The organism is Paenibacillus sp. DRB1-1 (assembly GCF_052119485.1).
Classification (GTDB): Bacteria; Bacillota; Bacilli; order Paenibacillales; family Paenibacillaceae; genus Paenibacillus; species Paenibacillus polymyxa_B.
On the sequence record NZ_JBODQH010000001.1, the window covers coordinates 346,030 to 403,700 of the forward strand.

The following is a 57,671-nucleotide window of genomic DNA, read 5'->3' on the forward strand; positions in this document are numbered from 1 at the left end:
AGTTACGAAGCTCTTCTGTCATTTCAGCTACCTTCAAAGCATCCTCGCTCTCTTCTCTACCTCGAGCTTTGGAACGTTGATTGGATTGCTGCTGCTGATTAGCTCCAGATCCGCGTCCATCCTGATACATATGGGAGGAAAGCGACTCATTGTGCGTTACTTCTACCTTATCCACCTGGATACCTTGGCTCTGGAGACTCGAACGCAGCTGCGACATTTGCTGTTCCAGCAAATCCTTCGCTCCGCTATGCTCAGTCATGAACTGGGCAACCAGATGACCATTTTGCATTGTCAGCTTAACCTCCAGCTGGCCCAGATGATCTGGACGAAGCATAATAGTCGCTTCCGTCAAACCAGTGTGTTTTACAATGTCAAGTTTCTGCACTACAAATTCGGTCATCTCCTTGGCAAATTGCCGTACATGTACGACTGGTTGAGCCGGAGCCGAAGGTGTTGTTCCTTGCGTTTGTACCGAAAGCTGTCCCGCAGTCGTGATCACTGGAGTCTGATTGTCAGTTGCTGTCGGATCCGCTTGCTCAGTTGCATCTACAAATGCACTCGCTTCATCCGCTCCAGTCGTCTTAACTGTAGACTGAACGAGAATATTAGTTGATGAACGTTGCCCTTCTGAACCTTGCTGATTAGTTTCGCCCTGACTTGCTTGCTGCTGAGAAACAACAACCTGTTTGTCTGTAGTAGCTGTAGCTACGGTCTGAGTACCATTTGCTCGATTTGCAGAAGGCTGAACCGCTTGTGAATCCCCACCATCAGCAAGTTCCACAGCTTTCATTACACCATTCCACTGCTCATCGGAAATAGCTCCCGTACCTGCCGTTGCGCTTTGGAGTGATTGTAGCAACTGTGCCACCTGGGACTTTTGGTCTCCAGAAGCCTGCTCTGCTACATTGGCTAGTTGTGACAAAGCGTCCTGCAATGCAAATCGAAGAGTAGCCGGGTTGGCTGCCAAGGCTGTTAAGCCTGTCGCCTCTGTCGTTTCTCCACCGTTTAACTGTTGATTTGTTCCGTCGCCTTGCAAAAACTGTTGTACTTGCTGAATCCACGCTTGCAGAGAAGCAAGCAGAGCAGGATCGGCAGCTACCTGATCATCCAGCTTTTCGAGATTTTGCAGCAAAGGAGCCAGTGTTTCGACCAGCGGCTCGGTTGGAGCTTCCGTGGATTCTCCGGTTGCAATCAACGGAAGTACCATAACTAATGGAGAACCGTTCGCATCTGTGCCTGCTGAGCCCGTTTGCCCGCCTGTCATCATTTGCGTAAGTGTTTGATTAAAAGCACCCGTGGTTGCTCCGGAAGCCGTGGCTGTACTCGTTGTTGAGGCTGTTGTACTGCTAGCTGTCTGACTGGAGCTGAGCGATACACTTTGAGAAATAAGGGTCATTTATTTTTCACCTCCCTTCATTTAAATTACTTACTGCCCATCAGTTTATTCAAAATTTTTGCGGTCTGAGCCGCATCCTTGGCAGACATATTTTGTAGTAATGAACCACGTGTGGAATCATCTACTGTATTTAATATGTTTAATGCCTTGTCTGGACTGATTTTGTAAGTTTGTAAAATAAGTTCGGCACCGCTCTTCTTGTCCATGGAAGCAAATGTGCTACTGATTTGAGTGCTTTGCAAACTCTTACTCGTCGTGCCAGCTGTGGTACCTTGATCCTTTTTCAGACGAGACTGCAACGCAGCAACGGACAAATCCGTAGATGGCGTTACGTTTTTCAGAGCCATAGTAATATCGGCTGCTTTTTTAGCGTCCATCTTTTGCAAAATCTTTGCACTGTTGGCAGGGTCCATGTAGCTTAGCAGCTGCACAGTCTCTTCCGTAGTCAGATTCTCCATAATCGGTGCCGCTTTACTAGCTGTCATTCCTTCATACATGCTAGCAAGATCTCTGGCCTGTTTTACATAAGGATCTTCATTTGTTGTTCCACCTGTAGTTTGCGTACCAGCCTGTCCCTGCTGACTGGCCTGTGGCTGCTGTTCCTGTTGCGTTTGGAGCGTATTGACCTGATTCTGCAGTTCAGTAACCTTTTTATCTTGTGTCGTCTTAGCAGCGGTAGCCTTTTTAAGCTCCTCCGTCTGCTTGGCTAAATCTGCCTTTAACTGCTGAATGGTTGCTTCAGAACTTTCAGACTGTGCCTTCTGATCTGCCTCTTTCGTCTGAGTAGCCTTATCTTTCGGTTCAGGTACCCAATTTTTAACAACTGGTATTTTGTTCCCTAATGAAATCATTTCGCTTCTGAAGTCCATATTGAACAATGTAAGCAGGACCCCGACCAGAACGATTGTGAACACAATCGGAATCAGGAAAAACATAAACCGTTCAAATCCCCCGCCTGATTCTTTACCTAAATCCATATCCAGTTCATTTTCTGCTAACTTCTGTGCCATCGTCTTCCTCCTCAGGCAGCTGATATGCGTATCCTATGACTTTCCGCTTACCGGGCTTTCATGGCAAATCGCACGGAAGCCATTTCATCCAGCTCGTTCTGCTCGCGCAGGAGCATTTCCTGTTGGAATTTCACGTTGGCCTTCTCTCTCGCTTTCAGCCAAACCTGTTCATCCAGCATTTTATCGGTCAAAACGGTTTGTTTGTTTTGCACATTTTGCTGCGCATATTGAACATCCCTATGCTTGCGTGTAATACATTGGTCCAGATGATTAACATAAGCCTGTAATTCCTGAATGGTAGAGAGTGGCGCGCAATCCTCGGCAGCCTTTTGAATGGCTGATATGACCCGATTCCTTTCGCCTACAAGCTGTGTTAACGTCTGCTCCTCAGCCTGCAATTGTCCGACAGCACTGGAAAGCAACCATTCGGCCTGTGACTTTTCGTTGGTTTTCAAGTCTACAACTTTCTGAAAGGAATACTGAAATCTCATCGTTCAACCTTCATCTCCTCGTAAATTCAGAAATCAAACGCTCCCTTACCTCGTCCAGCTCAGCCTTTTCATCTGTTCTTTGTCTTGTAAAATCCCATATATCCCGTATACGCTCCATGGATTCGTCAATTTCTGCATTTGAACCCTGCTGGTAGGCCCCGATATTAATCAGGTCCTCCGAATCTTTGTAAACGGCCATCAAGCGCTTAATATTCTCGGCAGCGTCTATCTGATCTCGTGGTGCGATATCCTTCATAACCCGGCTAATACTCGCTAACACATCAATTGCGGGAAAATGTCCCTTGTTCGCAATCCCACGATTCAAGACAATGTGTCCATCCAAAATCCCACGCACCGCATCCGCGATGGGCTCGTTCATATCATCACCATCGACCAGTACCGTATAAAAAGCGGTTATGGAGCCAGTAGGACCTGTCCCTGCACGTTCTAGAAGCTTAGGTAGACTAGCAAACACGGAAGGTGTGTACCCTCTCATTGCTGGTGGCTCCCCTACGGCTAGTCCCACTTCACGTTGGGCCATCGCATACCGGGTAACTGAATCCATCATCAGCATGACATTCAACCCGCGATCCCGAAAATATTCCGCGATCGTCGTTGCAATAAGTGCACCCTTAATACGGATTAACGCAGGCTGGTCGGAAGTTGCCACAATGACCACGGAACGTTCTAGTCCCTCCGGACCTAAATCCCGTTCAATAAAGTCCAGCACCTCGCGTCCACGTTCCCCGATCAAGGCAATTACATTCACATCGGCTTCCGTATTACGAGCAATCATTCCCATCAAGGTACTTTTACCTACACCCGAACCTGCAAAAATACCAACCCGTTGTCCTTTACCGATAGTAAGCAACCCGTCGATAGCGCGCACCCCGATACTGATTGGTTCCTGCACACGCGGACGATTCAGCGGATTAGACGGAATATTGAAGGTTGAATATCTCGCCATTCGCGAGGGAATCAATGAACCATCCAGAGGCTGACCCAAGCCGTCCAGCACTTTGCCTAACAGCTCCGACCCGACCTGCACATTCAACGGCTTCCCTGTTCCTACTACATCACAACCAGGACCAATGGATTGCAGTTCTCCAAGTGGCATCAGAAGCACTTTATTGTCCCTGAAGCCTACAACCTCCGCTTGCAACGGCTTTGCCGTTTTACCCGGATAAATGTAACAAACATCCCCGATACTGGCGTCTGGGCCTTCCGATTCAACCATCAGGCCGATAACCTGCGTAACCTTGCCATTTACCCGAACCGGGTCCAGCTGGCGCAAATGATCCATGTAGCGCTGCGCATTAAGCCCCTTCATGTCTTCGCTCCTCATTCTCATGTGCCAGACGCAGTAATTCCTTTTTGATCTCAGCTAATTGCGTATCAATCCGCGCATCCACACTTCCAAAGGAAGAACGGATAACACAACCTCGATCTTTCACGGTACCATCAGGTATAATTTGCAGTTCTGCCTGCGAATCGACAGTTAATGACAATTCTTCTCGTGCACCTTGCACAAATGCGAAATGCTGAGGCGACACACACAATGTAATGGTTCCTTTTTCCCGCTTACGAGCCAAATTTTTACGAATTAATTCAATCGTGTATTCAGGCTCAAGGCTAAGCTGTTTCTCAATGACCTTCTCAGCAATAGCACTACTCAGTTCAACCAGGAAAGGCTCAGCTTCTTGAATCAGTTGTTCCTTGATCTCATAAGCCTGACGCAGAATATCCTGTGCTTCTTCCATCATCTGCTCTGATTTCGTCTGGAGCTCGGCCTCAGCCAGCTTCTGACCTTCTTCATATCCTTGCTGAAACCCATCAGCTTTTAACGACTGAGTTAACTGCTCGTCATGCTCGCGTCGTTCCTGCCACCAAGCTTCAATCTGCTGCTGTGCCTCCTGAAGCATCCGTTCCGCTTCTTCAGCTGCCTCGCGAACCTGACGTTCGGCAAAATCCTTAGCATCATTCAGCATTTCATCCCGCAGCCGTTCAGCCTCGTGATCTCGTTGAGGCTCCGGCTCCGTATATTCAGTTGTGATTTCTTCGCCCGTCGATTCTGGCGCATACGTATGTGCCACATCAATTGTTTTCAAAGCCTCTACAGGAACATATTGGAAAGATTTAATCAAGTTAGACAATGATGTCATCTCCTCCGCCGCGTGCGATTATAATCTCACCGGCCTCTTCCAATCTGCGGATTGTCGATACGATACGTGTCTGTGCTTCTTCCACATCACGCAACCGCACCGGTCCCATGTACTCCATTTCCTCTTTGAAGGTTTCTGCCATACGCTTCGACATATTTCGGAAAATCACATCGCGTACTTCTTCACTGGACACTTTAAGCGCCAATTGCAAATCTGCATTGTCGATATCGCGGATAATGCGCTGAATGGAACGGTTGTCCACATTGACGATATCCTCGAACACGAACATTCTTTTCTTGATTTCCTCAGCCAGTTCTGGATCTTGAATTTCAAGCGAGTCGAGAATCGTACGTTCAGTTCCGCGGTCTACGCCATTCAAAATCTGAACAATGGACTCGATACCACCCGCATTTGTATAATCCTGCGTCGCGGTTGCAGACAGCTTTTGCTCTAACACTCGTTCCACCTGGGAAATAACTTCCGGAGATGTACTGTCCATGACAGCGACACGCCGGGCCACATCTGCCTGTTTTTCTTGAGGCAGAGACGACAGAATTGCAGCCGCTTGCTCGAATTGCAAGTACGAAAGCACGAGAGCAATCGTTTGCGGATTCTCATTCTGTATAAAATTCAATATCTGGTTTGGATCAGCCTTGCGAGCAAAATCGAAGGGTCTTACCTGTAACGTCGCTGTTAGACGGTTAATGACCTCAACTGCTTTTTGCGATCCGAGTGCTTTTTCCAATATTTCTTTAGCGTAATTAATACCGCCTTGGGAAATGTACTCCTGAGCCAAACAAATTTGATGAAACTCGGCCATGATGGAGTCCTTCTCAATGGCATCGACCTTCCGCACATTGGCAATTTCCAATGTAAGTTGCTCGATCTCCTCATCACGCAAATGCTTGAATATTTGAGCAGATACCTCTGGTCCCATTGTGATCAGAAGTATAGCCGCTTTCTGTCTTCCCGTTAAACCTTGACTGCTTGCCTTTGCCAATGAACTCACCTCTATTCGTCAGCCAGCCATGTACGAAGCAGATTGACGAATTCGTCGGGTTTCTTTTTCGCCAGACTTTCAAGCTGTTTACGCACTTGACTTTCATTTGTCACACTTTCCATGGTAATAGACGGGAACTCCGTCGGCGTTGGCATGAGTTGCAATTCTTCATCCAACTCTTCTTCCTGCTTACGACGACCGCGTACGATGAGGAAGATTACACCCGCCAGCAGTGCCAGAACAGCAGCTCCGATGCCCCATAGCCAAGGGTTGGAAGCTGAGAAGAATGTATTCGTGCTCGCAGGCGCTGGAACAGCTTGTGAGAACACTGAAACCTTCTTAGCCAAGTCAGCGTCTGTAATAGTAGTACCGGAATTCGCCAATGATGCTCTTACAATATTAACCAAAATATTTTGAATTGCTGTCTGAGTTGCAGTATCCAACGTTTGCTGACCTGTTGGTGGTTCAACTGCTACATTAATGGTTAAATCTTTTACAGTGTACGGACTTTGGATAATATCCCTTGCAATTCGGTTAACTTCGTAGTTAATCGTACTTGAGCTCTTATCTGAGCTGGTATTGCCGGAATTAGCTCCTCCGGGGTAGCCTGGAACATCCTGTGTTCCTGTTCCTGCAACTCCTCCGGTTTGTCCACTACTGCCCGTATAGCTTTCCTGAATTTGTTGGGCACTAATTTCAATACCCTTCATTTTCGTTTGATCAACAGGTGTGACCATTTGTTCCTTCGATGTTACTTTGTCGAAATTTAGCTGGGACATTACCAGCACATTTACCTTGTCGTCTCCAACAATTTTCGACAAAAATTGTTGGACATTATTCCTTACATCGCTCTCAAACTTCTTCTGTAGAGCCATGTTTTCCTGAACACCACTAGTGAGTCCACCTTGGCCGCCCTTGGCCGTTGGAATCAACTCATATTCCTTATTGGTGATCGTAATGTTTTCCACTGGTAGATTCGGTACGGCCGTTTTTACCAGATTAAAGTATCCGTCGATCGCTTGCTGATTTGGAGTAAAGCCAGGCTCGAATTCCATTTGAATCGAAGCGGAGGCTTTGTCCTTTTCTTCAAGTCCGGCAAAAATGTTTTCCTTTGGCATATTAATGACAGCTTTGGAGCTTTGGACACCATCCATCCGTTCCAACAGTTGCTGTATTTCGCCGTTCAATGCATTATTGTACTTCACATTGAACTCGTTCTCCGTCATACCAATGGCAGAGGAGGACTGGTCAAAAGCACTCATGCCAATTGAACCCTTCTGAATCAGGCCTTGAGACCCAACATCTACCTTCGCCTTATCCGCATTAGCGGTTGGGACTGAGATTTGTGTCCCACCAGCATTAAGTTGATACGGTATTCCCGCAGAATCTAGATATTTAATGACTCCGGCAGCATCGTTAGCATTTAAATCTCGGAAAGCCACTTCATACTCGGTTTTGGTAAACTGCATCGTTAGCACTACAACGGCGATAATGATGAATGCTAATGTCGAAACAAGTAATATCTTCTGTTTTTTGCTGAAATTATTCCAATACCCGGAAATCTTATCCCGATATTGGGCGATTCTCTCGTTCACTCCGTCACCCCATCCGAAACTTTGCTAAACCCTCTTTACATCTGTGTACGCATGATCTCCTGATAGGCTTCGATCGCTTTGTTTCGGACCTGTGTAGTAAGCTGCAGGGAAAGCAGCGCTTGTTGGGAAGTGATCATGACCTGATCTACATCAACTTTGCCTGCCATGAATTGGTCGGACATCTGGTGCGTAGCGGCTTCCTGCTGCCCTACTTCATTGAGAGCATCCTTTAGGAAGGAACCAAAATCCTTCAAGGATTCGGAAGGCGTCGCTTTCGTCAACTCATTGTTAGGCGATTGAATCTGCTGTATTACCGGTGTCTGTACATTAAACATGGCGTTCTGAATCATGTTTTACTCTCCCTATTAAGTAGTTAGTAGTCCTAGAACTTAGCGACCGATTTCAAGCGCTTTGGAAACCATAGCCTTTGATGCATTCAGAGCTGTTACATTGGCTTCGTATGAGCGTGTTGCGGAAATCATGTCGACCATTTCTTTCATAATGTCTACATTAGGCATATATACATAGCCATCTTTATCAGCGTCCGGGTGACCCGGATTGTACACAGGCTTCAAAGGTGACTGATCTTCCTGAATTTGCGAAACCTTAACGCCAGCAGCGCTTGTGCTACTTCCTTCCATTTGAGCCTTTAAAACATCGGCAAAGCCAGATTGGTTCGGCTCCAAAACAACCGTTTTTCTCCGATATGGAACTGCTTGTCCATTCTCTACTTTCGCCCGAGTTGTCTCTGCGTTGGCAATGTTGCTGGATATAACGTCCATCCGCAACCGTTGGGCCGTAAGAGCAGATGCACTAATATCAAAGCCGTTGTTAATCTTCACCTAGTCCTATCTCCCTTCTACCGCTGTTCTCATCATTTTGATGCGCTCATTAATTTCTTGGATGTAGGTATTATATCTTAGTTGATTTTCAGCCATAAGACTCATTTCTCTGTCGATATCTACGTTGTTCATATTGTTATTCATGACTGAGTACCCATCTTTGGTGACCGTGGCATCTGGAATGGAGTTCACAGGTCCTATTTGAAAATGTCTTGAATTGGTTACTTTTCCACGTAGTGGTGTGACATCACCGTCCATTTGCTGCTGAAGCAGTTCTTCAAATGAAACCTCCGAACGCTTAAAATACGGGGTATCCGCATTGGATATATTGTCGGCCATCACACGTTGTCTCGTATTTGCCGCCTGTACACCTGCCTGAAGCTTTTGAAAGCTCATATCACCCAGCAGATTCATTTAGCTCCTCCCTCCCAGCGTCTACTCCAAAGTAAGATTCAATAAAACAAGATTTTTCACTTTTTTTCGACAATAAAATTTCATAATTATACATTTCTTTTAGGTCTTAAGTAGAAAATAATAACTTTCTGTCATATATTCTAAGTTTCGTAGAGTTGGGACCTAATTACAATAAGAAAAAAGCCCTATCTTTTTTAAAAAAGAGGGCTTTAGATGCATAAAATGTTAAATTTTTCAGGTTTTTTTCAAGAAAATGAATGTTTTCTTAGCACTTTACACCTGTAAAAGATTATACGTCCTACTTTTGGAATAGACAGAAAAATCATCAATTTGACCAGTATCTAGGTCTAAACGACGGTGCAAGATAGTGTTATTCTGGACCACACACCCTATTTTTAGAAACCCTATTCATAAAATATACTGACTAAGGTCCCTGTTTTGGGCAATATCTCCCAGCTTCTCACGTACATATTCCGGGGTAATGATCATACGATCCAATGTAAGCTCTGGTGCTTCAAACGACAGATCCTCCAGCAGCTTTTCTAGAATGGTATGCAAACGACGTGCGCCAATATTTTCGGTGTTGCGATTTACAGACTCAGCAATGCTGGCAATCTCACGGATCGCTTCCGCAGAAAATTCGACTTCAATCTCCTCAGTACGGAGTAGATCAGTGTATTGCTTGGTTAGCGCATTCTTAGGCTCCGTCAATATCGACACAAACTCATCCAAAGTCAGGCTGCTTAATTCCACACGGATTGGGAAACGGCCCTGAAGCTCAGGGATCAGGTCAGATGGTTTTGCAACATGAAAAGCTCCTGCAGCAATAAACAGAATGTAATCTGTTCTTACCGGACCGTATTTGGTCATGATGGTAGATCCCTCGACTATAGGTAAAATATCGCGTTGGACGCCTTCTCTCGACACATCGGGGCCACTACCCTTACCCTGACTGGCAATCTTATCTATTTCATCAATAAAAATAATACCGGATTGCTCAGCACGCTTCACAGACTCCTGAATCACATCATCCATATCGATCAATTTGGCGGCTTCATCTTGAATCAACACCTTGCGAGCTTCCTTGACTGGTAGCTTGCGTTTCTTCGTCCGCTTGGGCAGAAAACTTCCGAACATCTCCTGCATATTCATACCCATTTGTTCATTCCCTTGCCCAGCAAACATATCGAGCATATTGGGTGCAGTATCCTCCACATCAATTTCTATGACATCATCCTCAAGCTTACCGGATAACAGATCGAATTTAACCTTACGACGCTTTTCCGCCAAAGATCCATCCTGTTGTGGTGTTTCTTCTTCTACCGAAGTCCCCGTGTTATTGCCAAACAGCATTTCAAAGGGATTACGTTGCGATTTGTTTGACTTTTCTGAAGGTACAAGGATGCTGACAATCCGTTCATTTGCCATGTCCTCCGCCTTGTCCTTCACATTCTCTGTTCGTTCCGACTTAACGATGCGAATGGAGGTTTCCATCAGATCACGCACCATGGATTCCACATCACGACCCACGTAACCCACTTCTGTAAATTTGGTCGCCTCTACCTTTACAAAAGGAGCTCCCACGAGCCGTGCAAGTCTACGTGCAATTTCAGTTTTACCCACACCAGTCGGCCCGATCATCAAAATATTTTTAGGCACAATTTCATCCCGGATATCATCCGGCAGCTTACTACGCCGATAGCGGTTGCGCAAGGCAACAGCAACAGATTTTTTAGCTTGCTTTTGTCCGACAATATACTTATCCAGCTCGGATACCACTTGTCTGGGCGTCAACGATTGATTATTCATTTTGCACTCCTCCACCCTTGAATACTCAGAGCCGATTTACAGTTCTTCCACGATAATCTGATTGTTCGTATACACACATATTTCCGAAGCAACCTCTAGCGCTTCCCGTGCCATGTCCTTTGCTTCCATGCCAGAGCCATGGCGTTTGAAAGCACGGGCAGCCGCCAATGCAAAATTACCACCTGAGCCAATCGCAAGCACATCATCATCCGGCTCAATAATTTCGCCGCCTCCAGAAATGAGCAGCATTCCGGATGAGTCCATCACAATCATGAGTGCTTCCAGCTTACGCAGAATACGATCCTGACGCCAGTCCTTGGCCAGTTCCACGGCTGCTCTTTGAAGATTTCCGTGGTGTTCCTCTAGCTTATTTTCGAACTTTTCAAATAACGTGATAGCATCTGCCACCGAACCCGCAAATCCCGCAACGACCTGACCACGATACAATCTGCGCACTTTTTTTGCCGTCTGCTTCATTACAACACTGTTGCCGAACGTTACCTGTCCATCACCCGCAATAGCTCCTTTGCCATTGTGGCGTACAGCGCAGATGGTGGTAGCATGAAAGGACATATCCATAACGCGCTCCTCCTTTTCCTTCATCCTTATGCCTGTACTTCAGCTGACATAACTCCCGTTTCATTGATATAACCGTGCAAACTTTCCAGCGCGCGATTAGCGAGAGCTTCATTTTTTTCTTTTTTGTTACGTATCCGTTTCTCCAGCTTTGGAAGCAAACCAAAGTTTGCATTCATCGGTTGAAAATGCTTAAAATCAGCGGTCGTAATATACCGCGCCATGCTGCCTAATGTCGTTTCTGCAGGAAATACAAACATTTCCTGTCCACGTGCTGCACGTGCCGCATTCATCCCGGCCAGCAGACCAGAAGCCGCCGACTCCACATATCCCTCTACACCGGTCATTTGTCCGGCGAAGAATAGATTGCTTCTTCCCTTGAACTGATAGGTTGGATGAAGTTGCTGCGGAGAATTAATAAAGGTATTGCGATGCATCACACCGTAACGTACAAACTCCGCCTCTTCAAGACCCGGAATCATTGAAAATACACGCTTTTGCTCCCCCCATTTGAGGTGAGTCTGAAAACCAACCAGATTATACAGCGTTCCTGCAGCGTTGTCCTGCCGAAGCTGAACAACTGCGTGGGGCAGTTCACCTGTATGTGGATTTACGAGACCCACAGGTTTCATCGGTCCGAACAATGCCGTTTGTTTCCCACGTTGCATCATCACTTCAATGGGCATACAGCCTTCGAAATAAATTTCTTTTTCGAATTCCTTGACTTGCGCCACCTCAGCCGTAATCAGAGCCTCATAAAAAGCATCAAATTCCGCTTCGTTCATCGGACAATTCAAGTACGCTGCTTCTCCCTTATCATAACGGGAAGCCAGATAAACCTTGCTCATGTCGATAGAGTCCTTTTCTACAATCGGGGCTGCCGCATCGTAAAAATAAAAATACTCCTCTCCCATCAGCGATTTAATCTGTTCCGACAAAGCTGGGGAAGTTAAAGGCCCCGTCGCAATGACCACAATACCGTCCTGTGGGATTTCCTGAAGCTCTTCATTTACAACCTCGATCAAAGGATGTTGATGAAGCGTATCAGTAATATGACCGGAAAATCCGTCACGATCCACTGCCAATGCACCGCCAGCCGGAACTGCATGACGATCTGCTGCACTCAAAATCAAGGAGTTCAGTATTCTCATCTCTTCCTTCAGTACGCCTACTGCATTCGTTAGGCCGTTTGCCCGCAAGGAATTACTGCATACCAGTTCGGCAAATTTATCTGTATGATGTGCTGGTGTTTTTACAACCGGCCTCATTTCATATAACTTAACTGGCACTCCACGGCTTGCAATTTGCCAGGCAGCTTCGCTGCCCGCCAAACCTGCTCCGATGACCGTTACCTTTTGTAGTTCACTCACGTTTAAATCCCCCTGCTATTGTTGTTCTTAAGAAGTCTCTACGCTCTCATCGCTCTCTTCCAGCATTTCGCTGTGATCGCAGACAGTACAGTTGAGCTTCGTTCCTTGCTTTGTACGTTTTTCGACCATTAGGCTACTGCAACTTGGGCAAGGCTTAATGGACGGTTTATCCCAGGAAACAAAATCACATTCTGGGTAGCGATCACATCCATAGAAGACACGTCCTTTTTTACTCCGTCGTTCGACGACATGGCCCTCACCGCATGTAGGACAATTAATCCCGATATCCTTAACAATTGGCTTTGTGTTACGGCAATCTGGAAAAGCAGAACAGGCCAGGAATTTACCAAATCGGCCAAGCTTATACACCATTTGGCTGCCACACTTATCACAAATGACATCGGATACTTCATCTTTTATTTCAATTTCTTTCATTTCTTCTTCAGCCACTTCAAGTCGCTTCTCGAATGACTCGTAAAAGTCACTCAACACCTTGACCCAATTACCTTCGCCTTCTTCGACGTGGTCAAGATCACCTTCCATATTAGCTGTAAACTCCACATTCAGAATCTCTGGAAAGAACTCCTCCATCTGTTCGATGACCAATTCGCCCAGTTCTGTAGGGAAAAACTTCTTCTCTTCAATAGCAACGTACCCACGTTTCTGAATGGTTTCCAGCGTTGGTGCATACGTACTTGGACGTCCTATACCCAGTTCTTCCAGCGTCTTCACCAGTCGCGCTTCCGTATAACGGGGAGGCGGTTGTGTAAAATGCTGCTTCGGCTCAACCGCTTCTTTTTTTAACTTATCGCCTGGTTGGAGTGGTGGCAGCAGTTTATCTTCTTCGGTTTTACCGTCGTCATTTCCCTCTACATACACTTTCATGAAACCTGGAAAACGAACCTTAGAGCCTGCTGCCCGGAATATCGTCTCACCCGCTTCAATATCTACGGACAAAGTATCCATAATAGCAGAAGCCATCTGGCTGGCCATAAAACGTTCCCATACCAATTTGTACAAACGGAACTGATCCCGACTCATAAACGGCTTGACTGTTTCCGGATCGCGTAACGCAGAGGTTGGGCGAATCGCTTCATGCGCATCCTGGGCGTTGGCCGCTTTTTTTGAATATTGACGAGGAGTTTCAGGTACAAAAGCTTCGCCATATTTTTGAATAATTAATTCTTTCGCTTCCTCTTGAGCTGAAGCGGCGATCCGTGTGGAATCCGTACGCATATACGTAATCAAACCCACGGTCCCTTCTTTACCTAAATCCACACCCTCATATAGCTGCTGAGCTACAGACATCGTTTTAGATGCACGGAAGTTGAGCTTCCGAGCCGCCTCCTGCTGCAAGGAACTTGTTGTGAATGGAGGAGAAGGATTGCGTAAACGCTCTTTCTCTTTAACATCGCGTACCTTGTAAGGCGATTTTCCGATAGCTTCCAACACTTCTTGTACATCCGCTTCACTAGAGAGCTCCTTCTTTTCACCGCGTAGCTTATGAAATTTCGCTTCAAAGGTACTGTCTTTAATAGCTAGTTTAGCTGTAATCGTCCAGTATTCTTCCGGTACAAACTCACTGATCTCGTTTTCCCGGTCCAAAATAATTTTCACCGCAACCGACTGCACGCGCCCAGCGGATAGGCCCTTTTTCACCTTTTTCCAGAGCAACGGGCTGATTTTGTAGCCAACAAGTCGATCCAATATCCGTCGTGCCTGCTGAGCATTGACCAAATCCATATTGATTTTACGAGGTGTTTTAAAAGCATCTTTGACAGCCTGCTTCGTAATTTCATTAAATACAACACGGCAATCTGCTGTATCGTCCAGTTCCAGCGCATGCGCCAGATGCCAGGCAATAGCTTCACCTTCGCGATCCGGGTCAGCCGCCAGATATACTTTTTTTACTTTTTTTCGGGCATCCTTTAATTCTTTTAAAATTGAGCCTTTACCTCGAATGGTAATGTATTTGGGATTAAAATCATTTTCGACCTCTACGCCGATCTGACTCTTCGGTAAATCCCTGATATGACCCATGGAAGCCTTGACGATATATTTGCTGCCTAAGTATTTGCCGATCGTCTTCGCCTTGGAAGGCGATTCCACGATGACGAGTGAATCCGCCATAGGCTCTTCCTCCTCTCAATTACACACATGAATATGATAGACTTCCTGAAATGTGGTGAGTTATGACGCGATAGAGAGCTTCACAGATTGTTTATTCTTCCGGATCGTTGAGATTCTTCAGAAATATTCCATCTGCTCCGCTGCTGCGAGTCATAATGTCAACACATTTCAGGAAGTGGGGAAGGAGTAGGAATCCGCGACGCGAATGAATGCCATACTGCCCTCCACCTGATGTTTAAAATTGAATTTGTGCATTTACTAACTAAGGACTTTGCAAAAACAACTACTAAATAAGCTTGTATTTTGTGCCCGCTAGCTGGGCGATCCTTTTTTTTATGATTAACGATAACAGAACTGCGTGTAAAAGTCCAAAATCCCATGCCGTAGCATCAAGCAGTTCATCCAGTGTCATGGTTCCCTGTTCGAGCAACAGTATGACACGGTTTTCCTCAGAAGTCTCACTTTCTGGTACTTTGGAGACCTCCATCAGATTAGGACTCCGCTCTCTATTGTATGAAGAAACCTCCCTTGTACGCAAATCTGCTTCATACTCCTCAATAATATCCGCAGCTTCAGTGACCGTTTTTGCCCCTTGCTTAATCAAGCTCAGCGTACCTCTACTCTTCGGTGACGTAATGGGTCCGGGAACAGCATACACATCTCGATTTGCCTCCAGTGCAGCATCAGCTGTAATCAAGGAGCCGCTTCTTGCATCTGCTTCGACAACGAGCGTCCCCTTCGTTAGACCGGCTATAATCCGATTACGTTGTGGGAACATTCCTGGATGCGACCTCGTGCCTGGAGGATACTCTGATAAGATCAAGCCATTGCTAGCCATTTCTGCAAATAAAGACGCATTTTGGGGAGGATAAATTTGATCAATCGCTGTTCCCAGTACACCAATCGTGTTTCCTCCCCGGCGCAGGGCTGTTTCGTGACAAATACTGTCAATCCCTCTCGCCAATCCGCTAACGATTGTAATCCCTGCATTACATAATCCCTCCGTTAGTATCTCCGCTGCTCTACGTCCATAAGCGGTGGGAACTCGTGTTCCTACCATGGCTATAGAACATGTATGCAAAAGTGATTTATCCCCTTTTGTATACATTACCCAAGGTGGGTCAACTGTTTCCTTCATTAATAGGGGATAATCCTCGTCCACATAAGTTACCGTTCCAATCTCACCGGATTGAACTCGCTGATATCGTTCATGCACCCATTCTTCATCATAACACTGAGCCGCAATGCGTGCCTGAGCAGGGCTTAACCCTATCTCGATCCACTTCTGTTCGCTAAAATGCAATAGCTCATGCAATTGATAGTCACTCGACCAAATACGCTGAATTGTTTTTCTTCCGATTCCCTCTAACTCATGTAAGCCTAACAAAAGCCATCTTTCTTCCAAACTATGGTTCCCCCATTCACGGAAGAGTGAACCCTCCCTTATTTTGTGGCACAATGAATCATTTTGCAAGCGTTTCCCTAACAAGCCTGTCTTAACGCAAAAAAAGCAACCTTTTCATCCCCTGTTTCAGAAGATAAAAAGGTTGCTTACCTTTCTTTCATTATACACTAGCCTGCGGCAAATTTCGATGCAGTTTTATGGCCTGTATATTAATGAAGGAACACGATTTAATGTGTCGTACACAAATTCAAAATACCACGTGCTTCCAGCACACTTACCAGTGTCGAGCCCATTTCGGAAGGAGTCGGCGCCACCTTAATCCCGCAGGCTTCAAGCGTGGCAATTTTCTCTTTGGCCGTTCCTTTTCCGCCAGAAATAATGGCACCTGCATGCCCCATCCGTTTGCCCGGAGGCGCAGTCACACCGCCAATAAAACCAACTACTGGCTTCGTCATATTGTCTCTGATCCACTCGGCAGCCTCTTCCTCGGCTGTACCACCAATTTCTCCGATCATAATGACAGCATGAGTGTTGGGGTCCTCATTGAAACGTTGCAAAATGTCAATGAATTCTGAACCTTTAACGGGGTCACCGCCAATACCAACTGCGGAAGATTGTCCTATACCTCGGGTCGTTAACTGATGCACTGCTTCATAGGTCAAAGTACCGCTACGTGACACAACGCCTACATGACCTGGTAGATGAATGTAACCTGGCATAATACCGATTTTACATTCTCCTGGTGTAATAACACCTGGACAGTTAGGGCCAATCAAAACGGTCTTTTTACCTTCCATAAAACGTTTGACCCTGATCATATCAAGCACCGGAATGCCCTCCGTGATACAAATCACGAGATCTAAATCCGCATCTACAGCCTCCAAAATGGAATCTGCTGCAAAAGCCGGTGGCACGTAAATCACGCTCGCTGTTGCGCCAGTAGCTTCCTTGGCTTCGCTCACTGTATTAAACACTGGCAATTTGACCTGTTGTCCGTTCTCCAGTGTAATTTCTACCTCGGTGCCCCCCTTGCCTGGAGAGGTGCCACCTACCATCTGTGTACCGTAATCAAGTGCACCCTTGGCATGAAACAACGCCGTTTTTCCCGTAATCCCCTGTGTAATCACCTTTGTATGCTTATCGACCAAAATACTCACGATCTTCACATCCCCTATCGTTTATTCGGCATATCGGAATGCAAACAGGCTATTGAACAAGTTCGACGATTTTTTGGGCACCATCCGCCATAGAATCGGCTGCCACGATATTCAAACCGGATTCTGCTAAAATCTGTTTGCCGAGTTCAACATTCGTCCCTTCAAGACGGACAACAAGTGGACGAGTCAGCCCCAACTGTTTGGCAGCCTCCACGACGCCGTTCGCAATGATGTCACACTGCATAATTCCGCCGAAAATGTTCACGAAAATTCCTTCTACCTTCGGATCGGACAAAATGATTTTGAACGCTTCGGTTACCTTTTCCGTCGTCGCACCGCCCCCTACGTCCAGGAAGTTGGCCGGATCGCCACCGTAATATTTAATAATATCCATGGTTGCCATCGCTAAACCTGCACCATTGACCATACAGCCAATATTTCCGTCCAGAGCGATATAGCTTAGATCGTATTTAGATGCCTCAATTTCCTTCTCATCCTCTTCATCCAAATCACGCAATTCCAAAATATCCTTATGACGGAACAAAGCATTAGAATCAAAATTCAGTTTGGCATCCAACGCCAGTACATTCCCATCACCCGTAACGACTAAGGGATTGATTTCTGCAATCGAACAATCCTTGTCCACAAAAGCTTCGTATAGCGCCAGCATAAACTTGACCGCTTTGTTTACCAGTTCATTGGGAATATTAATGTCATACGCCAACTTACGGGCCTGATACACCTGAAGTCCAATCGCTGGATCAACAACCGCTTTAAAAATCTTCTCCGGAGTGGCTGCAGCCACCTCTTCGATTTCTGTACCGCCTTCTTCTGAGGCCATCATTACGATACGTCCAGTCGCACGATCTACGACAACGCCGACGTAATATTCTTTACGAATATCGCAGCCTTCCTCAACCAAAAGGCGTTTGACCTCTTTACCTTCAGGTCCGGTCTGATGCGTCACCAGCACCTTACCCAAAATTTCAGAAGCAAATGTGCGCACCTCATCCAAACCTTTGGCAACTTTCACGCCACCCGCTTTACCGCGTCCACCAGCATGAATTTGTGCTTTTACCACCGTAACAGCGCTTCCAAGCGATTCTGCCGCAGCAACGGCTTCCTCCACCGTATAGGCAACCTTACCGTTCGGTACAGCCACTCCGTACTGCTTTAATACTTCTTTACCCTGATATTCATGGATATTCATTCTGGAATCCTCCTATCAACATGACTGCAACAAGGGCGGTTCACAAGGAAATCTATACTAAACCTACATCATTGTAACATGTTTTTAAAACGCTTTCCTTATAATTTAACCTCATGAATTACAGTATTTTGATATCATTATCATTCCCAAAATCGAATACTTGGATATTATTGGATATTACCATTAATACAAATTCACACAAAAAAAGCACCTCTGCAAATGGGATTACCCAATCCGCAATGAGAGGCACTTTATTCCTTCAAGCATTATTACTTTCAGCTGAGAACAACTCATGCTATAAGATTCGCAAGAACAACTGAAAATACCTTATGATTTTTCAATTTGTACATTCGCTTGATGAACACGGTCAAGCAGATCATTGAACTGGAGCAGAAGCGACCCAAATTGATCATGAGTCATACTTGTTTTTTCCTGGATGCAACCTGGTACAGATAGAGCTTTTTCCCGCAATGCACTTCCCTCTGTCGTCAAAGAAATCAGCACCTTACGCTCATCCTGAGTGGAACGCTTTCGATCGATCATCCCGGCGTTCTGCAATCTCTTCAATAGCGGAGTTAGTGTGCCGGAGTCCAAATATAGTGCCTCACCCAATTCCTTCACTGTACACTCTTCACGCTCCCAGAGCACGATAAGTACCAAATATTGCGAGTAAGTCACACCGAGCTTTTCCAGATAAGGTTGGTATAGCTTCGTAATCTCTCTGGAGCATGCATATATGGCAAAGCATAACTGATTATCAAGTTTCAACGCTGTACCTTCATTATGATTGTTTTCCATGCTGTCTGATCACCTACTTTCGTCATTATTTTAGCACATTATATAATAAAATACATGCTAATTGCACAAAATACTTTACAAACAATAATTATTTTGATAAATTAAATTGTGTAAAATATAAATTGAGCGAGAGGCAGTGATTGGATTATGATGACCATTCAACAAAAAATGTATGAAACAACAGTAAAAGCGGTTGGTGGACGTAACGGTTATATCGAGTCTTCCTCCCCTGAACTTCGTTTAGATATTGATACCCCAAAAGAAATGGGTGGCGCAGGCGGTGCAGGTACGAATCCAGAGCAATTGTTCGCAGCAGGCTATTCCGCTTGCTTTGATAGTGCCTTAAATATGGTTGCTCGCATGCAACGTGTTAAGCATGAAGGTACTGAAGTAACAGCTACGGTCCATTTCGGCAAAGTGGAAGACGGCGGCTTCGGAATCGGAGTAAACCTCGATGTATTGGTAAAAGGCGTCGATCATGAAACTGCAGTAAAACTGGTGGAAGGCGCACATGAACAATGTCCATACTCCCGCGCTACCCGCGGTAATATTGAAGTGAAACTGAACGTCTTGTAACTCAGATTTTCTTTAGCATATGTAGGGGGACATCTCCATCTCTCTTCATGAATTTAATAGTACTCGTTAGAATGAATTTCACAACAAGCCCCTCAACCGTTTTTGTCGAGGGGTTTATTATCCTTTCAGCTATCCCTTCGTTAAAGACTGTTTGTTTTTTTCCATCAAGTAACATGGGAGATGTTGCATAATCGTATATACGAAATTGATATACTCATAGTATAATCACTATTGTCATAATCTTATTTTTCTTCTCCAGATCTTTATTGTCTGGAGCTTTTTTTGTCCTTTTTTCCATTTTCTATTGTACATACCCTTTGGAAGAACTCTTTCATAAAAATGTTCGTGTTATAACTACTAAGTTTTATCGCCTTTTTAATTTTCGGGAAAACTGGCATTTGCTCTATCCATATGGCGGTATTGAATAGCTTCAGCCACATGTGAAGTCAAAATTTTCTCTGAGTCATGTAAGTCTGCAATGGTACGCGAAAGCTTGAGAATTCGATCATACGCACGCATGCTTAAACCGAGTGCGTCCATTGTCTGATCAAGCAACTCCGCTGCATTTTTTTCTAATACGGCATATTTACGAAGCATCTGACCGGACAGCTCACTATTCCATGAAAAGGGAAGCTTGCTGTATCTGTGGATTTGTATCGCTTGAGCAGCCAGCACCTGCCTTCGCATTTCAGCGGATGACAATGATTCTTTTTCCTCCCGCCAATCCTTCGGCTGCGATACTTCAAGCTGAAGATCAATCCGATCCAGCAGTGGACCGGAAATACGTGAACGGTAGCGGGCTACTGCTGCAGGTGAGCAGGTACAGCGCTGATGTTCCGTATCATTTCCGAAAAAGCCACAGTGACACGGATTTAAAGAGGCAGCAAGTAAAAAATGCGCCGGATACTTAAAAACAGCACGTGAACGACTGATCGTAACATTGTGGTCTTCCAATGGTTGGCGCAGCACTTCTAGTACATGCCGGCTAAACTCAGGCAACTCATCCAGAAATAAAATCCCCCGGTGTGCAAGACTGATTTCTCCTGGTTTGGGTATACCTCCCCCACCCACCAAACCAGCAGCAGAGATCGTATGATGAGGCGAACGGAAGGGACGAATATTCATCAGATGAGGCGATGACTCCTTCCACTTCCCGGCAGCGCTGTATACTTTGGTGACTTCAAGCGCCTCCTTTTCAGTCAAAGGCGGAAGGATAGATGGCAACCTGCGGATGAGCATTGTTTTCCCAGCCCCCGGCGGTCCCATAAGCAAGATATTATGCATCCCGGCTGCAGCGATGACTAACGCACGCTTGGCGTGCAGCTGACCCAGCACATCGCTGTAATCCTCCATGTTGCTAGTTATCTCTTCTTTCTCACACAACGGTATATGCTCTGCTTGAGGTAAATGGTCATAGGAACAGATTATGACTTGTTTACTGGCAGTACAACTCTGATTTGTCGCTTGCCTATCAACACTCCCTTGTGCACGATCTTCAATCGGGATAAGATCTGCTAGATGACGTATAGCGTAAATACGTATACCCGTAATCAGACGAGCCTCGCTTGCGTTTTCCTGGGGAAGCAGCACGGAATTGAATCCTTCTCGCTTGGCCAGATCAACCATAGACAGCACCCCATTTACAGGGCGAATACTGCCATCCAGCGCCAGCTCGCCAATAAAAAGTGTCCGTTCTCCCACGGGTAAAACGACCTGTTCACTGGTTGTCAGCAACCCTAAAGCGATAGCAAGGTCAAAAGATGATCCTTCCTTACGCAAATCAGCAGGAGCTAAATTAATCGTGACACGCTGGGACGGATATTTAAAGCCACAGTTTTTAATTGCTGCTCTAACACGCTCCACTGCCTCTCGAATCGCCGAATCCGGCAATCCTATAATCGCTGTCTGAGGCAAGCCATTGGATAAATCAGTCTCAACTTCAATCAGAACGCCATCTATTCCATACAGACAAGCTCCGTGTAATTTTCCATACATATCAAAAAGCACCTCTCCTCATATTGGAATGCTCCCTTTCGGGAATCATTGCATATATGAAAAAAGGTGCTTCCAAATTTTCATTCTTTGCAAATGCAATGTTCGAAATTTTAGCTCCGAACCATGCTTTCAAAATTCTTGACTAAGTTTATCTGACGACAGATTATTTGTCAAACAAGGTCAGCTTATCAGTTGCCGGAGTACGTGGTCTTGATTCCGGGATAACGTCAGGATAGCCTGCATATATCATTCCTATTACCTTCTCACCCGGTTGAATTCCCAAGTGCTCACGGAACTTAGGCGAATACAAGAATGGCTTTGTCACCCAAAACGTTCCGATTCCTTTGCTCCATGCGGCAAGCATAAAGTTTTGTACAAGCGCGCTGACCGCTGCAAAATCCTCATCCCAAACCGCTTGACGCGGGTCTTCTTCCAATACTACTAAAAGCTGGATCGGGTTGTGCAAAATGCCGCTCTCAAACTTGTTGTCCTTACCGATATCGGCTGCAATTGCTTTTGCAAGCTTTTTCCGTCCTTCACCAGCAAACAACAGAAAACGCCACGGTTCACGCATTTTATGATTAGGAGCCCACACAGCGACGTCCAGCAATTCTTTGATCGTATCTACCGGAATGGAGTCGGATTTAAATCGTTTAATCGTCCGGCGTTCCTGAATTACATCTATGACATGTTCACTAAAGGTATGCTTTGTCACGTAAATCCTCCTTCACAGGTACAACTTCTCGATATTCATTTTCAGATGAAAATGATAACTATTCTCAATAAAATATACCTGTAGCTTTCCTTCCTGTCAACCTGTACATATGAATTCAGTCCCGCACTCTTAGCTTCGAAAAAGCTCTTACTCTTTTAAAATGCGCCTATTAAATGGTCTGTAACAACTGCCTTTTCGTCAGTTAATTGTACAGAAACCATGTCAAAGCGGATTGGAGCTTCTCCAATCCCGTTCATATGCAAATATACAGCGGCTGTTTGGCGAACTTGGGCTATTTTACGCGCAGTAACTGATTCTGCTGGCGTTCCATATTTGGAGCTACTTCGACTACGTACCTCAATAAACACGATTATATGCTCCTGCTTGGCAATCAGATCTATTTCACCACTGCGGCATCGCCAATTACGCTCTATGATACGGTAACCCAAGTTTTCTAAAAACAAAGCCGCTGCCTCTTCGCCCATCGCTCCTTTGGCTTTCCGTTGATCCTTGCCTCCAGCCTTCATTTCATTCCACATCACCAGTCATCCCTTGAAGCAAGCCGATCCATTTGATATATATAGGTAAGCACCTCTGCCACCAATTGATAGAGCTCAGCAGGGATTTGTTCGTCCAAATCAAGTTTGGATAGTACTTCAACCAGCGCAGCATCCTCCTGTACTGGAACACCATGTTCTTTTGCTTTTTCTAAAATGCTATCCGCAATACGGCCGCTCCCTTTGGCAACGACAATCGGTGCTTCGCTCTCACCAGGCGTATATTTAAGGGCGACCGCCTTCTTTATGGAAGGAGAAGGAGGTTCCAACGGCTCTTTCATATTTTAAGATCGACTCCTTTATACGGCTGAGGCACATAGCTTTGTACTTCAGAAGAGGCGAGGCTGTTCTGTTCAGTCCTTATGGGCATGGGGTCGGTACGAAGCGATAGAAGCTGGTATCCTAGTGACTCCAACGCTGTGTGAATGGACTCACGCCCACTGGTTAACAACGACGCCGCCCATTCATGATCATTATGGAGCTTGACACTTACAATACGATCTACCACCTGCACATCTACCAGGGTCGGTCCAAGCCCCTTCATGTCCAAATCAAACCAAAGACGACAGTTGGAGGCGTCCAGCTCTCCTCGTTTGCCGCGGCGGGACTGAATCTGGATCGTAGCTGTTTCACGACCGTCCGGTCCAACGAATGGTATAAACATGTGTACTTGCGCAAAAGGCGCCGTTCGGTCTGTGTTCAGCAGCAATTGCTGACCTGTCAGGTGCTGTACAACCTGCTGGGCCGCCTCTTTCAAAGCGGGCGGCAGGTCGTCACTGCTCATCAGCTGGAGCAGTGCCCCTTTTACGGTGTCTGCGTCTGCTGACACCGTGTCCCCAGACGCAGCCGCTAATCCCGGCAGCGTCTGGGGCATTCCCTCTGGCGGCTCCATACGTGCCGCCGCCCCTTGCGCGACCTGTGTAGTCGCGCGGTGCACTTGCTGCTCGTGCTCTGCACCGAGCAGCTTCAGTACGCGGCCCACCCACGGGTCTTCCGTGGGGGTGAGCTGCGGGCTGGACGCTGCAGGCTGCGATGCAGTGGCGTCTGCAGCCCGCAAAGCGCCGGCCATTGGCTGCGCCACTTCCGTTGCGGGCTGCTCTGGCGCAGCCGTGCTCAGCGCGGGTGGCACCGCCGCGCGTAGCTCTTGCAGCAACGTGCGCAGCCGCTGGAGCGGCACCTCTGGCGCAGCAGTGTTGCCTGCTGTGGATTGCGGCACAGGGGCACCAGTCAGCTGTGCGGAGAGACGGTCAGCCGTGGCTGCGGTTAAGGCGGGCTTGGCCCCCGCAGGCTCTGCCGTGGCAGGCGCTGGAGCGCCATCAGCATCCTTAAGCTGTGTGCTTGCTGCTGGAGCTTGCTGTGACTGTGACTGCTCCACTCTGGTGCGAGGACCATTTAATGCATCAGCACTCGATTCTGGCGCATTTACGCCAGCTTCCGATGCCACTGTGGCTCCGCGTCCATTGGCTACCTCCGATTCTCCTGAAGCAGTCCCTTTGGCTGCAGATGGAGCCCCCGTCGCAGTATCTGAATCTGTTGCCAAAGCACTTGCTTCACTCACTGCAGTAGCAAGGTTGGCTGCTTGAGTCCCTTTTAACAATTCCTTGCCGCCTGTGGTTTTTCCAGCTTCTGTCTGTTTTGCAGCGACAGAAGCATCCTTGGACAATATAGGAGCTTGGCCTTCTTGTCCATCTACCACCACAGAAGAAGCACCTGTTGGACTAGCAGACATTCGGTCAGCGTTCTTTATAGCTGTCGATTCCCCCACTGAACGATCAGTGGATATTCCCTGTGCTTGCTGTTTTAATACCGTTTCAAGCTCTTGCTCCAGCGAAGACAACAGATCATTCAAAGGAGGCCCAAACATCGCTTGACGCAATCCGTTTATGCTTTCTGCCGTCAATGGAAGTCCCCGCTGAAAGGCAACTGCCGCCGCCTGCACAAACGTTCCCAATTGTACATTGCCGCTTTGCTTCCCCATAGCTTCTCGCAAAGAAGCCGCATTTTCCGACGTCAACGGTACACCATTCTTTTGCATTGCCTGTATAAGCTCCCTGTTCTGAGCTGTATCCGGCAGTCCCACCGATTCCAATACATCTGTCAGCGCTACGGTTTGCTGTGGTGTATTGGCCACATCGTTCAGAGGCTTAAGCACCGTCATTCCGCTGGGGGAAGCCGGTTGAACCTGAAACGTTGTAGTCTGTCCAGGTTGAAGAGGGGTCTCCAGCTTTGCCCTGACCTGAGAACCTTGTATTTGCAACACAGCCTCACCGCCGTCCTCAGACACCTTTAGCACGACTCCTCGTACGACCTGACCTGGCTGCATATCAAGTTTTTTAGCCTCTCCAGCCTTCACATCTCCAAGTAATCCACGAAATACAGATCCGATGTTCATATCGCCCCTCCTCTCACTCTCCCCCATTCAAAGGGGCTTATGGTATTAGTTATACTTTATATCGGCATTGTCCCGATTCATAATAAGTAACTACAGATCAAACAGCGTCGGTTGCTCCGTCAACAAATTGCCCAGAAAGCTGCGTCTATGCATCTTTGTAGGTCCTAGCGCCAAAATTTGTTCCCTGTGCAACTTGGTAGCGTAACCTTTATGTATACCGATCCCATATTCCGGATACTTCGCATCCCATTCACCTTTACACAGCCGATCACGGGTTACCTTGGCGATGATAGAGGCCGCCGCAATGGACTGACTGTTCGCATCTCCTTTAATAATAGAGAGCTGAGGAATAGGCACATCTACCTTTTCTGCATCCACCAGTAAATAATCAGGAGATACATGTAAAGCCTCAATAGCCTGCTTCATAGCCAAACGAGCTGCCTGCTTAATATTGATATCATCAATCGTGTGCGCGTCTACATAGCCAACTCCTACAGCAATAGCCTTCTCCATAATCAGCTCGTAGTAAGCTTCTCTCTTCTTGTCCGTTAATTTTTTGGAATCATCCACACCTTCCAATAACTCACCCACTGGTAAAATGACTGCTGCGGCCACAACATCCCCAAACAGGCATCCACGACCTACCTCGTCAATACCTGCAATCCGCTCACAAGACTGCTCCCAGCATTTTTTTTCATAATGTAGCATGTCCTTCGCTACAATCTCTTTATTTTCCATATTCAATACCTGCCCATCTATATGTAGTTTAACGCGTCATTCATGCCGTAGCTCTAGCGATTGAATTCAGCTTACCACAGACCTTCACCGTCCAAAACCCTTTTCTAACTACCTTCAAATACCAAAAAAAACCTTCCTCCTCTCCGGAGAGATGGGGAAGGTTCTTCCTTGCCACAAAATGCTATGTTCTGCATCGGTGTACCAGTAAAATCAGTAAGGAGCTTCCAAACTGAATCGTCCCAGCTTCCCTGCACGCAGCTCACGCAAAATGATTTTTGACGCCTTTTCGAGATCTACACGTCCGCCGCTAACAATACAGCCACGTTTACGTCCGATTGCTTCCATAACGTTGACAATTTCATCAGGATTCTCTGTATCTTCAGGACGTTCGGTGAGCTCAAAGCGCTCTGCCAGTGCATCCCAATAGTACTGAACCAAATATTTAGTCGCAAAAAAGGCAATATCCTCGACATTCAGAATTTCTTCCTTGATCGCGCCTGTAACTGCCAGACGATAGCCTACATTCTGATCCTCAAATTTAGGCCATAGAATACCTGGTGTATCCAGCAATTCAATTTCTCCGATCTTGATCCACTGCTGTGCCTTCGTTACCCCTGGACGGTCACCCGTAGCTGCAATATTACGTCCCGCCATTCGGTTGATCAGTGTCGATTTACCGACATTCGGAATACCAACAATCAACCCACGCATAGGACGCGGGTTCATTCCCTTCCTAATCTGCCGATCTATCTTTTCCTTAAGCAGCAGCTTAGCCTGAATCGGAATTTCTTTTAGTCCAGTCCCAGTTGTGGCATCCACCGGAAGGGCCACGTGCCCCTGCTCCTTAAAATAGGCAATCCATTGCTGTGATACTACCGGGTCCGCCAAATCTGCTTTATTCAAAATAATCATCCGCGGCTTGCCTTGCAAAATATCATCAATCATTGGATTTCGGCTGGAGAGCGGCAATCGAGCATCAATCAGCTCAATGACCAAATCAATTAACTTTAATTTTGCTTCAATTTGGCGGCGCGCTCTGGTCATATGACCAGGAAACCATTGAATCGTCACCGTCATCACCCCATTGATCGTAACTCCTACTTTTACCCTTAGGCTCTTAGTTAGGGTTACGGCAGCTATGCTGCTTATTAGTTATTCTAGTGGTTAATCCACTGCATATCTTTCGCCGGCCAGAAAATAACGTCTGCCCGACCTACGACTTCCTTCAAATCAATATATCCAATCATCCGACTGTCTGTACTATTGGAACGGTTATCTCCCATTACAAAAATATGCCCTGCCGGAACTTTTCCATCCTTAAACTTCTCATTTGGAAAATTTGTAAACTTGTTGTAAAGCTCGCCATTCTGATGCGCTTCTTCTAAAGGAGCTTTCAAATAAGCTTCCTGAATCGGCTTACCATTTACTGTAATCGTGTCACCTTCTACCTTGACCGTATCTCCTTCAACGGCAATGACGCGTTTGATAAAGTCTCTTCCTTCCTCCGGCACATGAAACACGATCACTTCGCCTGGTTTAGGGGCACGGAAATCGTACAAAATCTCATTTACAATGACGCGTTCTCCGGTATGAAAGTTAGGCTGCATCGACGGGCCATCCACAATAAACGGCTTAAAGAGAAGCCAGCGGATTAAAAAGACAAGCACTAACGCAATAATGATGGCCTTGAGCCACTCAAAAATCTCATTTTTTGGTTTACGCTTGGGCGTACCATCCTGATCAGTTGGCTGCTGTACAGCTCCTTGTCCTACTTCTTGCTCCATAGCTCACTGTCCTCTCTTTACGGTCAATAATCCACAGTTCCCTATGTACGTAGAAAAAACGAAAGGAGCTTGTAACCAAGCCCCTTTCGTTATTCGTTGTATTAACGACGAATTTCTTTAATTCTCGCTGCTTTACCGCGCAGTTCACGAAGATAATAAAGCTTCGCACGACGCACTTTACCACGGCGAGCCACGTCGATTTTATCGATTTTCGGGGAATGAAGCGGGAAAGTTCTTTCCACACCTACACCGTAAGAAATTTTACGAACTGTAAAAGTCTCACTGATTCCACCACCACGGCGTTTAATTACAACACCTTCAAACAACTGGATACGCTCACGAGTTCCCTCAATAACTTTCACGTGCACTTTCAAAGTGTCACCAGGACGAAAGTTAGGCAAATCTTTACGCAGTTGTTCTTCAGTGATCGCTTGGACGATATTCATCTATGACTCCCTCCTTCCGTACAGGTGTTCATGCTTCTTCTGGAAACACAACCGTTTCCTTCATCATCCACAGAGGACCACCGTATTACACACAACAGATGTATTGTATCATGGAGGATACCGCATTGCAACAACAAAAAGGGATTTGACCAAACATTATTTAATTGACTCCATTATAAAACAGGTCACTGCCTGCTTTCAAATCCACTCATGTCTAAGGCGCTTTATTGCTTATCCTCCAAACAGTCAGATTTGCGCTGCTCCTCAATCCACATGCGCTCCTTGCCTGTCAGTTCAGCCTGTTCCAACAGGTCTGGTCGGCGTTCCATCGTGCGACGTAACGCCTCTTGGCGTCTCCAAGAATCAATATTGACGTGATGACCTGACAGGAGTACATCAGGAACTTTCCAGCCCCGAAACTCCGCAGGCCGGGTATAATGGGGGTACTCCAGCAGCCCCGTACTAAACGAGTCCGTTACCGCACTCGTTTCGTTCCCCAGCACTCCTGGTAGCAACCGTGTCACACTGTCAATGACGACCATGGCTGGAAGCTCACCACCAGTCAGCACATAATCTCCGATAGAAAGCTCATCCGTCACCAAATGCTCTCGAATACGCTCATCATAACCCTCGTAATGCCCACATATAAAAATAAGATGGTCCTCTTTGGCCAGCTCTTCCGCTTTCTTTTGCGTAAAAGTCTCGCCTTGTGGACACATCAAAATGATACGCGGAGATTTTATGTCTGTGTTACGTTCTAACCCTTCATGTTGGATAACTTCGTTGGGAGTCTCTAATGTTGGTTGCTCTGATTTATCCAACAGCGCTTCCACGGCAGCAAAAATAGGGTCAGGCTTCAAAACCATGCCGCCCCCACCGCCATAGGGCGTATCATCCACTTGTCCATGCTTGTTGCCGGCATACTGACGAAAATTAACCGCTTGCAGTGATACAATTCCCTTATCCCTTGCTTTTCCCAGAATGCTTGCATTAAATACTCCATCAAACATCTCTGGAAACAGGGTCAGCACATCCACCCGCATTACAGTAGACCTTCCATTAACCGTACCGTAACCCGTTTTTCACGCACGTTTACATCCAAAATAACATCCTCTATATACGGCAATAGCAGTTCCTTGCCTTTAGGCATTTGGACTACCCATACATCATTGGCTCCCGGAGTCAAAATTTCTTTGACCACGCCGAGCTCATTTCCGTCTTCGGTCACCACTTCCATGCCGACTACTTCATGAAAATAGAATTCATTTTCTTCCAATTCGCCTAACCGCTCAGCAGATACCTTCAACAATGTACCTTTATATTTTTCAACTTCATTAATATTGTGATATTCCTTAAATTTAGCGACAACCATATTTTTTTGAAAACGCGCTGTTTCAATAGTTACAGGGATCGGTGCTTTACCTTCCGCCGGAACAATCAAAAGCTCACTACCTTTAGCAAAACGATCCTCTGGGAAATCTGTCGTCGTTAATATTTTAAGCTCCCCACGGATTCCATGGGTGTTCACAATTTTTCCGACATTAAACAATTGTTGCATCGTGTTCCTCCTGCTTGTAATCGGTCCCGCTCCATATCATCTTCATCATGTACGAAAAAGGGTTAGGACATACATCCTAACCCACTTTCGTATATCTTTAAGATATGATGTCCACGGTAACCCGTTTATCCATCTTAACGGCTGCTGATGCAACCACAGTGCGAAGCGCCTTGGCGATACGACCCTGCTTACCAATGATTTTGCCTACATCCTCAGGATGCACACTAAGCTCATATACAACAAGCCGATCCTTCTCCAAGGTCTTCACGGTTACATCTTCCGGATGATCGACTAAAGCCTTAGCAATGATTATCACTAATTCTTCCATGGTTGACCCTCCGTATCAGCACCTTATTTCTGTAGTTTAGACTCATGAAACTTTTTCATTACGCCCGCTTTGCTAAGCAAGTTACGGACTGTGTCGGATGCTTGTGCACCATCTTGCAACCATTTCAGCGCTTTATCTTCATCAATTTTTACAACCGCTGGTACTGTGATTGGGTTGTAGTAACCGATTTCTTCGATAAAACGACCGTCACGCGGGGAACGAGAATCAGATACCACGACGCGATAGAAAGGAGCTTTATGTGCACCCATACGTTTCAGACGAATACGAACTGCCACGAAAATTCACCTCCTTCAAAAAGTAGACTGTATATTGTTATCCCATAATTCCAAGGGCCTAATGGCCTTAGCGGAAAGGAAACTTCATACCTTTACCCATACTCTTCAACTGCTTCATAGCCTTGTTTTTGCCACCCTTAGGTCCCATCATGTCTGAGAACTGCTTCATCATGCGGCGCATTTCGTCAAATTGCTTTATCAGACGATTTACCTCAGCTAGTGATGTTCCACTGCCTACAGAAATACGTTTGCGTCGGCTATGATTAATCATGTCTGGGTTTTGCTTTTCCTGTGTGGTCATAGAATGAACGATAGCCTCAATCCGGCCCATCTGTTTGTCATCCACTTTGATATCTTTCATTTGCTTCATGTTGCCCATACCGGGAATCATATCAAGAATCTGGTCGATTGGACCAAGCTTCTTAACTTGATCCATTTGCTCCAGAAAATCTTCAAAAGTAAACTCGGCATTACGCATTTTCCGTTCCATTTCCTTCGCCTTATCGGCGTCGATATTGGACTGCGCTTTTTCAATCAGGGATAACATGTCACCCATGCCTAAAATCCGTGAAGCCATCCGTTCAGGATGAAACGGCTCCATCGCATCCAGTTTTTCACCCAATGTAGCAAACTTGATCGGGCATCCCGTCACAGCCTTAACTGATAAAGCTGCACCACCACGAGTGTCACCATCCAGCTTCGTCAGTACAACTCCCGTCAACTCCAAGCTACTATTAAAGTGCTCTGCAACGTTAACCGCGTCCTGCCCCGTCATGCTATCTACAACCAGTAGAACTTCATCCGGGTTGACGTTGGTATGAATCTGGCGTAACTCTTCCATGAGCTCTTCATCAACATGAAGACGACCAGCAGTATCTATAATAACGTAGTCATTACCATTGTCCTTAGCATGCTGCAAACCCTGTTTTGCAATTTCTACCGGGCTTGTCTGATCTCCCAGTGTAAATACAGGAGTATTAATCTGCTCCCCAAGAACCTGAAGTTGCTTGATCGCGGCTGGTCTATAAATATCACCAGCTACAAGCAATGGACGATGATTTTGCTTTTGCAACAATTTCGCCAGCTTACCAGACGTCGTCGTCTTACCTGCGCCCTGGAGACCCACCATCATAATGACCGTAGGCGGTTTGTTTGCTTTGGCAAGCTTGGCCTGACTGCCACCCATCAACTCGGTCAGTTCCTTGTTCACGATGTCGATGATGACCATGCCTGGCGTAAAGCTGTCCATCACTTCCTTACCAACGGATTTCTCCTTTACCTTGGCAATAAAGTCCTTTACAACCTTGAAGTTAACGTCCGCCTCAAGCAAAGCTAATCGTACTTCACGCATCGCCTGAGCTACATCATCCTCAGACACTTTTCCTTTGCCGCGCAGTTTACTGAATACATTTTGCAAGCGAGTCGATAATCCTTCAAATGCCATACTTTCGCACCTCCTTGTCTACCAGGGTTGTTTGTTCTTATATCTATATGTCCTACAATTCCTGCAGGCGATTTACAATTTGATGGACATGTTGCAGAGTGCCTTCATCGGACTCACCGATTTTACCGAATGCCTCATACAACGTCTTATTTAATTCTTCGAGATCTTGGATTCTACGCTCATACTTACTTAGCAAACCAAGCTTTGCCTCGTACATTTCCAATACCTGTTCAGCACGTTTAATATGTTCATACACTGCCTGACGGCTAATTTGAAATTCCGATGCAATTTCCCCTAAAGAAAAATCATCATGGAAGTAATATTTTAAAAACATCTGTTGCTTCTCTGTAAGCAGAGGTTCATAGAAGTCAAACAGTCGGTTAATCCGGTTCGTCTTTTCCAGCCGATTCTCCTGACTCATCTTGTATACCTCCATCGTCAAGGAAAAACACTTTACAGTTCTTTTCAACGTTCCTTATGATACATAAAAGAAAAGAAGATGTCAAGCGTTATCCCTTGTCATACAAAAAAAAGCCAATCCACTGCCCTTAAACGGAAGTACGGATCGGCTTTTTGCCCACTGTCACTTAAACCCTTACTGGAGTAAGATACAGCAGAACAGCCAAAAAATGAAGTATGCTGCCTGCCAAAACAAACAGATGCCAGATCGCATGGTGATATGGAAATGCCCGCCACACATAGAAAATCGTGCCCAACGTATACATTAGACCACCTACGAACAATAACGTCATCCCTCCGGCGGGAACAGTCGCAACCAGAGGGTTCCAGGCAATGGTGATGAGCCAGCCCATCACAATGTAAAACACGGTAGACATAAACAGGAAGCGCTTGGTGAAGAACGCCTTGAACAACACACCAAACAGTGCAATCCCCCAAATCACTCCAAACAATGTCCATCCCAGAGTACCTCGCAGTGCAACGAGCATAAACGGGGTGTAGCTACCTGCAATGAACAGGTAAATGCAAGAATGATCGAATATTTCGAACAAATCTTTCATTTTCCCTTCACGCAGGCTATGAAGCAACGTTGAATTGGTGTACAACAGCAGCATCGTAATCCCGTAAATCGTAAAGCTGACGACATGCCAAGTGGTTCCTTTCATGCTAGCAAAAACAATGAGCAACACAAGCGCTGCCACGCTTAAAACGGCTCCAATTCCATGTGTAATGGCGTTGGCTACTTCTTCCCGTCGGGAGTAGGTATGGGTGTTTGCCATCGGTTTTTCACCCGGCTTCCTTAATTATATTTTACATACAAGATACATTACATATACGGCATCGACAGACTTCTTGCTTTCATTATACATCTAGGCGAACTTGAGCAGCAACAGGATGGCTATTTAGTCCCAAACGTAGCATGAAGCCTACTTTAAACGTATCAGTTCTGTTCTTCCTCGCCTGTATCAGTTGCTTCGACCGTCTCTTCCTGAATCAACCCCGCAAACAACGCATGAACGAATTGCTCGGAATCAAACGGTTGAAGATCATTCACTTTTTCACCTAAGCCCACCAGCTTAACAGGCAAATTCAGCTCCTGACGGATGGCCACAACAATCCCGCCCTTCGCTGTACCATCCAACTTCGTTAGTACCAGCCCGGTTACACCGCTTTTCTCACCAAACAGCTTGGCTTGGTTAAGTGCATTTTGTCCAGTCGTCGCATCAAGTACCAACAACACTTCATGAGGAGCATCTGGAATTTCGCGTTGAATCACACGAAAAATTTTGTTCAGTTCCTCCATTAGATTGCTTTTATTCTGAAGTCGTCCTGCGGTATCACACAACAAAACATCTACTTGTCGCTGCTTGGCAGCCTGTACGGCATCAAACATAACCGCAGCCGGATCGGAACCGGATTGCTGCTTAATAACCTCTACACCTGCCCGTTCGCCCCATACCTCCAACTGTTCAATCGCACCCGCCCGGAACGTATCCCCAGCAGCCAACAATACTTTTTTGCCCTCTTGTTTAAAACGGTGAGCTAACTTGCCAATGGTTGTTGTTTTGCCGACGCCATTGACTCCCACGAATAAAATAACTGTAATCCCGTCAGGACTCATTTTGAGCTGACTATTGTCATTACCCCGCAGCAACTCGGACAACTTTTCCGACAATACAGGCTGTAACTCGGATGCGTCCTCGATTTTGCGCTTTTTCACTTCTTCTCGCAGGTCTTCGATGAGATTCATAACCGTGTTGACGCCTACGTCCGCTCCGATCAGAATTTCTTCCAGTTCCTCATAAAATTCCTCATCAATCTTTTTACGGCGAATCATCAAGTCTGTTACTTTTTCAACAAAACCTTTACGTGTTTTTTCCAAACCATCTTTGAACTGTTTTGTGACAGATTCAGTTTTGTTTGCAATGCTTTCCTTCAATTTCCTAAAGAAACTCATGGATTCCCTCCGTTGGTCTGAAAGTATGTTGTTTAATGTCAGGCAATCTCAGCTTCGTCGTTGTCCAACTTGACAGATACGAGTTTGGAAACCCCGCCTTCCTCCATCGTAACCCCGTACAGCACATCTGATTCTTCCATTGTGCCCTTGCGGTGTGTGACTACAATGAATTGTGTCTGCTCCGAGAATTCTCGTAAATACTGGGCAAAACGCACCACGTTTGCTTCGTCCAATGCAGCCTCTACTTCATCGAGTACACAGAATGGAACAGGTTTAACGTGTAAAATGGCAAATAGTAACGCCATCGCTGTTAACGCACGCTCACCGCCCGACAGTAGCTGCAAGTTTTGCAGTTTTTTGCCCGGTGGCTGAGCTACGATGTCAATTCCCGTCTCCAATAAGCGTTCCGGGTCAAGCAGCACGAGATCAGCTCGTCCGCCTCCGAATAGCTTGGAGAATACCGTTCCGAATTCGCGCCGAATAGCATCGAACGTAGTCTTAAAGCGTTTGGACATTTCTTCATCCATTTCACGAATAACCTGATAAAGTGTTGTCTTGGCCTCCACCAAATCAGACTTTTGCTCATCAAGAAACGTATAACGCTCATGCACACGCTGGTATTCCTCAATGGCGCCTAGATTCACCTCACCTAACGCGGAAATACCCCGTTTGAGCCTTTCTACCTCACTCTGCGTACCTTCAATATCTTCCGGTATAGGGTAACGCTGCTTGGCTAACTCATAGCTGAGTTCATAATCATCACTTAATTTTTTTAGAACGTTTTCCAGTTCCACATCAAGTCGATTTACTCCAATTTCCGTTTGACGAAGCAACTCCTCCACCGACTTGAGCTGAATTCGCTGTTCTTTCGTGTCGTTCTCAGCCACTTCCAGCTTTTTGGACAAGCTGCTGCGTGCAGCCCGCTTGAATTCCAGTTGCTGTGCGGCTTCTTCCTTTTTCAAACGGTATTGATTGAGATTTTCAATCTGTTTCACGGTCTCCTGCTCATTGGTCAGCAAATCTGCTTCGATGGAAGCAAGCAAGGTCTTGTTTTGTCTCGAATCCTTACCAAGAGTATCATAATCCCCACGCAATCTGCGCAGCTGCTCTTCCAATGAAAAGCGCTCCTGGTCCAGCTTTCCTTCTCTTACCTTGAGATTCGTGAGCTCTCCCTGCAGCTGCTCTTTGGCAGATTCGTTGGCTTTACGGGCAAATTCGGCAGCGTGAATGGCCTGATGCGTTTTTTTCTCTTCTTCCTCCAGCGCAGCCAACTTTATCAACGCTTCTTCACGGGAAGTTTCCAGCTCCTTGATTTCCTGATCAAAGCCCTTTTTCTCCTGACCAGACGCAGCGACCTGCTCCAGAACATGACGAAGTTCATGCTCCAGTTGCTTGAGCTCCATTGCCATCTGCTGCTCTTCACCGCGCTTCACATCGCCTCCCTGACGCAACTCGTCCAGACGGGTCTGTGTCTCCTCCAACTGGCGTTTGGTATCTATTGCACTCTGGCGCAACCTTGCAATTTGCTGCTCCGTATCTACAATGTCTTGATCCAACTGATCCAGCTGACGTTTACGTCCAAGCAGATTAGCATTTTTCTTGAACTGGCTTCCCCCAGTCATGGAACCCCCTGCATTGACAACATCGCCTTCCAAAGTGACCACGCGGTATCTATATTGGCAACGGGCCGCAATACGGTTTGCATCTTCCAGCGTACGGGCAATGACCACATTTCCCAAGAGACTGCCTACAATTCCGGCATATCGATCATCATACTGAACAAGATCTGCACCGATCCCGACAAAGCCTTCAGCGCCTTCTGCAATTTGGCGTTCCCCTGCGCCGATTTGGCGCGGGCGGATAACATCCATAGGCAAAAATGTCGCTCTGCCCAGTTGACGTTGCTTTAGAAAACTGATCGCCTGTCTGGATACGGATTCATTTTCCATCACGATGTGCTGAACTGAAGCACCCAAAGCTGTTTCCATCGCCTGCTCTAAATGCTCAGGCACCCGAATCAGCTCCGCTACCGCTCCATGTACACCGTGCAAGGTTTCTTTTCGTGCAGCCTTCAATACCTCTTTAACTCCAAGCATGAAGCCGTCAAAGTCATCCTGCATTTCCTTCATCGTATCACGCCGTGAAATTAGAGCCTCTCGTTTTTGTTCCCATTTACGAACCGTACCCTGGTTTTCTTCCAGTAGTTTTTGCAGGGCTTGGTACTTTTCACTTCCCTGAATATAGCCACTACGCAAACTACTGATTTCCTGCCCCAGCTTCTGAACAGCAGCTTCCAATCCCTTTTTGCGCTGTTCAAGTTGTACTTTCTGGGCTTCCCATTTGCCGGATTCGTCACTTACGCGAGTCACACGCCGTTCCAATGCTTCTTTCTGTTGGTCTGTATAACGAATTTCGTTACGCGCCTGTGCCATCTGATTCATCAGTTCCAGCAGACCACCCTTTAGGCTTTCTTCCTGCTCCTGGCTGATTCCGCCTGTAACACCAATCAGTTTGGCCTCTTCGTCAGACAGCCGCCCACGCAACTCGTCAAGCTCTACATTCAGTGCAGACAGCTTTTCGTTCAGTTGATCCAGTTCACTCCTGCGCTCGGAATGCCGTGATTCGCTTGTGCTAAGTGATAAGATCAATTGTTCCCGATTAGCCTCCAGATTGCGTGTACGCTCTTTGAGCAATTCGCCGTAGCCTTCACTTTTCTCCGTCGCTTCACTGTATTGCAGCAGATCCCTTTGCAACCGCTCTACTTGCTCTTCCAGCTGGCGTAATTCGTTGCGGTCGCTTTCCAGCATCGCATCGTGGCGGGACACCACGGTAGACAACTGAAGTTGCTCCTGCTGCAGCAAAGCTAGTTTGGAAGTCGCATCGCTCCACGAAGTATGAATTTGTTCAATTTGATGGACGTACATTGAAATTTCTTTGGATTTCAATTCACCGCGCAGCTCTTTAAAATGGATTGCCTTTTCAGACTGCTCCTTAAGCGGTCCAATCTGATCCTCCAGTTCACTAACTAAATCGTGAATACGCAGTAAATTTTGCTCCGTTTCATCCAGCTTGCGAACCGCATCTTTTTTACGCGATTTATATTTTACGATACCCGAAGCTTCCTCAAAAATACCTCGACGATCCTCGGATCGGGTACTCAGAATTTCTTCAATGCGTCCCTGTCCAATAATTGAATAAGCTTCTTTACCAATCCCTGTATCCATAAACAGCTCTGTAATATCTCGGAGTCTGCATGATTGACGATTAATGAAATATTCACTATCCCCACTTCGATGTACACGTCGCGTCACCGTGACTTCACCAAAATCCAGAGGCAACGCCTGATCTTCATTATCCAACGTAAGCGATACTTCACCGTAATTAACAGCCTTACGAGCATCACTACCCGCAAAAATAATGTCCTCCATTTTGCCGCCACGCAGTGATTTGGCACTCTGTTCGCCAAGCACCCAACGAATCCCGTCGGAAATATTACTTTTTCCGCTTCCGTTGGGTCCGACGACTGCCGTAATGCCGCGGACAAATTCCATTTCCGTTTTATCTGCAAACGATTTGAAGCCCGCCAGCTCAATGCGCTTTAAAAACATGCTCAATCTCACCTCTAACATTTCAAATATGCTTGTACAACACCGTACACCTGATTGATATGAATTATCCCTATTGTAGCATAAACTAGCTTGTATAAAGCACAGTACCGACACTCACATTACACCAGGAAAGCCACGAAAAAAGAGCAAAACGCAGTCCATTCGCCATTACGGGCCGGGACTCCCCGCGGACTGCCCTTTGCTCTTACTTTGTGTCCCCTGCTTGCGTAACCCGTCCGGGCTGCTCAGGTACCGATTACGATTCTGCCAGCTTCAAACGGTTTAAAGCTACTGCCGCCGCTTGCTGCTCAGCTTCTTTTTTGGAGCGTCCCGTACCTGCCCCTAGCCGTTCGCTGTCCATATATACCTCAGCTACAAACTCGCGCTCATGGGCTGGTCCGCGCTCCTCTACAATCTTGTATTCAAGCATCCCCATGTTATGATGCTGCGTCAGTTCCTGAAGCTCTGTTTTGAAATCACTCATCTGAAGCTTACCGTTTAATACAATTTGAGGAAAAATATAACGTTCCAGAAACGACCGGACGGCCTCCAGACCCTGATCCAAATAAAGCGCACCTACGAACGCTTCGAATACATCAGCCAACAGAGCCGGACGAGTACGTCCACCTGTCAACTCTTCACCTTTTCCAAGCAGTACATATTGCCCAAACTCAAGCCCGACAGCAAACTTCACCAGAGAAGGCTCACAGACAATAGCTGCACGCAGCTTGGTGAGTTCGCCTTCGGGTCGGTTAGGGTACTGATTGTACAATTGCTCGGACACCGTCAGTTCCAGAACAGCGTCACCTAAAAATTCAAGACGCTCATTGTCTGCATGCTGACTGAACCGATGTTCGTTTACGTAGGAAGCGTGCGTAAAGGCCTGCTTCAGAAGCTGCCGATTGTTGAATTGAATATGAAGTTTCTGTTGTAATTGCTTCAAGTCTCCACTCAACGAACTGACCCCTTATGCTTCATATTTTTTTAGAATAACCGTAGCATTGTGACCGCCAAAACCAAAGGAATTGGACATAACCACATTCAGTTCCGCTTTTCTCGGCTTATTAGGTACATAATCAAGATCGCATGCCGGGTCTTGATTATCCAAATTAATCGTTGGCGGAATCGTCTGATGCTGAAGGGCGAGACCACAGATCACGGCTTCAACGCCGCCCGCTGCACCCAATAAATGCCCTGTCATCGACTTAGTTGAGCTGATCGCTACCTTATAGGCATGCTCTCCCAGCGTTTTCTTGACTGCTTCCGTTTCGGATTTATCACCGACTGGCGTAGATGTACCATGTGCATTGATATAATCAATCTCTTCAGGATTCAATCCAGCATCACGGATCGCCATTCTAATGCAGCGTGCTGCTCCCTCTGGATCAGGCTCCGTCATATGATGGGCATCGCCAGAAAGACCGTAGCCAATCACTTCACCGTAAATACGCGCACCACGCTTCAAAGCATGATCCAACGATTCTAGAATAAGAACACCAGAGCCTTCGCCCATAACAAACCCGTCTCTTTCGGTATCAAAAGGACGACTTGCCTTTTCAGGCTCGTCGTTACGCGTGGACATTGCTCGCATGGAACAAAATCCAGCCATACCAATCGGACGAATAGTCGCCTCAGCTCCTCCGCAAATCATGGCGTCTGCGTCACCGCGCTGAATCATGCGGAAGGAATCACCAATAGCATGACTGCCCGTGGCACAAGCCGTAACTGGTGATGTATTGGGACCTTTAGCACCGAGTGAAATCGACACTTGACCGGAACCCATATTAGCAATCATCATCGGGATGAAGAAAGGGCTTACGCGTTTAGGTCCTTTTTCAATCAGTGCGTTGTGCTGATCCTCCCAAGTTCCCAATCCGCCAATACCGGAACCGACAGATACACCAACACGCTCAGCATCCGCATTTTCTCCGATTACAAGTCCACTGTCCTCAAGCGCCAATTTACTAGCTGCAACCGCAAACTGCACAAAGCGGTCCATTTTACGCGCATCCTTACGTTCAATATAATCCTCTGGATTAAAATCTTTAATGGAAGCGGCTATTTTCGTAGTGTACTCACTTGTATCGAAAGCTTCGATTTCACTGACGCCGGATTTTCCAGCCATCAGATTATCCCATAGTGTGTTCAAATCCTGTCCCAGCGAAGTGATTACACCCATTCCTGTTATGACAACACGTTGTTTCAAAGATAATCACCTCTATGTCTACTGCATATTGTATTTTAAGACCGCACTCTCTTGTGCGTAAAAATAATATAGAATCAACTAAAGTTAGTAATGCCGCATACTCCTCAGCCTTTGACTAAGTGAAGCTGAGCCAGACTCAAAAACACGCGGCAATTCCGTCTTTAGTTCAATCTGTATAATTAGGAGAAAGTCCCGCCTGTAACAGAACGGGACTTTTGATGACATGAATTAGGTATGAGATTGTATGTACTTCACAACTTCACCTACAGTTGTAATTTTCTCTGCATCTTCATCAGAGATTTCCATATCAAACTCATCTTCCAATTCCATTACCAATTCAACTACATCGAGAGAATCAGCGCCTAAATCATCTTTAAAAGATGCTTCAAGTGTAACTTCGGCTTCGTCGGCTCCCAAACGGTCAACGACAATGCGTTTTACGCGCTCCAATACATCGGACATCCGGCTCACCTCCTCTTAGGTATTATACGAAAATTACAATTAAAATGCCATAGAAGAGAGTTTTCATTGACAACTCTTCATCGGGGCATGCGGATTGCAACATGCTACTACATATACATGCCGCCATCCACATGCAAAGTCTGGCCCGTCATATATGAGGAAGCATCCGAGGCCAAGAACAGCACCACGTCAGCAATTTCCTCAGGCCGTCCAAGACGGGCCAGCGGAATACCGCTCAGCATATTGTCACGCAAATCATCAGCCAGTACCTGCGTCATCTCAGTATCGATGAATCCAGGAGCCACACAGTTCACTGTAATACCTCTCGAAGCAAGCTCTCGAGCAGAGGATTTGGTAAGACCAATTACCCCTGCTTTAGCAGCAACGTAGTTGGCTTGGCCTGCATTGCCAAGTACACCAACCACGGAGGAGATATTGATAATTCGGCCAGAACGCTGCTTCATCATTGGACGTGTTGCCGACTTAAGACAATTAAACACACCCTTCAGATTCGTTTCGATCACCTGATCGAATTCCTCTTCCTTCATGCGCATGATTAAATTATCTCTTGTTATGCCGGCATTATTCACCAGGATGTCAATCTTGCCCCAAGCGCCAATCACATCCTTGATCAACTGATCTGCTTCGTCAGCGCGACCGACATTAGCCTGAACTGTAATAGCCTCTACACCTTTGGCACGAATCTGCTCTGCTACCTCAGTCGCAGCCGCTTCACTACCAGCATAGTTTACCGCCACATTTGCACCTGCTTCAGCCAGCGCCAGCGCAATACTACGGCCAATTCCGCGCGACGCTCCCGTAACGAGCGCCGTTTTTCCACTCAATGGCTTAGACATCATAGTCCCCCCTTGCAAGTATATAACCCGTTAAGGCAATGATTATACTTTTAACGGGCCTCCAAGGCTTCCGTTACAGAAGCAAACGACTCCAGGCTGCTTATATTATACAGCTTAACCGTTTTGTCGATTTTTTTAACCAGTCCAGTCAATACACTTCCCGGCCCAAACTCAACAAAGGTGTCAACACCTTGTTCTAGTAGCCATGTTACACTGTCTTCCCACAGTACTGGAGAATAGACCTGATCCACCAACAGTTGGCGAATTTCGCTCCCCTCACGTACAGGTTGAGCTGTTACATTGGCAACAACCGGAACCTGAGCTTTGGAGAAAGTTACAGCCCCCAACTTGCCGGAGAGCTTGGTCGCTGCTTCCTTCATCAATGACGAGTGGAAAGGACCGCTAACCTCCAGAGTAATAGCGCGCTTGCCTCCTGCTTCCTTCACACGTTCAGCGACAGCAGCTACGCCCTCCTTCGTACCAGATACAACAATTTGTCCAGGACAATTGATGTTGGCTAGTTCGACCAGTTGACCAGACTCCGTAATATCACGGCACAATGCTGCCAATGCTTCACGATCAGCTCCCAACACAGCAGCCATCCCGCCTTGCCCATCAGGAATGGCCTGCTCCATGAACTCGCCACGTGTACGAACGATTTCAACCGCATCCTCAAATGCGAGGACACCGGAAGCGACTAGCGCGCTGTATTCTCCTAGACTGTGTCCAGCCACATAATCAGGATGAATGCCCATTTTTTCCTTGAACGCTTCATACAATGCAATGCTCGCCGTTAACAGTGCAGGCTGCGTATTGGATGTTTGCTTCAAAGCTGTGTCCGGCCCTTCAAAAATCAGTGTGCTTAGTGCGAACCCTAACCGTTCGTCCGCTTGGCGAAATACTTCTGTTGCAGCTGGAACTGCTTCATAAGCATCTTTAGCCATACCTACAGCTTGTGAACCCTGACCGGGAAATATAAATGCCGTTTTGCCCATCGTGTATGCACCTCTCTGTATCCAATGCTTGTCCTGTAAAACACTACACAAATTCAATATTATATCAAAACTTCCATCTTATTACCAGACAAGAACTGACGCTCCCCAGGTCAAGCCACCGCCAAAGCCCACCATTAATACACGGTCGCCTTCCTTCATGCGGCCTTCCTCAGCTGCTTCCACAAGAGCGAGAGGGATTGATGCTGCCGATGTATTCGCATATTTATGAACATTAACAACTACCTTTTCCTCTGGTAAATCCAGACGTTGCATCGCCGATTGGATGATGCGAACATTGGCTTGATGCGGAACGAACAGATCAATATCATCTTTGGACAGCCCTGCTTTTTCCAACACATCGACCGTTGCCGTTCCCATAACACGAACCGCGAACTTGAACACTTCGCGTCCGTTCATGTAAATATAGTGCTGTTTATTTTCCAGTGTGTCTGCACTCGCAGGCAAACGCGAGCCTCCTGCTTCCAACTTGAGTAAGCTGCCTCCGGCACCTTCAGCCCCGAGATCAAAGGATTGGAATCCTCTACCTTCAGGCACTTCGCCAATCACTACAGCTCCTGCACCATCTCCGAATAGAACACAGGTATTGCGGTCGGTATAATCTGTAATCCGAGAAAGACAGTCTGCCCCAATGATTAATGCATTATTATAGATACCTGTCTTAATGAAGCTCGTTGCCGTAGCCAATCCGTATACAAAACCCGAGCATGCCGCAGACAAATCGAAAGCTGCTGCCCCTTTGGCTCCTAATTTGTCCTGAAGAATGCAGGCAGTTGACGGAAACGCCATATCCGGTGTAACCGTAGCTACAATAATTAAATCCAGATCCTGTGCCGTCATACCCGCGGACTCCAACGCCTTAATTGCTGCTTCATAAGCTAAATCAGATGTAGCCTGCTCTGGAGCCGCAATATGGCGCTCCTGAATCCCTGTACGGCTGACAATCCATTCATCACTTGTTTCTACGATTGCTTCCAAATCTTTATTGGTCAGAATTTTCTCAGGTACGTATTTCCCTGTTCCGATAACACCAACCGGCCGTAATTTATTCATATCGTCACTCACTTCCTGCTGATTTCCTTGGATATACTTTCCACCAACCGGTTTTGCAAGGCCGTACGAGCCTGCCTTACCGCATTTTTGACGGCAACGCCGTCAGACGAACCGTGACTTTTCAGGACGAGTCCACTCAAACCCAGCAAAGGAGCCCCGCCATGCTCTTTATAATCCAATTTACCTTTCAGACTGCGAAGCTCAGGCATAATCAAGGCTGCCGCAAGCTTGGTCTTCAAAGATTTGGTGAATTGCTCTTTTAAGAGAGAAAATATGGCCCCGGCTGTACCCTCCAGCGATTTTAGCATGATATTTCCAGCAAATCCATCGCACACCAGTACATCGCAATTCCCGGTTAACACATCTCTCGATTCAACATTACCCACAAAATTGACAGGTAACTGCTCAATAAGTGGAAATGCCAACTTCGTCAGTTCATTGCCCTTCCCAGCTTCGGTCCCCACATTCAGCAGACCCACCCTTGGAGAAGTCACACCGTGAACTTTCTGACGATACAAGCTCCCCATCAGTGCATACTGGGCAAGGTGCTCAGGCTTGGCATCCATATTGGCTCCCAAGTCCAGCGCCAGAATGCCCTGATCATCTATCGTTGGTATCATCGGCGCGAGAGCCGGACGTTCAATGCCCTCCATTCTTCCAACCACCAGCAGCCCTGTGGTCATTAGCGCGCCTGTATTACCTGCGGATATCATGGCATCCGCTTCGCCTTCTCTGACCATTCGACCAGCTACGACCATCGAGGCATCCTTTTTGCGTCGCACTGCCTTTACAGGCTCGTCCTGCGCATCTATCATTTCGGATGCATGGCGAATGCTGAGGTTGGTCGGCAACGCCCTACCGTTCAGAACCGATTCAATTCGTTCCCGGTCACCAACCAGCGTAATGTCCGTATCCTTCCATTCCGCCGCCGCAGATAGCGCGCCCTCTACTGTCGCCTCAGGAGCATTATCTCCCCCCATGGCATCAATGGCGATCCGCATGCTGACTTCCTCCTTCGCTATACTCTTCCTCCGTGGAGCGATAAATGACAAAGTTGCCTTGGAATACCATTTCTTCTCCTACGTAGGCAAAGACTTCCACTTTAGCCTTCCCTTTTTGTTCTGGATTTGAGCGCACATATGCCTTGGCAATGCACTTCTCACCTAAATGAACCGGGCGGACAAAGCGTATATCTGCTGACGCAGTCAATGCTATCTCATCATTAATCACGGCAACGGCCAATGAATTGGCCTGGGCAAATACATAATGCCCCCGCGCAATGCCAGTACGCGAAAAAATATGTTCCTCTTTAATCTCAAAAATCGAAATACCGCTTCGATCCAACTGTAGATCAACGATATCCCCGATCACTTCATGCAAAGGCAAGGAACGAACCTGGTCGTAGGAGCGCTCAGCCATCAGCTTTAGCCGTTCCCGCAATTCTGGGATTCCCAGTTCCATCCGGTCCAGCCGAATAGTCTGAATACTTACCTTCAGCTGTCTTGTCAATTCCTGATCCGTTACGAACGGATTATCATCAATTAATTGAGTCAGCCGCTGCTGTCTCTGTCTCTTCGGCAAACGTTCGATGTCAGTGACGCCTCCTTTCCCTACAATAAACTGTCGTTCAGACGACAGTTCGGGTTACTTTACTTCACTTTCTAACGGCGAAACTTCAAGCCGATTTGTCTTCTTGTATGTATAAAGGAACCTCTTCGGCCCTTCTTTCTTAGAACCTGGTACTAAAACAGTATATAGCATGCTGACGTAAAAAGGAAGCATGCAGACAAAAAAAAGTAGCGCCTCACTGAAGTGAAGCGCTACTCTTCCTGCGAAGATTCCAAAGAATCCGCTTATCGGACATTATTGAGAGATGATCTCTCTAGCTTTGTACGTTCCGCAAACTTTGCACACATGGTGAGCAAGTTTCAATTCGCCGCATTCGGAGCATTTCACCATACCTGGTACTGCCAGTTTAAAGTGAGTACGACGTTTGTCGCGACGAGTTTTGGATGTTCTCCGTTGAGGTACTGCCATTATTCCCACCTCCTTAACCAGATCACCCCCGCATAGCGGGTATGACTTCTTATCTCATTCAAGACTGAAAGAAAATGCCAGAAGCAATTATCTTACAGCCGGTGAATCAAGCCTGCAACATCCACGCATCGGTTCAGTAACTCTCCGGCACAAGCGGATGATGATTTTTCAGAATTGAACTCAATTCTCATTTAAAAAAATCCTTAAGCCCTGCCAGACGCGGATCAATCTTTTCCGTATCGCCATCGTTACTGTCATCGGAGCCAATACTCCAGTTTTGTCCGGTCTTTGGTGCGATTCCCTGACAATCCTCACTGCACAATGGCGCAAACGGCACATGCAGTACAAACAGTTCTTCACAATACGGTGCAATGTCGAAGGAGTCCTCCGTCACTGCGATAAAATCGCCATCTTCATCCTCCTCTTCAACACTCGAAGAGGTTTGCTTGAACCGTTCACGGAATTCAATCTTTAAATCCTCGTGCATCGGGCTTAAACAGCGTGAACACAGCATGTCCAGACCTGCGGTCAACGTGCCTTCCACGCTCATCAAGCCTTGACCCAGACTAACGGCGACCAAGTCGGTCTCCAGCGGGGAAACGGCCGTAACATCAGCACGATCATCCACCAATTCACTCACATTAAGAGATTCACGGATAGGAAAAGGACCGTCACTTGTTGCTACTTTGCGAAAAAATAGTTGCATCACTATCACTCCAAACAAACAAAAATTATTATACCGACTGATCGAGTCGTTTGTCAACACCTTTCACTTTACACCACTCACAAATCCACCGGTTTTCCAATGGTTCGACAAGTTTTATGCAGAAGCAAAAATGCATTGTGCTAAACATGTACCGATGAGTATTCGTACCCCCGCCACTCTTCGTGTACAATAATGCGAGTATAAAGCTTTTTCGTCCAGGTCTCAATAGTTACCCAATAAGCTACTTTAAGTACGTGTTCAAAAAGTCGGCTTTTCAGGACCGAGAAGGTTGGATGAAGCTAGGGACTGAGTAGCGGAGCGTAGACAGATCTACGTGAGCAACAGAAGGCCCGGCTGAATTCAAGATTCGACGTCGAATCCGCTTCTTGAATAGCTTCGTTATGGAAAGGCGACTTTTTGAACAACCTCTTTTAAGAAAGGAGCCGACTTACGGTCTTGAAAACACTCGGTATGGTTGTAGAGTACAACCCCCTTCATAACGGACATGTCCATCACTGGGAGGAATCTCTTCGCATCACTGGTACACAGCGCACAGTGGCTGTGATGAGTGGCCCTTTCCTTCAGCGGGGTGAACCCGCGATTACAGACAAATGGTCCCGCACCGAAATGGCACTCGCCATGGGTGTGGACCTAGTTCTGGAGCTGCCTGTGGCCTATGCCGTCCAGCCTGCAGAATGGTTTGCCCGCGGAGCGGTCGCCCTGCTCCATGCGACGGGCATCGTCGACGCACTCTGCTTCGGTAGCGAGAGCGGAGACATCGCCCCGCTGCGCGCGCTGGCCCGCGTGCTGGCGGCAGAGCCGGCCGAGCTCAAGGCCGGCATCGCGCAGCGCCTAAGCAGCGGCGCGAGCTATCCCGCTGCCTACGCGGGAGCCGCAGCCGCGCTGGCGGCCGAAGGAGGGGACGGCGCTGCGCTCGCCGCCCTCATGCAGCAGCCCAACAATACGTTGGGGCTGCATTACTTGATTGCGCTGGAACGGCTGGGCAGCACAATCAAGCCCTTCACGGTAGCCCGCACGGGATCGGGCTACCATGAAGCCGTGGCCCCTACGGACGGAGTCATCGCCAGCGCCACGGCCATCCGCCGTCTGCTGCTGGACGGCGGGCCGGAGACCGCGTCGCCGTACATACCTGCGGCGACACTGGAGATTTTGCGGCGCGAGTGGCAAGCCGAACGCGCGCCGCTGCATTGGGAAGCGTTCAGCCAGCCGCTGCTGAACGCCCTGATCACACGTAGCCCGCAGCAGCTGGCGGAGCTGCACGAGGTCACCGAAGGGCTGGAGCATCGTCTGCAGCAATCGCTGTACACGCTGCCCCAGCCTTCTGTGGAGGCCCTGCTCGCCGCGATTAAGACAAGGCGCTATACTCGTACGAAGCTTCAGCGGATGTGTACACATATTTTGCTGAATCATGCCAAAGCCGATATGACTCCTGCTGAGCTGGCGAAAGGTCCGGGCTATATCCGCGTGCTCGGCTTTAACAGGGCTGGACGCGAGCTGCTGGCACGTATGAAGCAGACAGCCACCCTTCCGGTATGGGTCAAGCTGTCTGCCGGATCACATCCTCAGCTGGACTGGGATACAGCCGCAGCCGCCATACACACAGCCGGGATGCCACGTCCCGCCATCCGCGACATGTATGCTGATTACTTGCGACCGCCCATTATGGTTTGATGGGCAGCTTTTCCATATAATTCAGCGCATCGCCAAGCTTGCGAACCGGAACAAGCTTCATCCGGGTTCCAATTTGCTCAGCTTTGGCCTTCGCCTCTTTATAATTATCCGCAGGGACGAAAAACAAATCCGCACCCTGACGGTCAGCAGCAACTATTTTATACTTTGCACCACCAATCGCTCCAACCTGACCGTCCTTATCAATAGTACCCGTACCGGCTGCACGATATCCCTTACTCAGATCACCTGGTGTCAGTTGGTTATAGATTTCCATGGTAAACATCAAACCAGCCGAAGGACCGCCAACATCCGTAGATGTAAAATGAATCGTTTTACGTCCATCCTTCGGCTCTACCTTCTGTACCGTGGCAATACTGACGCCAAATCCGGAACGTTGCTTGCCCGTCTCACTGTCCGTGATGGTCGTTAAGGGAGCTTGCACGGTCAGCAACTTTCCATCGCGCTTTAGCTTCACTTTAGCCATTGTTCCCGGTTTTTCGTCCTCCAAAGCCTCCCGAATGGAATGATTATCGGTCACCCTCACTCCGTTCAGCTCCAATATTTCATCTCCAGGCTCGAACACGCTGTTCGATCCCGGGACCTTAAATACATACACGTAATCTGGCACAATCCGATAGGGGACATGGGCACAGGTGTATGCAGCCTCCATAGCCGAAGATTGGGAATCCCCCATATACCATACCTGTTCTGCCGCATATTCGTCTTCACTTCTTCCATGGAGACGATCCTCTTTGCGTTGAATCTCCGAATTGCGGTCCAACTTGGACAGGCCCAACATGATAACATTGGCATAACGCGCCGATACCGTCGTCATCATAAAAGTCCCCCGTTCGATGCTGTCACCCTCCTGGACTCTAACCATCGGTTTGATCTCGTTTGCCCCACCTGGTCCATAGATCAGATAAGGGGTTGGCATATAGACCAGCACATAGACCATTGCAGCCAGCATTAAGACATAACCGGTTGTAAAAAAAACTCTTTTCCGGTTTATTCGTTTCATTGCTTCTTCCCCCTTGCAGCCTAACTTCTCCTATCCTACCCAAGTGCCTCTGCACCACCTGTTCTCAAGCCTTCCGAAAAAGCATACATTGTTTACGACAACGTATACGAACAACCTATCCCAAGACAACGAACGTGAATAAACGCTGGAGACAGCATCCGACTCTCCTTAGTATATTTATGAGAGGTGAATTCTTTGATACAAAAGGAAGCCCATTCCGCTCCTTATTGGACAACCGTACTGCTTGGCCTTGGAGCCATTTTGCTTGTACTGGCTGTTGTCGCCTCACCAGAAAAAGTATTTCAAGCCTCTACTCAAGGCCTTAAGCTATGGTGGAGTATTATTTTCCCGGCCATGCTGCCTTTTTTGATGCTGTCCGAAATGCTCATCGCCTTTGGTCTAGTACATGGACTAGGTGTCCTGCTGGAGCCGTTTATGCGATTCTGGTTCCGTCTACCCGGGCGAAGCGGCTGGGTGTTGGCCCTCGGCCTGACCGCAGGATTCCCGGCTGCTGCGGAAGCAGTGCGCCAATGGGCACAACAGGAGGATATGACCGCGTTTCAGCTTCGACGTCTAACCGCTATCGCTCATTTCTGCAATCCGATTACCATCCTGCTCGTCATCGGGACAGGACTACTGCACAATGCTGCCGCAGGCGTGATGTTACTTGCCGTTCACTGGATTTCCGGGCTGCTGGCAGGCTGGATCACCGCCAGACTATCTGTATCGTCCAAAGAATTGCAAAAACGGGAAACGCCAGCTGCCCTCCGGCGCACCTCAGTTTCCCGTACTTCTCCCTCCCTGATCCGATCCGCATGGGAAGCTACCCGCTCTGCCAGAGAACGGGACGGCCGCAGTTTCGGAAAACTGTTGGGCGAAACCGTATCCCATGCTGTACAGACGCTGATGGTGACAGGTGGATTCATTATTTTCTTTTCCGTACTGATTCGACTGCTGTCCATATATACAGGCCAAGGATCGCTTTCTTTCATTTGGCCTGCCTGGATGGAAATCCATCTGGGTTCCTATGAAATCAGCCGTCTGCCCTACGATCTCCGTACACAAGCAGCCCTGATCAGTGCTGTGTTGGGCTGGGGCGGCCTCTGCGGCTGGCTTCAAATTACCGCCGTCACCAGGCCTTCCGACAAGGGTATCACCTTCACCCTGTCACGAGTGCTCCATGGGATCATTGCTTTTGGACTTACCTTGGCGACATGGGTCCCGCTTAGCCGCATCTTCAGCAATACAACTCCCGCTTACGTCAGTCGCAGTTCTGTGTCTTCTTTTGCGGAAAGCGTAAATGAATCCGCCACGCATCCTGTCATGGCCGGAGCCAGCGGCTTATTAACACAAATTGAAGGAACATCTATGTACCCCTGGCAACTAACCGTACTGTCCATTGCACTGCTAGGTACAATTATAGTTACCCTGCTGGCCTTTTCCTTTATGACTTCATGGTGGAGCCGCCGCGATTCGCGTTGACCTTCGCACGCAGTGCATCTTCCACCTCCGGTGCCACCAGATCTACAACCTTGCCATCAAAATGCGCAATTTCCTTCACCATACTGGAACTCAGATATGAATAAGCCGGATTAGTCATCATAAAGATTGTTTCCGCATCCGGGTTCAGCTTATGATTTGTAGAGGCTAATTGCAGCTCATATTCAAAATCAGTCACCGACCGGATTCCCCTGACAATAACTTGGGCCCCTTTTTGACGTACATAATTAGCTGTCAGATCACGGAAGCTGTCCACTTCAACGTTGGGGATATCGCGAGTTACCGTTCGCAGTAACTCCATTCGTTCCTCAAGTGAAAACAGCGGATTTTTACTAATATTGTTAAGAACCGCGACAATCAATAGATCAAACTGTCTGGCTGCTCTTTGAATAATATCCTGGTGCCCCATCGTCACGGGATCAAAGGTTCCCGGATATACGGCAATACGTGGTTTGTGCTCAATCATGATGGTCCTCCCCGTCTGATTCGCTGATGCCGAATTTGACCCCTCCGGCTTCTGTATGTTCTACGACATCCGACAAAGCATCGGCTGCAAAATGATAAATAGATAACGCCGTTTCACCATAGACTGCTTTTCTGACCTGTTCGAACGGCCCGAAGCTTTCCGGATATTCATGCCCCGATTCATACTCCAGCACGATGATTGCATCTGAACGAAGCAAGTTCAACTCAGCCATACGGCTCATTAATTCATCTCCGTGTTTGAGACGATAGGGTGGGTCCAGAAAAACAGCATCAAAAAGAGCTCCACGTTTTGCCAGCACCTTGAGCGCTCGTCCGGCATCATTGCGGAACACTTCAGCCTGTCCGTCCAAACCAGTTTTTCGCAAATTTTCTTTAATGACATCAATGCTTTTGGATTCCATATCAATAAAAACAGCCTTGTCCATTCCCCGGCTAAGCGCCTCTATACCTAGGCCACCACTGCCAGCAAACAGATCAAGTGCGACTCCCCCATCAAAATAAGGACCTATCATGCTAAATAGCGCTTCCTTGACCTTATCCGTGGTCGGCCGCGTCCCTGTGCCGGGAACTGCCTTTAACGGCCTTCCTTTGGCACTACCCGATACCACTCTCACGATGAAACTCACCTATTTTCTATATGTGTTCATAACCATATAAGATTATGACGCTATCGTACCACATGCACCGCCGTTTGAAAAACTTAGGATGAGGCAGGTATAAAAAACCATTCCCTGGGCATCCTTAGGATATCGGCATTCAACCAATGTCGTAGACAACCGCGGAGAAGACTTACGTTTCCCCATAAGCTCTTCGTCCGGTTTCTCCTCTCCCATTCGGGCGCTCTTTAATGGAGCGCCTGATTTTTTTTGCATAAAAAGAAGCTGCTTAATAGCAGCTCTATGTATCATTTTTCTATTTCGGCATTTTGTTTATTTCAGCAGTTCCTCGGGTGTATCCCCTTGATAAACATACACGTAACTCGCCACTGATACAGCAAATGTTGCAAACATAGACAACGATGTAGCTAATCCATATACCATTTTCCTCATCATTCCACTCACCTCCTTCCCCGGATCAATGTTAGGCTTTGGACCAAAAAAGCAACAGCCACTACAGAGGAACCGATTACAAAATTAGTACATACAAGCAGGGAGGATAACAGTCGCAAGAGGGGATAAAACCGTACTGGAATGCGCGACTGCTTTTCAATTCTGGACGGAGCAAAACATAAAACGAGAATGAGAGCTATTCCGGTAAACAGGTTTGTCCACCAACTATTTAAGGCAATGCAGGATATGTAAGTAAAAGCTGCTGAGGTCACCAACACACATGCCATGCCCGTTTTCAAATGAATGCCTCCTGATATTTGGCGCAGTAGGGCGAAAGCGACGAGAATCGTTACAGCCTCTACCATCCGCCCCGTGAAGATTGAGGCGAATAGTGTTAACACGATGATCATGGACGCATTCAGAATGAGAGCAAGTGCGTATTTAAGGACCGCGACAGAGGCCGGATGATCAGGCACAGTACGTTTGATCTGGTTAGCAAGTTTGAAAGCCATCGCTTCAATCATCCCGGTATTCCTTTCCGATTGCATAATAGATGAAAAATCCCGAAACCAGTGCAAAAAATATCATATTTAACCATACCTCGTTATAGTAGAGCACAATAGAAGTTGAAATGAGAGACAGGATAATCAGCGTGATGACAATTCCATATTCCTCTTTGAACTTTAGCTTCTTGAAATTAGGGGAAAAGCCGATCCCTTTTCGATACAACATCAATGAAATAAGTAGTCCTACTGCCGCGCTTACCACTTGTAGCAGATAGCCCTTCAAGGACCCATCCTGCAGCTCAGAAACCGGAAGGTTGCCGAACATGACTTTTAGGAATACCGACTGAACAACGGCATATGCAAAATAACCTGTAACCGTCATAATACCGGACCACACAATCGGAATCTTCACGACCGTAGCGAGTAAAAAAATAAAAAGCAGCATATTTACGACAGGCACCAAATACGAAAAGGAAAACTCCTCTCGGAGCATATAACTTTGCAAATTCATAATCAGGTTAACAAAAATGGCCTGCCATAGATAAGGGGTCATTTTTACTTTAAAAATACTCAAAATCAGCGCGAAAACAGCTACTCCCTCAAGCGTGGAGAAAAGCAAAAAGCCGATTGGCTTCAAAAGCATGCGTGCATCTCCTTTACAATTCCAACAAACCTCATCGGTGTATTCAAAAACTTGGATGTACATCGAATATAAAGGGCTGGGAGCTACTTTTCAAGAGGTCTTTTCAATTATTTCATAGATTTATTCAAGCACTTCAATCGAATGTTATCGGATGCTGTTTCAAGTTGCAGCTTAGGCAACACTTTCTTTGACCGAATCTCCCTGCTTGTGCACAGGCTTCATACGTGATATAAGCTTTTTCCCCCAACGGATGCCGGGCTGTTCAATCCACGAGTAGGTAAACCAGGATAGTCCGATGGTGAATAGCAACGTTATGATAAACATAAGTGTGAGGCTGACTAGGGGAGCAAAAGGAAGTTTAACCTGTACGATTAGTCCCAGAACCAGCATATGCGTCAAATACATGCTGTAGCTAAGGCGGCCGATCCATGACCACACCCGATTAAGCAGCCACATCGGCTGCCAGTGATACAAAGCATACGCTCCCAGCAGCAACCCGACACCTATGAGATAATCGGTCATGCCTCCAAAAAACGCAAATAGCACAGAAACAAGCAGCAAACTTCCACTGACCCGGTCTATACTTTTCCAATGCCGTTCGTCTTTCCAAATGAAAAACAACAATATACCTAGCCCAAAGACAGGCAATTGATTCGGAAACCATAAATACAGATAGTGCCCCCATAAAGAGTAATCACTAATCCACGGATATTGAACAAATACCGTATTTAACCCGAAGCTTACCACAAGCGCCATCACAACAAACCAGATCGCATGGCGGACTGATCGGATCAGCTTAAATAATAGGGGGATAAACAGATAAAACATACATTCCACCGCAATGGACCATTCCACACCAATAATACTGTTGATCCAGTACGGATTCAGACCATTCAAAAACAGGACATGAGCTGCGATATTGGCGGCAGTGACTCCCTCCTGATCTCCAAGCCAAAATCGTGGACCTGTCCCGTTCACAACTAAATAGATTCCTAACATCACGTAATACAAAGGAGCAATCCGAAAAAAACGACGCAACAGGTAAGCTGAAATTCTTTCCCTCTTGTCACCCGAACGTCTGCTCAAGGATAAAAATAGCGTAAAAGCGCTGGCCATATAAAATAAAGCGACACCTTTAGCTCCTATACTCAAGCATTTTTGCAACCATCCGTTTAATCCGTCCACATGCTGGCTGACATGCACAAGTATTACTCCGATAATAGCCAACGCCCTCAGCGTATCTACAAATTGCAGCTTGTCATCTTCCATTTTCCCCTTGGCTTCGGGCATCGTATCCCTCCATAACAATCTCGAATGATACATTTTGTATCTATAATACACAAAATGTATCACTAAAGTAAATATCTCTGTTATGCAAAAAAACACCCTCCGTCCGCAAAGAAATGCGGCCAGAAGATGTTCATTTTGTCCTTGCTTAGTCAGCTCACGCAAATGAGTATGGGCCAATTGGCAGTGACTTTATTTCAGGATTTTGGAAAATTCGATTCCAGTCGCTCCGAAGTGCAAGACAAAAAGTATTTCGATCTATATCTTGTTCATCGGAAGTCGCTTATGGGATTTTTGCAAAATCCTCATTTGTTTAAATGAAAAGGGACGGTCGTTACGATCACATCTTTATAATTAATTAAATAAGCTCTCATCAGTAAGCTGGTCTGATTGTGTAGAATATTTTCCCACCAGTGCTTGGTGATGAATTGTGGAATGAGAACAGTGATATGGTCCTCGTCTGCTTTTTTCCACTCTACTGTATCGATGAACTTGCGGAGCGGATTAATGATGCTGCGATAACGGGATCTCAGCACTACCAAACGTATGCCCACATCCCACTCTTCCCACTTCTGTTCCATTTTTTGAATCGCTTCATCATCCACACCCACATATACGGCAACCACATTGTCCGACAAGGTTTTGGCATAGCTGATCGTATTCATAACGACTCGCGTAATACCTGCCACCGGAATAATAATCGTATTGCCTTTCACCATAGGTTTATCCTTGGTAATATCAATGCGCAGTTGTTCAGCCGTATTTTTGTAATGCCCGTTGATCTTCATAAAGAAATACAGTACCAAAGGCAGAAAGATAAAGACTACCCACACCTGGCTAAACTTAGTAAAGATAAAAATGAGCGTAATCGACAGCGTGGTCAGCATCCCAACCGTATTAATAGCAAGCTTGACGATCCAGCCTGGCGGTTTGAGCCGGATCCAGCGAATCATCATGCCAAGTTGCGAGAGCGTGAACGGAATAAATACCCCTACGGCATAAAGCGGGATCAGATTTTCTGTGTTGCCGCCAAATACGATGACCAGCAATGCCGAGAAGATACTCAGAAACAGGATACCATTAGAGTATCCGAGTCGATCTCCACGAACCATGAACATGTGCGGCATGTATTTGTCCTTCGCGAGCATAAAAGCAAGTAATGGAAAGGCCGAATAGGCTGTATTCGCCGCCAAAAACAAGATGAGCGCCGTTACGCCCTGAATGATGTAATACATCACACCACGCCCGAAAGTGGCGTTCGCAATTTGCGAAATGACCGTTTCATGCGGATTAGGACGAACACCGTACCAATAAGCCAGCAAACTAATTCCGATAAACATACATCCGAGAATCAAACCCATCATCATTAGTGTAGTTGCTGCATTTTTGGCAGCTGGCTTGCGGAAATTCGGAATGGCATTCGAGACAGCTTCTACCCCAGTTAACGCCGAGCAACCCGAGCTGAACGCCTTCAGTAACAGGAACAGGCTGACGTTAGATACCGTAGCTCCAAATTGCGGTGCTGCAGCATGAGCTCCCCCTGCCACGTAATGAATGATACCGCTAATAATCAAGACAAAAATGGCAACAACAAATAAATAAATCGGTACAGCCAGCACCGAGGCAGATTCTGTCACTCCGCGCAAATTCATAATAGTCAAAAAGATAATCATAATCAAAGCAATGGCAATCCGATGATCATGTAACGACGGGAACGCAGATGTAATGGCATCTGTACCTGCCGATGAGCTAACCGCTACCGTCAGAATATAATCGACCAACAAAGACCCACCTGCAATCAGACTGGGACTCTTTCCCAAATTATCCTGTGCAACAATGTACGCTCCTCCGCCACCAGGATAGGAAAATATGGTCTGTCTATAGGACAGGATCAGAATGATCAGCAAACCCAATACCGCAATGGATATAGGAATGGAATACCATAGGGCAGCGAAGCCAGCTGTAATTAAAACCAGCAGAATTTGCTCCGTTCCGTAAGCTACAGAGGACAAGGCATCTGAGGACAGAATGGCCAGTGCCTTGAGCTTATTCAGTTTCTCATCTTCAAGGGCCGTCGACTTTCGCGGACGACCGATTAATAATCTTTTGACTTTACTCAGCATTTCGTTGACTCCTTCTTTGGATGAGGGTTTTGCAAAAGAACTATGGATCTTATGTTTATTATGTCACCTACACATCAGATTGATGAAACAAATGAACTATTATTTTATACTCCCTCATCCTGAAAAAAACAATAAGGAATGCTCCCTAAAAAGAGCATTCCCGAGTAAGAAAGAGTATTTCGATAAAATACCCTTATGAATACAGTAATTTGAACCTTTCCGGGGTAATTCCTTCAGCACGGCGAAAAGTTGCCACAAAATGACTGGCATCTCGGAATCCTACTCGCTCCGAAATCTCCTTTACTGTTAATTGCGGATATTCCGTCATCATTTCCTTGGCCTTCCGCAGCCGAATTACAATCAGATAAGCATAAGAAGTCACACCAAACGCTTGCTTAAATAATGTATTTAAATGGCGGGAGCTGACATTCATCATAACTGCCATATCACCCAGGCCCACATCAGGACTGGCATAATTTTGCTCCATAAAGGCCAGTACAGGGGTTAAACGTTCCACATTATGGGATAGGGAAGGCATCGAGCTATGTTGTCCATGTTTACGCAGTAGAGTCAGAAAACGATACATATTGGCCGAAGCGTCTAATCCAGACAAATCACGTTCACTAACCATGGAATGGAGCATAGTTTCCCCATAGCTGTGTAGCTCGCTATCCGGGTCCCAATGATACCCACGCGTATGCTTCAATCCCAGTGCAGTCAATACAGCAGCGGCGATGGGGCCGTCAAATGTAATGTATAACGTTCGCCATACCTTGGTCGCCCGTCTGTATGCATGGGATTCCCCAGGTAGC

At 46.8% G+C, this 57,671-nt stretch carries 58 protein-coding genes (2 of these 58 only partly in view); 3 read left to right on the plus strand and 55 right to left on the minus strand.

Annotation, left to right across the window (positions count from 1 at the left end; genetic code table 11):
• The 18 genes from ACQW03_RS01515 to ACQW03_RS01600 all read right to left on the minus strand — a co-directional run.
• A protein-coding gene (locus tag ACQW03_RS01515) for a flagellar hook-length control protein FliK (protein ID WP_071640487.1) crosses the window boundary here: on the minus strand, positions 1-1,396 show its 5' portion. The gene continues 62 nt to the left of window position 1, outside the view; 1,396 of the gene's 1,458 nt are visible here — the first part of the coding sequence; the start codon lies at positions 1,394-1,396; the stop codon falls past the left edge of the window.
• A 26-nt stretch (positions 1,397-1,422) separates the two neighbouring features.
• Complete coding sequence (locus tag ACQW03_RS01520; RefSeq protein ID WP_023988189.1) at positions 1,423-2,406, minus strand: magnesium transporter MgtE N-terminal domain-containing protein; 984 nt, start codon at positions 2,404-2,406, stop codon at positions 1,423-1,425.
• Positions 2,407-2,453: 47 nt separating this feature from the next.
• Entirely contained in the window at positions 2,454-2,897 is a 444-nt protein-coding gene (gene fliJ, locus ACQW03_RS01525) for a flagellar export protein FliJ (RefSeq protein ID WP_071640482.1), read from the minus strand.
• A 10-nt stretch (positions 2,898-2,907) separates the two neighbouring features.
• Positions 2,908-4,227, minus strand: coding sequence for a flagellar protein export ATPase FliI (gene fliI / locus ACQW03_RS01530; RefSeq protein ID WP_013309889.1), 1,320 nt, complete (start codon positions 4,225-4,227; stop codon positions 2,908-2,910).
• Positions 4,214-5,050, minus strand: coding sequence for a FliH/SctL family protein (locus ACQW03_RS01535; RefSeq protein WP_441947949.1), 837 nt, complete (start codon positions 5,048-5,050; stop codon positions 4,214-4,216). The genes fliI and ACQW03_RS01535 overlap by 14 nt, the downstream gene beginning before the upstream one ends.
• The gene (fliG, locus tag ACQW03_RS01540) at positions 5,043-6,059 is read right to left on the minus strand and encodes a flagellar motor switch protein FliG (protein WP_013370674.1); all 1,017 of its coding nucleotides are present in this window, start codon (positions 6,057-6,059) and stop codon (positions 5,043-5,045) included. Before fliG ends, ACQW03_RS01535 begins: the two co-directional genes overlap by 8 nt.
• Before the next feature lie 11 nt (positions 6,060-6,070).
• A complete protein-coding gene (fliF, locus tag ACQW03_RS01545; RefSeq protein ID WP_013309886.1) occupies positions 6,071-7,654 on the minus strand; it encodes a flagellar basal-body MS-ring/collar protein FliF in 1,584 nt (527 codons plus the stop codon).
• A gap of 35 nt (positions 7,655-7,689) precedes the next feature.
• Complete coding sequence (fliE, locus tag ACQW03_RS01550; RefSeq protein ID WP_007430020.1) at positions 7,690-8,004, minus strand: flagellar hook-basal body complex protein FliE; 315 nt, start codon at positions 8,002-8,004, stop codon at positions 7,690-7,692.
• 39 nt (positions 8,005-8,043) lie between these two features.
• Positions 8,044-8,496, minus strand: coding sequence for a flagellar basal body rod protein FlgC (gene flgC / locus ACQW03_RS01555; protein WP_013309884.1), 453 nt, complete (start codon positions 8,494-8,496; stop codon positions 8,044-8,046).
• A 6-nt stretch (positions 8,497-8,502) separates the two neighbouring features.
• Positions 8,503-8,910 carry a flagellar basal body rod protein FlgB gene (gene flgB / locus ACQW03_RS01560; protein WP_013309883.1) on the minus strand — a complete coding sequence of 136 codons (408 nt, stop codon included), beginning with the start codon at positions 8,908-8,910 and terminating at the stop codon, positions 8,503-8,505.
• A 408-nt stretch (positions 8,911-9,318) separates the two neighbouring features.
• On the minus strand, positions 9,319-10,719 hold the full coding sequence (gene hslU, locus ACQW03_RS01565) for an ATP-dependent protease ATPase subunit HslU (RefSeq protein ID WP_441947953.1): 1,401 nt from the start codon (positions 10,717-10,719) through the stop codon (positions 9,319-9,321).
• A gap of 36 nt (positions 10,720-10,755) precedes the next feature.
• Positions 10,756-11,298 carry an ATP-dependent protease subunit HslV gene (hslV, locus tag ACQW03_RS01570; RefSeq protein WP_013309881.1) on the minus strand — a complete coding sequence of 181 codons (543 nt, stop codon included), beginning with the start codon at positions 11,296-11,298 and terminating at the stop codon, positions 10,756-10,758.
• Between the two features lie 26 nt (positions 11,299-11,324).
• Entirely contained in the window at positions 11,325-12,665 is a 1,341-nt protein-coding gene (gene trmFO, locus ACQW03_RS01575) for an FADH(2)-oxidizing methylenetetrahydrofolate--tRNA-(uracil(54)-C(5))-methyltransferase TrmFO (RefSeq protein ID WP_023988185.1), read from the minus strand.
• A gap of 27 nt (positions 12,666-12,692) precedes the next feature.
• A complete protein-coding gene (gene topA, locus ACQW03_RS01580; protein ID WP_076292644.1) occupies positions 12,693-14,795 on the minus strand; it encodes a type I DNA topoisomerase in 2,103 nt (700 codons plus the stop codon).
• A gap of 286 nt (positions 14,796-15,081) precedes the next feature.
• Positions 15,082-16,200 carry a DNA-processing protein DprA gene (gene dprA / locus ACQW03_RS01585; RefSeq protein WP_220031134.1) on the minus strand — a complete coding sequence of 373 codons (1,119 nt, stop codon included), beginning with the start codon at positions 16,198-16,200 and terminating at the stop codon, positions 15,082-15,084.
• Between the two features lie 227 nt (positions 16,201-16,427).
• A complete protein-coding gene (gene sucD, locus ACQW03_RS01590; protein ID WP_071640471.1) occupies positions 16,428-17,357 on the minus strand; it encodes a succinate--CoA ligase subunit alpha in 930 nt (309 codons plus the stop codon).
• A gap of 49 nt (positions 17,358-17,406) precedes the next feature.
• Entirely contained in the window at positions 17,407-18,567 is a 1,161-nt protein-coding gene (gene sucC, locus ACQW03_RS01595) for an ADP-forming succinate--CoA ligase subunit beta (RefSeq protein WP_053325253.1), read from the minus strand.
• 327 nt (positions 18,568-18,894) lie between these two features.
• Positions 18,895-19,365, minus strand: a complete 471-nt coding sequence (locus ACQW03_RS01600; RefSeq protein WP_441947957.1) for a MarR family winged helix-turn-helix transcriptional regulator — start codon at positions 19,363-19,365, stop codon at positions 18,895-18,897.
• A 147-nt stretch (positions 19,366-19,512) separates the two neighbouring features.
• Between ACQW03_RS01600 and ACQW03_RS01605 the strand changes: the two genes are divergently transcribed.
• On the plus strand, positions 19,513-19,941 hold the full coding sequence (locus tag ACQW03_RS01605) for an organic hydroperoxide resistance protein (RefSeq protein WP_013309874.1): 429 nt from the start codon (positions 19,513-19,515) through the stop codon (positions 19,939-19,941).
• 375 nt (positions 19,942-20,316) lie between these two features.
• On the opposite strand, the gene ACQW03_RS01610 is transcribed toward ACQW03_RS01605, so the two are convergent.
• From ACQW03_RS01610 to ACQW03_RS01745, 28 genes are all read right to left on the minus strand, one after another.
• Entirely contained in the window at positions 20,317-21,936 is a 1,620-nt protein-coding gene (locus ACQW03_RS01610; RefSeq protein ID WP_441947959.1) for a YifB family Mg chelatase-like AAA ATPase, read from the minus strand.
• 163 nt (positions 21,937-22,099) lie between these two features.
• Positions 22,100-22,651 carry a nitroreductase family protein gene (locus tag ACQW03_RS01615; protein ID WP_441947961.1) on the minus strand — a complete coding sequence of 184 codons (552 nt, stop codon included), beginning with the start codon at positions 22,649-22,651 and terminating at the stop codon, positions 22,100-22,102.
• Between the two features lie 155 nt (positions 22,652-22,806).
• A complete protein-coding gene (locus ACQW03_RS01620; protein ID WP_441947963.1) occupies positions 22,807-23,190 on the minus strand; it encodes a YraN family protein in 384 nt (127 codons plus the stop codon).
• Positions 23,190-23,489, minus strand: a complete 300-nt coding sequence (locus ACQW03_RS01625) for an EscU/YscU/HrcU family type III secretion system export apparatus switch protein (protein ID WP_023988176.1) — start codon at positions 23,487-23,489, stop codon at positions 23,190-23,192. The genes ACQW03_RS01620 and ACQW03_RS01625 overlap by 1 nt, the downstream gene beginning before the upstream one ends.
• The gene (locus ACQW03_RS01630; protein ID WP_441947965.1) at positions 23,486-25,600 is read right to left on the minus strand and encodes a DNA ligase; all 2,115 of its coding nucleotides are present in this window, start codon (positions 25,598-25,600) and stop codon (positions 23,486-23,488) included. The genes ACQW03_RS01625 and ACQW03_RS01630 overlap by 4 nt, the downstream gene beginning before the upstream one ends.
• A 90-nt stretch (positions 25,601-25,690) precedes the next feature.
• Positions 25,691-26,338 carry a ribonuclease HII gene (locus tag ACQW03_RS01635; RefSeq protein WP_075155048.1) on the minus strand — a complete coding sequence of 216 codons (648 nt, stop codon included), beginning with the start codon at positions 26,336-26,338 and terminating at the stop codon, positions 25,691-25,693.
• Between the two features lie 210 nt (positions 26,339-26,548).
• On the minus strand, positions 26,549-27,409 hold the full coding sequence (gene ylqF / locus ACQW03_RS01640) for a ribosome biogenesis GTPase YlqF (RefSeq protein ID WP_023988173.1): 861 nt from the start codon (positions 27,407-27,409) through the stop codon (positions 26,549-26,551).
• Between the two features lie 86 nt (positions 27,410-27,495).
• Positions 27,496-28,122, minus strand: coding sequence for a signal peptidase I (lepB, locus tag ACQW03_RS01645; protein ID WP_013309866.1), 627 nt, complete (start codon positions 28,120-28,122; stop codon positions 27,496-27,498).
• A gap of 101 nt (positions 28,123-28,223) precedes the next feature.
• A complete protein-coding gene (rplS, locus tag ACQW03_RS01650) occupies positions 28,224-28,568 on the minus strand; it encodes a 50S ribosomal protein L19 (protein WP_010346403.1) in 345 nt (114 codons plus the stop codon).
• A 224-nt stretch (positions 28,569-28,792) separates the two neighbouring features.
• Positions 28,793-29,611, minus strand: a complete 819-nt coding sequence (gene trmD / locus ACQW03_RS01655) for a tRNA (guanosine(37)-N1)-methyltransferase TrmD (protein WP_071640458.1) — start codon at positions 29,609-29,611, stop codon at positions 28,793-28,795.
• Entirely contained in the window at positions 29,611-30,126 is a 516-nt protein-coding gene (gene rimM, locus ACQW03_RS01660; protein WP_250268087.1) for a ribosome maturation factor RimM, read from the minus strand. Before rimM ends, trmD begins: the two co-directional genes overlap by 1 nt.
• A 97-nt stretch (positions 30,127-30,223) precedes the next feature.
• Positions 30,224-30,454: a KH domain-containing protein gene (locus ACQW03_RS01665; RefSeq protein ID WP_013309863.1), complete on the minus strand. Its 231-nt coding sequence runs from the start codon at positions 30,452-30,454 to the stop codon at positions 30,224-30,226.
• Positions 30,455-30,477: 23 nt separating this feature from the next.
• Complete coding sequence (rpsP, locus tag ACQW03_RS01670; RefSeq protein WP_013309862.1) at positions 30,478-30,750, minus strand: 30S ribosomal protein S16; 273 nt, start codon at positions 30,748-30,750, stop codon at positions 30,478-30,480.
• A gap of 67 nt (positions 30,751-30,817) precedes the next feature.
• On the minus strand, positions 30,818-32,194 hold the full coding sequence (gene ffh, locus ACQW03_RS01675) for a signal recognition particle protein (RefSeq protein ID WP_023988170.1): 1,377 nt from the start codon (positions 32,192-32,194) through the stop codon (positions 30,818-30,820).
• 52 nt (positions 32,195-32,246) lie between these two features.
• Positions 32,247-32,615 (minus strand): YlxM family DNA-binding protein, encoded by a 369-nt coding sequence (gene ylxM, locus ACQW03_RS01680; RefSeq protein ID WP_441947970.1) that lies wholly within the window; start codon positions 32,613-32,615, stop codon positions 32,247-32,249.
• 166 nt (positions 32,616-32,781) lie between these two features.
• Positions 32,782-33,432, minus strand: a complete 651-nt coding sequence (gene trhA, locus ACQW03_RS01685) for a PAQR family membrane homeostasis protein TrhA (protein WP_250272126.1) — start codon at positions 33,430-33,432, stop codon at positions 32,782-32,784.
• A gap of 161 nt (positions 33,433-33,593) precedes the next feature.
• Positions 33,594-34,610: a signal recognition particle-docking protein FtsY gene (gene ftsY / locus ACQW03_RS01690; RefSeq protein WP_104495222.1), complete on the minus strand. Its 1,017-nt coding sequence runs from the start codon at positions 34,608-34,610 to the stop codon at positions 33,594-33,596.
• Between the two features lie 38 nt (positions 34,611-34,648).
• On the minus strand, positions 34,649-38,218 hold the full coding sequence (gene smc, locus ACQW03_RS01695; protein ID WP_076292636.1) for a chromosome segregation protein SMC: 3,570 nt from the start codon (positions 38,216-38,218) through the stop codon (positions 34,649-34,651).
• A 256-nt stretch (positions 38,219-38,474) separates the two neighbouring features.
• Positions 38,475-39,173 carry a ribonuclease III gene (gene rnc, locus ACQW03_RS01700; protein WP_013309856.1) on the minus strand — a complete coding sequence of 233 codons (699 nt, stop codon included), beginning with the start codon at positions 39,171-39,173 and terminating at the stop codon, positions 38,475-38,477.
• A gap of 12 nt (positions 39,174-39,185) precedes the next feature.
• A complete protein-coding gene (gene fabF, locus ACQW03_RS01705; RefSeq protein WP_023988165.1) occupies positions 39,186-40,424 on the minus strand; it encodes a beta-ketoacyl-ACP synthase II in 1,239 nt (412 codons plus the stop codon).
• Between the two features lie 228 nt (positions 40,425-40,652).
• Complete coding sequence (locus ACQW03_RS01710) at positions 40,653-40,886, minus strand: acyl carrier protein (RefSeq protein ID WP_007429985.1); 234 nt, start codon at positions 40,884-40,886, stop codon at positions 40,653-40,655.
• 107 nt (positions 40,887-40,993) lie between these two features.
• Complete coding sequence (gene fabG / locus ACQW03_RS01715; RefSeq protein ID WP_023988164.1) at positions 40,994-41,743, minus strand: 3-oxoacyl-[acyl-carrier-protein] reductase; 750 nt, start codon at positions 41,741-41,743, stop codon at positions 40,994-40,996.
• A 50-nt stretch (positions 41,744-41,793) separates the two neighbouring features.
• Positions 41,794-42,738: an ACP S-malonyltransferase gene (fabD, locus tag ACQW03_RS01720; RefSeq protein WP_071640453.1), complete on the minus strand. Its 945-nt coding sequence runs from the start codon at positions 42,736-42,738 to the stop codon at positions 41,794-41,796.
• A gap of 81 nt (positions 42,739-42,819) precedes the next feature.
• Complete coding sequence (locus ACQW03_RS01725; RefSeq protein WP_023988162.1) at positions 42,820-43,809, minus strand: beta-ketoacyl-ACP synthase III; 990 nt, start codon at positions 43,807-43,809, stop codon at positions 42,820-42,822.
• An 8-nt stretch (positions 43,810-43,817) separates the two neighbouring features.
• On the minus strand, positions 43,818-44,810 hold the full coding sequence (gene plsX, locus ACQW03_RS01730; RefSeq protein WP_071640451.1) for a phosphate acyltransferase PlsX: 993 nt from the start codon (positions 44,808-44,810) through the stop codon (positions 43,818-43,820).
• Positions 44,794-45,390, minus strand: a complete 597-nt coding sequence (fapR, locus tag ACQW03_RS01735) for a transcription factor FapR (protein ID WP_007429980.1) — start codon at positions 45,388-45,390, stop codon at positions 44,794-44,796. The genes plsX and fapR overlap by 17 nt, the downstream gene beginning before the upstream one ends.
• 282 nt (positions 45,391-45,672) lie before the next feature.
• Complete coding sequence (rpmF, locus tag ACQW03_RS01740) at positions 45,673-45,846, minus strand: 50S ribosomal protein L32 (RefSeq protein WP_007429979.1); 174 nt, start codon at positions 45,844-45,846, stop codon at positions 45,673-45,675.
• 187 nt (positions 45,847-46,033) lie between these two features.
• Positions 46,034-46,552 (minus strand): YceD family protein, encoded by a 519-nt coding sequence (locus ACQW03_RS01745; protein WP_023988160.1) that lies wholly within the window; start codon positions 46,550-46,552, stop codon positions 46,034-46,036.
• Positions 46,553-47,008: 456 nt separating this feature from the next.
• On the opposite strand from ACQW03_RS01745, the gene ACQW03_RS01750 reads away from it, so the two are divergent.
• The gene (locus ACQW03_RS01750; RefSeq protein ID WP_441947977.1) at positions 47,009-48,244 is read left to right on the plus strand and encodes a nucleotidyltransferase; all 1,236 of its coding nucleotides are present in this window, start codon (positions 47,009-47,011) and stop codon (positions 48,242-48,244) included.
• On the opposite strand, the gene ACQW03_RS01755 is transcribed toward ACQW03_RS01750, so the two are convergent.
• Positions 48,234-49,265, minus strand: coding sequence for a YlbL family protein (locus tag ACQW03_RS01755; RefSeq protein WP_071640445.1), 1,032 nt, complete (start codon positions 49,263-49,265; stop codon positions 48,234-48,236). The two genes, ACQW03_RS01750 and ACQW03_RS01755, sit on opposite strands and share 11 nt — an antisense overlap.
• Before the next feature lie 186 nt (positions 49,266-49,451).
• On the opposite strand from ACQW03_RS01755, the gene ACQW03_RS01760 reads away from it, so the two are divergent.
• Positions 49,452-50,747 carry a nucleoside recognition protein gene (locus ACQW03_RS01760; RefSeq protein ID WP_372238686.1) on the plus strand — a complete coding sequence of 432 codons (1,296 nt, stop codon included), beginning with the start codon at positions 49,452-49,454 and terminating at the stop codon, positions 50,745-50,747.
• Here the strand turns inward: ACQW03_RS01760 and coaD are convergent.
• The 8 genes from coaD to ACQW03_RS01800 form a co-directional block, all read right to left on the minus strand.
• Positions 50,710-51,231 carry a pantetheine-phosphate adenylyltransferase gene (coaD, locus tag ACQW03_RS01765; RefSeq protein WP_013309846.1) on the minus strand — a complete coding sequence of 174 codons (522 nt, stop codon included), beginning with the start codon at positions 51,229-51,231 and terminating at the stop codon, positions 50,710-50,712. The two genes, ACQW03_RS01760 and coaD, sit on opposite strands and share 38 nt — an antisense overlap.
• The gene (gene rsmD, locus ACQW03_RS01770; protein ID WP_071640444.1) at positions 51,224-51,865 is read right to left on the minus strand and encodes a 16S rRNA (guanine(966)-N(2))-methyltransferase RsmD; all 642 of its coding nucleotides are present in this window, start codon (positions 51,863-51,865) and stop codon (positions 51,224-51,226) included. Before rsmD ends, coaD begins: the two co-directional genes overlap by 8 nt.
• A gap of 315 nt (positions 51,866-52,180) precedes the next feature.
• On the minus strand, positions 52,181-52,303 hold the full coding sequence (locus tag ACQW03_RS01775) for a cyclic lactone autoinducer peptide (RefSeq protein ID WP_023988155.1): 123 nt from the start codon (positions 52,301-52,303) through the stop codon (positions 52,181-52,183).
• Positions 52,304-52,308: 5 nt separating this feature from the next.
• Positions 52,309-52,824: an accessory gene regulator ArgB-like protein gene (locus ACQW03_RS01780; RefSeq protein ID WP_071640443.1), complete on the minus strand. Its 516-nt coding sequence runs from the start codon at positions 52,822-52,824 to the stop codon at positions 52,309-52,311.
• On the minus strand, positions 52,817-53,449 hold the full coding sequence (locus ACQW03_RS01785; protein WP_023988153.1) for a hypothetical protein: 633 nt from the start codon (positions 53,447-53,449) through the stop codon (positions 52,817-52,819). The genes ACQW03_RS01780 and ACQW03_RS01785 overlap by 8 nt, the downstream gene beginning before the upstream one ends.
• A 171-nt stretch (positions 53,450-53,620) precedes the next feature.
• On the minus strand, positions 53,621-54,739 hold the full coding sequence (locus tag ACQW03_RS01790) for an acyltransferase family protein (protein ID WP_441947981.1): 1,119 nt from the start codon (positions 54,737-54,739) through the stop codon (positions 53,621-53,623).
• A 302-nt stretch (positions 54,740-55,041) separates the two neighbouring features.
• Positions 55,042-56,859 carry an APC family permease gene (locus ACQW03_RS01795; RefSeq protein ID WP_025718517.1) on the minus strand — a complete coding sequence of 606 codons (1,818 nt, stop codon included), beginning with the start codon at positions 56,857-56,859 and terminating at the stop codon, positions 55,042-55,044.
• A gap of 193 nt (positions 56,860-57,052) precedes the next feature.
• Positions 57,053-57,671 carry the 3' portion of an AraC family transcriptional regulator gene (locus tag ACQW03_RS01800; protein ID WP_071640438.1) on the minus strand. Its footprint extends 218 nt past the window's final position, so the window shows 619 of its 837 coding nt (coding positions 219-837); the start codon falls outside the window, past its right edge — the gene reads right to left on this strand; its stop codon occupies positions 57,053-57,055.

Excerpts from the sequence above, each read along its gene's own strand:
- flgB (WP_013309883.1), bottom strand. The coding sequence starts at position 8,910 with ATGAATCTGCTGGGTGATATGAGCTTTCAAAAGCTTCAGGCAGGTGTA.
- ACQW03_RS01745 (WP_023988160.1), bottom strand. The coding sequence starts at position 46,552 with ATGCAACTATTTTTTCGCAAAGTAGCAACAAGTGACGGTCCTTTTCCT.
- ACQW03_RS01785 (WP_023988153.1), bottom strand. The coding sequence starts at position 53,449 with ATGCTTTTGAAGCCAATCGGCTTTTTGCTTTTCTCCACGCTTGAGGGA.
- ftsY (WP_104495222.1), bottom strand. The coding sequence starts at position 34,610 with ATGAGTTTCTTTAGGAAATTGAAGGAAAGCATTGCAAACAAAACTGAA.
- trmD (WP_071640458.1), bottom strand. The coding sequence starts at position 29,611 with ATGCGGGTGGATGTGCTGACCCTGTTTCCAGAGATGTTTGATGGAGTA.
- fliE (WP_007430020.1), bottom strand. The coding sequence starts at position 8,004 with ATGATTCAGAACGCCATGTTTAATGTACAGACACCGGTAATACAGCAG.
- ACQW03_RS01725 (WP_023988162.1), bottom strand. The coding sequence starts at position 43,809 with ATGAATAAATTACGGCCGGTTGGTGTTATCGGAACAGGGAAATACGTA.
- plsX (WP_071640451.1), bottom strand. The coding sequence starts at position 44,810 with ATGCGGATCGCCATTGATGCCATGGGGGGAGATAATGCTCCTGAGGCG.
- fliI (WP_013309889.1), bottom strand. The coding sequence starts at position 4,227 with ATGAAGGGGCTTAATGCGCAGCGCTACATGGATCATTTGCGCCAGCTG.
- ylxM (WP_441947970.1), bottom strand. The coding sequence starts at position 32,615 with ATGAGTCAGGAGAATCGGCTGGAAAAGACGAACCGGATTAACCGACTG.
- ACQW03_RS01635 (WP_075155048.1), bottom strand. The coding sequence starts at position 26,338 with ATGGAAAATAAAGAGATTGTAGCGAAGGACATGCTACATTATGAAAAA.
- ACQW03_RS01775 (WP_023988155.1), bottom strand. The coding sequence starts at position 52,303 with ATGATGAGGAAAATGGTATATGGATTAGCTACATCGTTGTCTATGTTT.
- ACQW03_RS01755 (WP_071640445.1), bottom strand. The coding sequence starts at position 49,265 with ATGAAACGAATAAACCGGAAAAGAGTTTTTTTTACAACCGGTTATGTC.
- ACQW03_RS01780 (WP_071640443.1), bottom strand. The coding sequence starts at position 52,824 with ATGATTGAAGCGATGGCTTTCAAACTTGCTAACCAGATCAAACGTACT.
- rplS (WP_010346403.1), bottom strand. The coding sequence starts at position 28,568 with ATGAATATCGTCCAAGCGATCACTGAAGAACAACTGCGTAAAGATTTG.
- ACQW03_RS01665 (WP_013309863.1), bottom strand. The coding sequence starts at position 30,454 with ATGGAAGAATTAGTGATAATCATTGCTAAGGCTTTAGTCGATCATCCG.
- ACQW03_RS01710 (WP_007429985.1), bottom strand. The coding sequence starts at position 40,886 with ATGTCCGATGTATTGGAGCGCGTAAAACGCATTGTCGTTGACCGTTTG.
- hslU (WP_441947953.1), bottom strand. The coding sequence starts at position 10,719 with ATGAATAATCAATCGTTGACGCCCAGACAAGTGGTATCCGAGCTGGAT.
- ACQW03_RS01520 (WP_023988189.1), bottom strand. The coding sequence starts at position 2,406 with ATGGCACAGAAGTTAGCAGAAAATGAACTGGATATGGATTTAGGTAAA.
- ACQW03_RS01795 (WP_025718517.1), bottom strand. The coding sequence starts at position 56,859 with ATGCTGAGTAAAGTCAAAAGATTATTAATCGGTCGTCCGCGAAAGTCG.
- sucC (WP_053325253.1), bottom strand. The coding sequence starts at position 18,567 with ATGAATATCCATGAATATCAGGGTAAAGAAGTATTAAAGCAGTACGGA.
- ACQW03_RS01600 (WP_441947957.1), bottom strand. The coding sequence starts at position 19,365 with ATGGAAAACAATCATAATGAAGGTACAGCGTTGAAACTTGATAATCAG.
- ACQW03_RS01610 (WP_441947959.1), bottom strand. The coding sequence starts at position 21,936 with ATGTATGGAAAATTACACGGAGCTTGTCTGTATGGAATAGATGGCGTT.
- smc (WP_076292636.1), bottom strand. The coding sequence starts at position 38,218 with ATGTTTTTAAAGCGCATTGAGCTGGCGGGCTTCAAATCGTTTGCAGAT.
- topA (WP_076292644.1), bottom strand. The coding sequence starts at position 14,795 with ATGGCGGATTCACTCGTCATCGTGGAATCGCCTTCCAAGGCGAAGACG.
- ACQW03_RS01620 (WP_441947963.1), bottom strand. The coding sequence starts at position 23,190 with ATGTGGAATGAAATGAAGGCTGGAGGCAAGGATCAACGGAAAGCCAAA.
- rimM (WP_250268087.1), bottom strand. The coding sequence starts at position 30,126 with ATGCAACAATTGTTTAATGTCGGAAAAATTGTGAACACCCATGGAATC.
- ACQW03_RS01605 (WP_013309874.1), top strand. The coding sequence starts at position 19,513 with ATGATGACCATTCAACAAAAAATGTATGAAACAACAGTAAAAGCGGTT.
- lepB (WP_013309866.1), bottom strand. The coding sequence starts at position 28,122 with ATGGAGCAAGAAGTAGGACAAGGAGCTGTACAGCAGCCAACTGATCAG.
- ACQW03_RS01630 (WP_441947965.1), bottom strand. The coding sequence starts at position 25,600 with ATGAACATCGGATCTGTATTTCGTGGATTACTTGGAGATGTGAAGGCT.
- hslV (WP_013309881.1), bottom strand. The coding sequence starts at position 11,298 with ATGGATATGTCCTTTCATGCTACCACCATCTGCGCTGTACGCCACAAT.
- ffh (WP_023988170.1), bottom strand. The coding sequence starts at position 32,194 with ATGGCATTTGAAGGATTATCGACTCGCTTGCAAAATGTATTCAGTAAA.
- trhA (WP_250272126.1), bottom strand. The coding sequence starts at position 33,432 with ATGGCAAACACCCATACCTACTCCCGACGGGAAGAAGTAGCCAACGCC.
- ACQW03_RS01790 (WP_441947981.1), bottom strand. The coding sequence starts at position 54,739 with ATGCCCGAAGCCAAGGGGAAAATGGAAGATGACAAGCTGCAATTTGTA.
- fabD (WP_071640453.1), bottom strand. The coding sequence starts at position 42,738 with ATGGGCAAAACGGCATTTATATTTCCCGGTCAGGGTTCACAAGCTGTA.
- ACQW03_RS01625 (WP_023988176.1), bottom strand. The coding sequence starts at position 23,489 with ATGAAAGAGCCGTTGGAACCTCCTTCTCCTTCCATAAAGAAGGCGGTC.
- rpmF (WP_007429979.1), bottom strand. The coding sequence starts at position 45,846 with ATGGCAGTACCTCAACGGAGAACATCCAAAACTCGTCGCGACAAACGT.
- coaD (WP_013309846.1), bottom strand. The coding sequence starts at position 51,231 with ATGATTGAGCACAAACCACGTATTGCCGTATATCCGGGAACCTTTGAT.
- fabG (WP_023988164.1), bottom strand. The coding sequence starts at position 41,743 with ATGTCTAAGCCATTGAGTGGAAAAACGGCGCTCGTTACGGGAGCGTCG.
- fliJ (WP_071640482.1), bottom strand. The coding sequence starts at position 2,897 with ATGAGATTTCAGTATTCCTTTCAGAAAGTTGTAGACTTGAAAACCAAC.